Origin of the sequence: Sphingobacterium athyrii, assembly GCF_003071065.1 — a bacterium.
Classification (GTDB): domain Bacteria; phylum Bacteroidota; class Bacteroidia; order Sphingobacteriales; family Sphingobacteriaceae; genus Sphingobacterium; species Sphingobacterium athyrii.
In genome coordinates, this window is sequence record NZ_QCXX01000010.1 from 614 (window position 1) to 58,284 (window position 57,671).

At 39.8% G+C, this 57,671-nt stretch carries 49 protein-coding genes and 1 rRNA gene (1 of these 50 cut by a window edge); 32 read left to right on the forward strand and 18 right to left on the reverse strand.

What is annotated here, in order from left to right; all coding sequences use genetic code 11:
* Window positions 1-270: 270 nt before the first annotated feature.
* Window positions 271-382 (forward strand): 5S ribosomal RNA (rrf, locus tag DCO56_RS26280).
* A 316-nt stretch (window positions 383-698) separates the two neighbouring features.
* Complete coding sequence (mnmL, locus tag DCO56_RS26285) at window positions 699-1,640, forward strand: tRNA modification radical SAM protein MnmL/YtqA (protein WP_108636675.1); 942 nt, start codon at window positions 699-701, stop codon at window positions 1,638-1,640.
* Window positions 1,641-1,776: 136 nt separating this feature from the next.
* On the opposite strand, the gene DCO56_RS26290 is transcribed toward mnmL, so the two are convergent.
* Together DCO56_RS26290 and DCO56_RS26295 are read right to left on the reverse strand one after the other, a co-directional pair.
* The gene (locus tag DCO56_RS26290) at window positions 1,777-2,244 is read right to left on the reverse strand and encodes a pyrophosphohydrolase domain-containing protein (RefSeq protein ID WP_108636676.1); all 468 of its coding nucleotides are present in this window, start codon (window positions 2,242-2,244) and stop codon (window positions 1,777-1,779) included.
* A gap of 106 nt (window positions 2,245-2,350) precedes the next feature.
* On the reverse strand, window positions 2,351-4,000 hold the full coding sequence (locus DCO56_RS26295) for a pseudouridine synthase (RefSeq protein WP_108636677.1): 1,650 nt from the start codon (window positions 3,998-4,000) through the stop codon (window positions 2,351-2,353).
* Window positions 4,001-4,242: 242 nt separating this feature from the next.
* Between DCO56_RS26295 and DCO56_RS26300 the strand changes: the two genes are divergently transcribed.
* Window positions 4,243-5,055, forward strand: a complete 813-nt coding sequence (locus tag DCO56_RS26300; protein ID WP_108636678.1) for a lytic transglycosylase domain-containing protein — start codon at window positions 4,243-4,245, stop codon at window positions 5,053-5,055.
* 96 nt (window positions 5,056-5,151) lie between these two features.
* On the opposite strand, the gene lolA1 is transcribed toward DCO56_RS26300, so the two are convergent.
* On the reverse strand, window positions 5,152-5,799 hold the full coding sequence (lolA1, locus tag DCO56_RS26305) for an outer membrane lipoprotein periplasmic chaperone LolA1 (protein WP_108636679.1): 648 nt from the start codon (window positions 5,797-5,799) through the stop codon (window positions 5,152-5,154).
* A 1-nt stretch (window position 5,800) separates the two neighbouring features.
* A complete protein-coding gene (locus DCO56_RS26310; RefSeq protein WP_108636680.1) occupies window positions 5,801-8,536 on the reverse strand; it encodes an FtsK/SpoIIIE family DNA translocase in 2,736 nt (911 codons plus the stop codon).
* Between the two features lie 274 nt (window positions 8,537-8,810).
* Between DCO56_RS26310 and DCO56_RS26315 the strand changes: the two genes are divergently transcribed.
* A complete protein-coding gene (locus tag DCO56_RS26315) occupies window positions 8,811-9,320 on the forward strand; it encodes a GNAT family N-acetyltransferase (RefSeq protein WP_108636681.1) in 510 nt (169 codons plus the stop codon).
* Window positions 9,321-9,430: 110 nt separating this feature from the next.
* Here the strand turns inward: DCO56_RS26315 and tyrS are convergent, their stop codons facing one another.
* Window positions 9,431-10,711 (reverse strand): tyrosine--tRNA ligase, encoded by a 1,281-nt coding sequence (tyrS, locus tag DCO56_RS26320; protein WP_108636682.1) that lies wholly within the window; start codon window positions 10,709-10,711, stop codon window positions 9,431-9,433.
* Window positions 10,712-10,814: 103 nt separating this feature from the next.
* On the opposite strand from tyrS, the gene DCO56_RS26325 reads away from it, so the two are divergent.
* Both DCO56_RS26325 and DCO56_RS26330 read left to right on the forward strand, forming a co-directional pair.
* Window positions 10,815-11,498 carry an ACP phosphodiesterase gene (locus DCO56_RS26325; protein WP_108636683.1) on the forward strand — a complete coding sequence of 228 codons (684 nt, stop codon included), beginning with the start codon at window positions 10,815-10,817 and terminating at the stop codon, window positions 11,496-11,498.
* A gap of 78 nt (window positions 11,499-11,576) precedes the next feature.
* A complete protein-coding gene (locus DCO56_RS26330; protein ID WP_108636684.1) occupies window positions 11,577-13,271 on the forward strand; it encodes an amino acid permease in 1,695 nt (564 codons plus the stop codon).
* 60 nt (window positions 13,272-13,331) lie between these two features.
* Here DCO56_RS26330 and rlmF read toward each other — a convergent pair whose 3' ends face one another.
* Window positions 13,332-14,243: a 23S rRNA (adenine(1618)-N(6))-methyltransferase RlmF gene (rlmF, locus tag DCO56_RS26335; RefSeq protein ID WP_108636685.1), complete on the reverse strand. Its 912-nt coding sequence runs from the start codon at window positions 14,241-14,243 to the stop codon at window positions 13,332-13,334.
* A 76-nt stretch (window positions 14,244-14,319) separates the two neighbouring features.
* Complete coding sequence (locus DCO56_RS26340) at window positions 14,320-16,266, reverse strand: KUP/HAK/KT family potassium transporter (RefSeq protein ID WP_108636686.1); 1,947 nt, start codon at window positions 16,264-16,266, stop codon at window positions 14,320-14,322.
* 259 nt (window positions 16,267-16,525) lie between these two features.
* On the opposite strand from DCO56_RS26340, the gene DCO56_RS26345 reads away from it, so the two are divergent.
* Window positions 16,526-16,957, forward strand: a complete 432-nt coding sequence (locus DCO56_RS26345) for a T9SS type A sorting domain-containing protein (RefSeq protein ID WP_108636687.1) — start codon at window positions 16,526-16,528, stop codon at window positions 16,955-16,957.
* Between the two features lie 82 nt (window positions 16,958-17,039).
* Here DCO56_RS26345 and ispG read toward each other — a convergent pair whose 3' ends face one another.
* Both ispG and DCO56_RS26355 read right to left on the reverse strand, forming a co-directional pair.
* Entirely contained in the window at window positions 17,040-19,046 is a 2,007-nt protein-coding gene (gene ispG, locus DCO56_RS26350) for a (E)-4-hydroxy-3-methylbut-2-enyl-diphosphate synthase (RefSeq protein WP_181390686.1), read from the reverse strand.
* Between the two features lie 45 nt (window positions 19,047-19,091).
* Window positions 19,092-20,039, reverse strand: coding sequence for a LiaI-LiaF-like domain-containing protein (locus DCO56_RS26355; protein ID WP_108636689.1), 948 nt, complete (start codon window positions 20,037-20,039; stop codon window positions 19,092-19,094).
* Window positions 20,040-20,283: 244 nt separating this feature from the next.
* On the opposite strand from DCO56_RS26355, the gene DCO56_RS26360 reads away from it, so the two are divergent.
* The 3 genes from DCO56_RS26360 to DCO56_RS26370 all read left to right on the forward strand — a co-directional run bounded on the left by DCO56_RS26360 (window position 20,284) and on the right by DCO56_RS26370 (window position 22,875).
* Window positions 20,284-21,018: an MlaE family ABC transporter permease gene (locus tag DCO56_RS26360; RefSeq protein WP_108636690.1), complete on the forward strand. Its 735-nt coding sequence runs from the start codon at window positions 20,284-20,286 to the stop codon at window positions 21,016-21,018.
* A 9-nt stretch (window positions 21,019-21,027) separates the two neighbouring features.
* A complete protein-coding gene (locus DCO56_RS26365) occupies window positions 21,028-21,786 on the forward strand; it encodes an ABC transporter ATP-binding protein (RefSeq protein WP_108636691.1) in 759 nt (252 codons plus the stop codon).
* A gap of 183 nt (window positions 21,787-21,969) precedes the next feature.
* Entirely contained in the window at window positions 21,970-22,875 is a 906-nt protein-coding gene (locus DCO56_RS26370; RefSeq protein WP_108636692.1) for a class I SAM-dependent methyltransferase, read from the forward strand.
* A 94-nt stretch (window positions 22,876-22,969) separates the two neighbouring features.
* Here DCO56_RS26370 and DCO56_RS26375 read toward each other — a convergent pair whose 3' ends face one another.
* The 3 genes from DCO56_RS26375 to DCO56_RS26385 all read right to left on the reverse strand — a co-directional run bounded on the left by DCO56_RS26375 (window position 22,970) and on the right by DCO56_RS26385 (window position 27,566).
* Entirely contained in the window at window positions 22,970-24,748 is a 1,779-nt protein-coding gene (locus DCO56_RS26375; protein WP_108636693.1) for a hypothetical protein, read from the reverse strand.
* A gap of 84 nt (window positions 24,749-24,832) precedes the next feature.
* On the reverse strand, window positions 24,833-25,675 hold the full coding sequence (gene purU / locus DCO56_RS26380) for a formyltetrahydrofolate deformylase (RefSeq protein WP_108636694.1): 843 nt from the start codon (window positions 25,673-25,675) through the stop codon (window positions 24,833-24,835).
* A gap of 37 nt (window positions 25,676-25,712) precedes the next feature.
* Entirely contained in the window at window positions 25,713-27,566 is a 1,854-nt protein-coding gene (locus DCO56_RS26385; protein ID WP_108636695.1) for a DNA topoisomerase IV subunit B, read from the reverse strand.
* A gap of 167 nt (window positions 27,567-27,733) precedes the next feature.
* On the opposite strand from DCO56_RS26385, the gene DCO56_RS26390 reads away from it, so the two are divergent.
* Both DCO56_RS26390 and DCO56_RS26395 read left to right on the forward strand, forming a co-directional pair.
* Window positions 27,734-28,876 carry an SPFH domain-containing protein gene (locus tag DCO56_RS26390; RefSeq protein ID WP_108636696.1) on the forward strand — a complete coding sequence of 381 codons (1,143 nt, stop codon included), beginning with the start codon at window positions 27,734-27,736 and terminating at the stop codon, window positions 28,874-28,876.
* A gap of 22 nt (window positions 28,877-28,898) precedes the next feature.
* Complete coding sequence (locus DCO56_RS26395; RefSeq protein WP_108636697.1) at window positions 28,899-30,008, forward strand: TFIIB-type zinc ribbon-containing protein; 1,110 nt, start codon at window positions 28,899-28,901, stop codon at window positions 30,006-30,008.
* A 163-nt stretch (window positions 30,009-30,171) separates the two neighbouring features.
* Here the strand turns inward: DCO56_RS26395 and DCO56_RS26400 are convergent, their stop codons facing one another.
* The 4 genes from DCO56_RS26400 to DCO56_RS26415 form a co-directional block, all read right to left on the reverse strand.
* A complete protein-coding gene (locus tag DCO56_RS26400; protein WP_108636698.1) occupies window positions 30,172-31,161 on the reverse strand; it encodes a hypothetical protein in 990 nt (329 codons plus the stop codon).
* Window positions 31,162-31,193: 32 nt separating this feature from the next.
* Window positions 31,194-32,303, reverse strand: a complete 1,110-nt coding sequence (locus DCO56_RS26405) for a hypothetical protein (protein WP_108636699.1) — start codon at window positions 32,301-32,303, stop codon at window positions 31,194-31,196.
* Between the two features lie 10 nt (window positions 32,304-32,313).
* Window positions 32,314-33,048 (reverse strand): coiled-coil domain-containing protein, encoded by a 735-nt coding sequence (locus DCO56_RS26410; protein WP_108636700.1) that lies wholly within the window; start codon window positions 33,046-33,048, stop codon window positions 32,314-32,316.
* Between the two features lie 301 nt (window positions 33,049-33,349).
* Window positions 33,350-33,847 carry a cupin domain-containing protein gene (locus DCO56_RS26415; protein ID WP_104385737.1) on the reverse strand — a complete coding sequence of 166 codons (498 nt, stop codon included), beginning with the start codon at window positions 33,845-33,847 and terminating at the stop codon, window positions 33,350-33,352.
* A gap of 199 nt (window positions 33,848-34,046) precedes the next feature.
* Between DCO56_RS26415 and DCO56_RS26420 the strand changes: the two genes are divergently transcribed.
* The 9 genes from DCO56_RS26420 to atpG all read left to right on the forward strand — a co-directional run bounded on the left by DCO56_RS26420 (window position 34,047) and on the right by atpG (window position 42,158).
* Entirely contained in the window at window positions 34,047-36,272 is a 2,226-nt protein-coding gene (locus tag DCO56_RS26420; protein WP_108636701.1) for a helix-turn-helix domain-containing protein, read from the forward strand.
* A gap of 48 nt (window positions 36,273-36,320) precedes the next feature.
* Window positions 36,321-36,548 carry an AtpZ/AtpI family protein gene (locus DCO56_RS26425; protein WP_233789610.1) on the forward strand — a complete coding sequence of 76 codons (228 nt, stop codon included), beginning with the start codon at window positions 36,321-36,323 and terminating at the stop codon, window positions 36,546-36,548.
* Entirely contained in the window at window positions 36,541-36,939 is a 399-nt protein-coding gene (locus DCO56_RS26430) for a hypothetical protein (protein ID WP_108636702.1), read from the forward strand. Before DCO56_RS26425 ends, DCO56_RS26430 begins: the two co-directional genes overlap by 8 nt.
* Before the next feature lie 94 nt (window positions 36,940-37,033).
* Window positions 37,034-38,122, forward strand: coding sequence for a F0F1 ATP synthase subunit A (gene atpB, locus DCO56_RS26435; RefSeq protein ID WP_108636703.1), 1,089 nt, complete (start codon window positions 37,034-37,036; stop codon window positions 38,120-38,122).
* Between the two features lie 35 nt (window positions 38,123-38,157).
* Entirely contained in the window at window positions 38,158-38,352 is a 195-nt protein-coding gene (gene atpE, locus DCO56_RS26440; protein ID WP_108636704.1) for an ATP synthase F0 subunit C, read from the forward strand.
* A 111-nt stretch (window positions 38,353-38,463) separates the two neighbouring features.
* The gene (locus DCO56_RS26445; protein WP_104385733.1) at window positions 38,464-38,964 is read left to right on the forward strand and encodes a F0F1 ATP synthase subunit B; all 501 of its coding nucleotides are present in this window, start codon (window positions 38,464-38,466) and stop codon (window positions 38,962-38,964) included.
* 28 nt (window positions 38,965-38,992) lie between these two features.
* Complete coding sequence (gene atpH, locus DCO56_RS26450; RefSeq protein ID WP_108636705.1) at window positions 38,993-39,535, forward strand: ATP synthase F1 subunit delta; 543 nt, start codon at window positions 38,993-38,995, stop codon at window positions 39,533-39,535.
* Between the two features lie 54 nt (window positions 39,536-39,589).
* Complete coding sequence (gene atpA / locus DCO56_RS26455; RefSeq protein ID WP_108636706.1) at window positions 39,590-41,164, forward strand: F0F1 ATP synthase subunit alpha; 1,575 nt, start codon at window positions 39,590-39,592, stop codon at window positions 41,162-41,164.
* Window positions 41,165-41,255: 91 nt separating this feature from the next.
* Window positions 41,256-42,158 carry an ATP synthase F1 subunit gamma gene (atpG, locus tag DCO56_RS26460; protein WP_108636707.1) on the forward strand — a complete coding sequence of 301 codons (903 nt, stop codon included), beginning with the start codon at window positions 41,256-41,258 and terminating at the stop codon, window positions 42,156-42,158.
* 72 nt (window positions 42,159-42,230) lie between these two features.
* Here atpG and DCO56_RS26465 read toward each other — a convergent pair whose 3' ends face one another.
* On the reverse strand, window positions 42,231-43,277 hold the full coding sequence (locus DCO56_RS26465) for a 3-oxoacyl-ACP synthase III family protein (RefSeq protein WP_108636708.1): 1,047 nt from the start codon (window positions 43,275-43,277) through the stop codon (window positions 42,231-42,233).
* Window positions 43,278-43,354: 77 nt separating this feature from the next.
* On the opposite strand from DCO56_RS26465, the gene DCO56_RS26470 reads away from it, so the two are divergent.
* From DCO56_RS26470 to DCO56_RS26480, 3 genes are all read left to right on the forward strand, one after another.
* Entirely contained in the window at window positions 43,355-43,636 is a 282-nt protein-coding gene (locus tag DCO56_RS26470; protein ID WP_077437687.1) for an ATP-dependent Clp protease adaptor ClpS, read from the forward strand.
* 103 nt (window positions 43,637-43,739) lie between these two features.
* Window positions 43,740-46,187, forward strand: coding sequence for a TonB-dependent receptor (locus DCO56_RS26475; RefSeq protein WP_108636709.1), 2,448 nt, complete (start codon window positions 43,740-43,742; stop codon window positions 46,185-46,187).
* 67 nt (window positions 46,188-46,254) lie between these two features.
* Window positions 46,255-47,064 carry a 3-keto-disaccharide hydrolase gene (locus DCO56_RS26480; protein ID WP_108636710.1) on the forward strand — a complete coding sequence of 270 codons (810 nt, stop codon included), beginning with the start codon at window positions 46,255-46,257 and terminating at the stop codon, window positions 47,062-47,064.
* 114 nt (window positions 47,065-47,178) lie between these two features.
* Here the strand turns inward: DCO56_RS26480 and DCO56_RS26485 are convergent, their stop codons facing one another.
* Window positions 47,179-47,883 (reverse strand): YjjG family noncanonical pyrimidine nucleotidase, encoded by a 705-nt coding sequence (locus DCO56_RS26485; protein WP_108636711.1) that lies wholly within the window; start codon window positions 47,881-47,883, stop codon window positions 47,179-47,181.
* Between the two features lie 118 nt (window positions 47,884-48,001).
* Here DCO56_RS26485 and DCO56_RS26490 point away from each other — a divergent pair, with 118 nt between their 5' ends.
* From DCO56_RS26490 to DCO56_RS26525, 8 genes are all read left to right on the forward strand, one after another.
* Window positions 48,002-48,877, forward strand: coding sequence for a sensor histidine kinase (locus tag DCO56_RS26490; RefSeq protein ID WP_104385725.1), 876 nt, complete (start codon window positions 48,002-48,004; stop codon window positions 48,875-48,877).
* Entirely contained in the window at window positions 48,867-49,574 is a 708-nt protein-coding gene (locus DCO56_RS26495) for a response regulator transcription factor (protein ID WP_070563139.1), read from the forward strand. The genes DCO56_RS26490 and DCO56_RS26495 overlap by 11 nt, the downstream gene beginning before the upstream one ends.
* A 10-nt stretch (window positions 49,575-49,584) precedes the next feature.
* The gene (locus tag DCO56_RS26500) at window positions 49,585-50,103 is read left to right on the forward strand and encodes a hypothetical protein (protein ID WP_241254845.1); all 519 of its coding nucleotides are present in this window, start codon (window positions 49,585-49,587) and stop codon (window positions 50,101-50,103) included.
* Window positions 50,103-51,140 (forward strand): uroporphyrinogen decarboxylase, encoded by a 1,038-nt coding sequence (gene hemE, locus DCO56_RS26505; RefSeq protein WP_108636712.1) that lies wholly within the window; start codon window positions 50,103-50,105, stop codon window positions 51,138-51,140. Before DCO56_RS26500 ends, hemE begins: the two co-directional genes overlap by 1 nt.
* 267 nt (window positions 51,141-51,407) lie before the next feature.
* The gene (locus DCO56_RS26510; protein WP_108636713.1) at window positions 51,408-52,004 is read left to right on the forward strand and encodes an RNA polymerase sigma-70 factor; all 597 of its coding nucleotides are present in this window, start codon (window positions 51,408-51,410) and stop codon (window positions 52,002-52,004) included.
* Window positions 52,005-52,080: 76 nt separating this feature from the next.
* Window positions 52,081-53,097 (forward strand): FecR domain-containing protein, encoded by a 1,017-nt coding sequence (locus DCO56_RS26515; protein WP_108636714.1) that lies wholly within the window; start codon window positions 52,081-52,083, stop codon window positions 53,095-53,097.
* A 48-nt stretch (window positions 53,098-53,145) separates the two neighbouring features.
* A complete protein-coding gene (locus tag DCO56_RS26520; RefSeq protein WP_108636715.1) occupies window positions 53,146-56,508 on the forward strand; it encodes a SusC/RagA family TonB-linked outer membrane protein in 3,363 nt (1,120 codons plus the stop codon).
* Between the two features lie 41 nt (window positions 56,509-56,549).
* On the forward strand, window positions 56,550-57,671 hold the 5' portion of the coding sequence (locus tag DCO56_RS26525) for a RagB/SusD family nutrient uptake outer membrane protein (RefSeq protein ID WP_108636716.1). 402 nt of this gene lie beyond the right edge of the window; only the first 1,122 of its 1,524 coding nucleotides appear in the window; its start codon is at window positions 56,550-56,552; its stop codon lies off the right edge, out of view.

Sequence of the window (57,671 nt, forward strand, 5' to 3'; positions counted from 1 at the left end):
TCCTTATAGGGTCGTAGGAGATGACTACGTTGATAGGCCATAGGTGTAAAGGTTGAGAGACCAAAGCCAAGTGGTACTAATAGCCCGAAGCTTTCTCAAGCAGACAGACACTGTTGTCTTCCTCTTTAATTTTTGAAACGAAAAGAATAACAAAAAGAAACGAACCTCTTTCAATGTATATGTCATTTAGACATGGACATGGATGCGTGCTATCTGGGACCTAACAGGATCCCGGTACTCATATCTCATATCTCACATCTAAAAAGATCTTTAGGTGCCTATATCGGCGGTGTCTACCTCTTCCCATTCCGAACAGAGCAGTCAAGCCCGCCAGAGCCGATGGTATTGCCGTAACAGGTGGGAGAGTAGGTCGGTGCCTTTTTTTTACACGGAAGCCCTTGCTGGAAACAGTCAAGGGCTTCTTTCGTTTAGGTCATATCTCCTTTCCAGAAGATTCTAAAGATCAATGGCGCCGCCACAAAGCCACACAGGGATAAGTCTTCGAACTTGTGCTATAAAATACGGTTCTGCCGGATACTGATCTAAAGTACTGTACTATTATGTTTTTTATATATTTCCCAAAGATTGATATAGTGGCGCCGCCAAGACGAAAATGACAGAAGAATGGACGATGGTATAGTGCTTTGTTCCTGAGTAATAATCTATTTGTGGTTTTTATTGAGTAACTTTGCGGCGCAATGGGTACATTATTGGATAACGGAATTAAGCCGTATAATCATTACGGCGCTTATTTAAAGCAAAAATATAACGGACAGAAAGTATTTAAAGTGATTGTCGATGGCAATTTTACTTGTCCAAATAGGGATGGCAGCAAAGGCTATGGTGGGTGTACTTACTGTAATGTAGATTCTTTTACGCCCGATACTGCGCGAAAAATTCCTTCTATACGTGAGCAGGTTGAGTCAGGAATTGAACGAGCTCGTAACAGCTATGGCGCAGAAAAATTTATTATTTATTTCCAACCCAATACCAATACGTACGCACCAGCACATCTGCTGAAAATGATGTACGATGAGGCTTTAAGCATAGATCCCGACAATACATTAGGTCTTTCTGTGGGTACACGTCCAGATTGTTTGGACTTTGAAAAAATTGCTTTGTTGGAATCTTATACCGATCGTTATGATGTAGATTTGGAAATGGGAATGGAATCGATTTATAATGACACCTTGGAAAGGATCAACAGAGGTTGCTCACACGATGAATTCATTAAGGCTATGGATATGTTAAAGGATACACCTTTGGAGCTTTGTGTGCATACTATTTTCGGATTTCCATGGGAGACGGAGGAGATGATGTTAAAATACGCTGATGAGATTAATCGGTTTCCACAAATTAAGTTCGTGAAACTGCATCATTTACATATTGTCGAAGGTTCAATTATGGGCGTAAAATATAAGCGTGAACCTTTTGAATTGTTCTCTATAGAAGGTTATACAGACTTCCTTTCAAAATTTATTCCACGTTTGCGTTCTGATTTGATTATCCAACGCGTTTTTGGTATCGCAGACAAAGAGCTATTGATAGCGCCAAATTGGGGATTACCCAAATCGGGTATTCAGACTTATATTGATAAAGGTCTGGAAGCTCGGAAAGTCCTGCAGGGTAGTCTCTGTTAACTTTATGAATAGACTTCAGGTTGAAAAAGATTGTTCATTTCTACAATTCTATAAGACTTATAGAATTGATATAGTATAAATAAATACGGCTTCCTTTTGGAAGCCGTATTTATTTTATGTTGTACTGTAGGTCAAATTATCCTTCGACAATGGTCTTTAGATCTGCTGGAGAATAATTAATCGACTTGAGTGTTTTATTGTCAGCTGTTCTAAAGACTAAAAATTTTCCGTCAACTTCTTTGTAGTGTGATTCTACTCCTTTAAGTTTGTAATGCGCTTGCGTAGCGATAGCTTCTGCTTCGTCTTTACATGCTTTACTCATATTGGAGCGTTGTACTTCATCAAAAAGCGCTGAAAATTTATCTTTTAAACCAAATTCAAGAACAGCTCCAGCGAGGACGTACTGAATGTCACATAAGGCGTCGGCAATTTCCACAAGATCTTTATCCTGGATAGCTTCCTCTAGTTCTTTTAATTCCTCAGCTATCAAAGAAACCCGCAGGGCACATCTTTGTTCAGAAGGAATCGTTGGTGTATCCAAGATCGGATGTTGGAATGTTTTATGGAATTCCGCTACGGATGAAAGTGTTTTTGGATCAGTCATATTCTTTTAATTTTTTGTACTCTCTTTTTATCAGGTGCAAATATAAAAAATAAAGGACGGTTAACTGAATGACCGTCCTTTATTTTATTTTTCAAATGAGATTTGATTAGATCAAGTGTTTCAATTGAACAATCTCTCTTTCTTCTAAATACCTCCAGCGTCCGCGTGGTAAATCTTTTTTCGTCAGGTTAGCATAAACCACACGATCCAACTTCACAATTTCATAACCAAGAGATTCAAAAATACGGCGTACAATACGATTTTTACCGGAGTGGATCTGAATACCTATTTCTCTTTTGGAACCTCCTTGTACATAGCTTAAATCATCAGGTTTGATAACACCATCTTCCAATTCAATACCAAAATTAATTTTGTTAAAATCTCCTTGAGTAAGGCTTTTGTTAAGCTCTACATTGTATATTTTGCTGATGCTGTTACGTGGATGGGAGAGTTTCTCAGCAAGGTTACCATCGTTTGTCAACAAAAGGAGTCCGGTTGTATTTCTATCGAGACGGCCAACAGGATAAATTCGTTCTTTAGTAGCTTTAGAGACAAGTTCCATGACTGTATGACGCTCTTGTGGATCATCCGTAGTGGTAATATAATCTTTCGGTTTATTGAGTAAAACATAAACCATTTTCTCACGTTTTAAACGTTCGTTGTTGTAACGGATTTCGTCCGTTGCTGGATCAACTTTAGTCCCTAATTCAGAAACCGGTTCACCGTTTACCCAAATTACTCCTGCAGCGATCAATTCGTCCGCTTTACGTCTCGAACAGATACCGGCATTGGCGATATAACGGTTTAAGCGAATCAAGCCATCATCTTCTGTTGAAGTTTCGGCTTTCTTTTTTGGACGTTTAATATATTGTTTCTCGTCGAAATTTTTGTTTTCATCAAAGTTTCTGCTTCTATCCCCATCGAATTTTCTGTTAGATGGTTTATCAAAGCTTCTGCTGCGATTGTTTGATGAACGGTCATCCTTATCGAAACGCTTGAATGAATCTCTTTTCTCAAAAGAGCCTTCTTTTCTGTCGAAAGATCTTGATGAATCATTTCTGTCAGAGCGTTTGAAACTATCTCTTTTATCAAATGAACCTTCTTTTCTGTCGAAAGATCTTGATGAATCATTTCTGTCAGAGCGTTTGAAACTATCTCTTTTATCAAATGAACCTTCTTTTCTGTCGAAAGATCTTGATGAATCATTTCTGTCAGCACGTTTGAAACTATCTCTTTTATCAAATGAACCTTCTTTTCTGTCGAAAGATCTCGAAGAATCATTTCTGTCAGTACGTTTGAAGCTATCTCTTTTATCAAATGAACCCTCTCTTCTGTCAAATGATCTTGATGAATCATTTCTGTCGGAGCGTTTGAAATTGTCTTTCTTGTCAAAAGAACGTTCAGATTTATCAAATTTGTTGAAGGAATCTCTTTTGTCGAAAGATCTTGACGAATCATTTTTATCAAATGAGCGAGCTCCTTTGCTGAAAGGTTTGTCTGAATTATCTTTTGAACGGAAGGAATTACTTTCTCCTCTATAGGAAGGTTTGTCTGCGTATTTATTAGATCCGAATGATCTGTTTTCACGGTTATCATCTTTTCTGAAAGAACCTCTTTCAGATTGGTCCTTTGAACCAAAGGACGATTTTTTACCGAAACTATTGTTTTTGTCGCCTCTAGATTTGAAGCTATCTGAGTTGCCCCGTGACTTTCTGGAGTTGTCATCACGACTGTTCCTTTTATTGCTGAATGGCATTGTGTTTTGCTAAAATGTGAACTGCAAAGTTAGGTATAATTTTGGGTTTTGCGAAAAAATCCTTATCTTTTTGTCTTTTCTTGCATTCAGGTGATTTGGACGCGAAAAAATACTCTTTAAAATAGTCAAAACGTAACTATTTGTTTTTTAAATAAATACTCTTTACCTTTGTACCCTTGAATTTGGACCAAGCTATTTTTTGATCGATTTGATTCGTGGATAGGATAGCATTAAGGGAGTGAATGATAAGAAAGAAAGTATTATGTAGTAGTTTGATTTTGTTTGCATTATTGCTGTCAAAATTATACTCAACCCCACACAACAACACTTCTGGCGGCGATAAGATCGTTGCAACGAAGTTAGTCGATACTCCAGCTCATCTTGGAGGTGACGAAGAGAAAAAAGAGAAAAACAACTCTTTTGAATCTTACCTGAGTTCATTGACGTTTGCCGAAGATTCATTACCGATGGATCGTCCATTAGTGGAAAGCAAATTACGCAAGTTCTTCAGTAGATTTTCATTTAAAAAAACAGGGTCCTACGATATGCACAAAAAGGCAGAAATCTATTTGCCTAAAATTGCTAAGATCCTGAAATCACATGGCATTCCAGAAGATTTTAAGTACATCCCATTGGTTGAAAGTGGCCTAAGTAAGGCTGTCGTTTCATCGAAAGGGGCTGGTGGTTATTGGCAATTTATGCCAGCAACGGCGCGCTTATATGGCCTGCGGGTCAATGGTGCAGTGGATGATCGAAAAGATCTTGTGAAATCCACACATGCAGCAGCACGTTACTTAAAATATCTTTACGCTCAATTCGGTAACTGGACTTTGGTGGCAGCGGCTTACAATGTCGGTGACGGTAGTTTAAAAGGTTCGATGAGAAGGCAAAAGAAGGATGATTACTTTGCTTTGAAATTGAACAATGAGACTGGATCTTATGTGTATAAATTGGTATCCATGAAGGAAATTATTGAACATCCGCAGAAACATGGGTATTCACGTTATGCGGACAAAGAAACCGAAACGTTGGATAGAGAACCCAATATGTTCTAGATAAAAAACCAAAAAAAGGATTTCCCATTGAGAAATCCTTTTTTTGTTAGTCTTATTTGACCGGAGAGTTGATCCATCCTACGGCAGACTTTATCCTTATCTTAGGTCGACAATGTCAAATCCACTGTAATTGCTTTTATTAAAAGTAAAAAAGCTGGATGAAATGGCTTTGTTTCCCTCCTGTGAGTTCAACGTGTAGGTATACCGATTGCCACTCTTATCAAAAATAGTTGTATCGTAGATCAAATTATTCGCTTTATTGATCCGTAATTTGATTTTGGAATAGTTTTTTTTACTATCAATAGGCTTCAGTTCCACAACACTCAAGCTTATTCCTTTTGCTTTTTCTGTATTAGCTAAAGTATAGTTAAAGCCTGAGGTATAGAATGTAAAAATATTGGTTGGGTTGATCTCATTTGTTGAGTTGCTCGCTTCCGATATCTCCACTTCTTTCTCTGCTTTCATGATATTCCATTGTGTTTGGGAATCTGAGATTAGAATTTGATTTTTAGTATTGACATGGTATTTGTTATTTGCCTTGTCAAGATATAAAGTGCCTGCATCACTATGTGAACTTCCGTTTGCTTGTCTGATGTCTAAAGAGAAGCTAGCTTGTATGGTCTTGTATCCATTATATTTTTGACTGACTTTGTTAAGTAACGCCTTTGCGTTATTTTGTGCATAGCTGTATTGACTTGCTATAAGTAGCAAAAAGCTGAGCACGAATCCGATTTGTTTTTTCATGTTAATTGTTTCTTAGCGTCTCCAAATACTGTTCTAATGAATATTCATCTGGATAAAGTACTTCACGTGCTTTACTCCCTTCAAATGGGCCGACAATTCCGGCGGCTTCCAATTGATCGATGATTCGTCCAGCTCTATTATAACCCAATTTCAATTTACGTTGGATTAATGATGTAGAACCTTGTTGATGCATGACAATCAAACGAGCCGCGTCTTCAAACAATTGATCGCGATCTTTTGGATCAAAATCTACGCTACCTGAACCCTCTCCGTTTTCATCAACATATTCCGGAAGCATAAATGCCGATGGATAACCGCGTTGTGCTCCGATATAATCGGAGATCTGTTCAACTTCCGGTGTATCGACAAATGCACACTGAATACGTATCAAATCACTTCCAGTAGCCAGAAGCATGTCCCCGCGACCAATTAACTGATCTGCTCCGCCTGTATCTAAGATCGTTCGCGAATCTACCTTTGATAACACACGGAAGGCAAGACGTGCCGGGAAGTTGGCTTTGATTGTACCTGTAATGATATTGACTGAAGGACGTTGGGTAGCAATGACCAGGTGAATTCCTACAGCACGGGCCAATTGGGCCAACCGCGCAATGGGGGTTTCTACTTCTTTTCCGGCAGTCATCATCAAATCGGCAAACTCATCAACAATAAGAACGATATATGGTAAGAATCGATGACCCTCCTCAGGGTTTAATCTGCGATTGATAAATTTTGCATTATATTCCTTTAAATTACGAACCTGCGCATTTTTCAAAAGGTCATATCGCTGATCCATTTCGATACAAAGCGAGTTTAAGGTATTGATCACCTTTTTTGTGTCGGTAATGATCGCTTCCTCCTCATCTGGTAATTTGGCCAAGAAATGACGTTCAACCTTTTTGAATAGGGAAAGTTCAACTTTTTTAGGATCGACAAGCACAAATTTGAGTTCAGCAGGGTGCTTTTTATACAATAAAGACGTCAAAATCGCATTGATACCAACGGATTTACCTTGCCCTGTGGCTCCCGCAACCAGAAGGTGGGGCATCTTCGCCAAATCAGCGATATAAACTTCATTAGAAATGGTTTTTCCCAATGCGATGGGTAGATCCATATCTGTTTTTTGGAACTTTTCGGTGGCCAGAACAGATCGCATGGATACCATTTCTGGACTTGAGTTCGGTACTTCAATACCGATAGTTCCTTTACCCGGCATTGGTGCGATAATCCGGATTCCGAGTGCCGCGAGACTTAAGGCAATGTCGTCTTCCAGATTTTTGATTTTTGATATCCGTACGCCGGGTTTCGGTATAATCTCATATAGGGTTACCGTAGGACCGATTGTTGCTTTTATACTTTCAATCTCAATGCTATAATTCCGAAGTGTATCAACAATTTTGTTTTTGTTTGCTTCAAGTTCATGCTGATTGATGGTAATTTTACCACTTCCATAATCTCGTAATAGGTCGAGCGTGGGATGTTGATAGCCCGATAAGTCTAATTTAGGATCATATTGACCAAACTGGGCAACGAGATCACTTGCTGTTATTTCTTTTTCCTCTTTGATGTCTTCGACAACCAATCCTGGGATTACAGCAACTTCAAGTGGAGGTTCTGGCTCCGCTTGTGGAGCAATTGTGATGGTTGGGCTTTGGTTTTCCTGTATGCTTGGACGCATTTGTTCCGATTCATCTTCATCCGGTTGATCAATAGTAAAACTAATTGAGGGCGTACTTTCCGTACGCTCTAAGGGACTATCATCGAAGGTGAGCACAACCTTGTCCTTTGGATCGATATGTACCTCCGGTATGGGATGATGTGTAAATGAAGGACGTTCAAGTTCTTGCTGTAAATCTTTTTCCCGACTGGATTGAAACCTTTCATTTATGGAAGTTGGTCGTTGGAAAGATTCCCTAACGGATTGAATGGAATCGTCCTCTACGTGAACCTTAGTCCTCAAACTATTTGCTGAGTAGGAACCTTCGTCGTCTTCATCTTCCATATCCTCCGATAAAGATTTGGATTTTCGATTGTTAAACAATACAAATTTAAAATCTAAGTTGTACAGTAGTATCAATGTTGTCAGGTATGCAAAGGCTAAAATACAACCAACGCCGACAACCCCAACTTGTGCCTCCAGTAATTTATTGGTCCAAAAACCAAATTTACCTTCCAACATGTGCGGTGCATCTGCCATAAAACCATGCAGGAATCCCAATGTGACTGAAATAAAAACGATAGCTACAAAAGAGTAAACTACCGTGCGGTATAATGGGAGCAGTGATTTTTTGAATAATAGCCGATAGCCCAAAATGAACAATACCGGGATAAAGAGGAAAGCGGCAACTCCAAACCATTCATACATAAATTGGTTGGCCAGTAATGCACCGAATTTTCCTAATTTATTGTCAACGACAGGTAGTTCGACAGTCTCATCGTGAATTTCTTCGGAAGAGCTAAAAAGGGTTCCCCAGCCGCCATTTGTTTTGGCGATATAACTTTGGTCATCTTCCCATGTGAAAAGATAGGAAACAAAAGCAGTGGCAAAGGCCAACGAAAGTACAATCAATAAAATCCCTAGAATTTTGACAGTCTTTTGCTGTGCATCTGAATACTCTCCGGGGAAGTTGGTTTTTTGACTTTTTTCTTTTTTAAATGTTGCCGATTCTTTTGATGGGGCACGCTTGCCAGAAACTGAATTTCCTGCCTGCCTAAATGTATTTCCTTTGTTTGACATTGAAAAGTTCACAATTATACTGCTTACAAACTTAGTTATTTTGATAGTATTTTGAAGATCATGAAGACTATTATTTTAAGTTTGTATTTTTTTCATAAACGAATAATTCCAGATAGGCTATTAAATGAATAATAGCAATGTATAACTAGCAAATACTATGCCCTGAGAAGAGATTTGCAATAAAGATTGGAGTAAATCGGAAAGAAGAGGCTGGTTTGTCTGTCTTTTACAGTTAAAGTAAATTATGTAGTTTTACTGATCAAATTAAGGCATTATGAATAAGTTTCAGATACGGAAAGCGGAACAGGCAGATAAAGGAAGGATTTGGGAAATTATACAACAGGCAATAGCACTACGCAAGGAGCAGGGCAGCAGGCAGTGGCAAGATGGTTATCCGAATGAAGATGTAGTACAGTCGGATATCGATAAAGGATATGGGCATGTGGTGGAGGCTGATGGTAAAATTATCGGTTATGTCGCTATAATTTTCGATATCGAACCTGCTTACAATGCTATCGATGGCAAATGGCTTAGTGATGGCGAATATGTGGGCATTCACCGTTTGGCCTCAGCTCAGGATCCACACGTAAAAGGTCTTGGTACATCCATTATGCAGGGGGTGGAGGAGATCGCTGTTCTTAAGGGCGTATATAGCATTAAAGTGGATACGAACTTTGACAACGGGGGGATGTTGCATGTATTTGACAAGTTGGGGTATCAATATTGTGGAGAAGTACATTTTCGAGGGGCTTCCCGTCGTGCTTTTGAAAAGCTATTAAAATAAGTGATTATAGTGCCAAGATAACGCAGAAATCAGGTCGTTTTTGGTACCTATTCAATAAAAAAATCCTTCTGATACCGTCAGAAGGATTTTTTTATTGAATAAAGCCACCTTTAAGCAATAATCAAATAGTAGTTTTTCTTGCCTCTTTGCGCAATGATGTATTTATTATTCACTAAGCTGCTTTCAGTGATCACTTGTTCGATATCCGTTGCTTTTTCACGGTTGATGGATACACCACCGCCCTGAAGCATTTTACGCGCCTCGCCTTTTGAAGGGAAAACTTGTGTACTTACAGCCAAGAGATCGAGGATATTGATTCCCGCTTTTAGATCTTCTCTTGTTATCTGAAATTGCGGAATACCTTCAAACACATCCAATACGGCTTCGTGATCTAAGTTGTTTAAAAATTCCAATGTACCATTGCCAAAGAGAAACTCAGAGGTTTTGATTGCTGTCTCGTAAGCTTCTTCGGAGTGTGTGCGGATGGTGATGTCTTTTGCTAATGCTTTTTGGACAATGCGTAAATGTGGTGCGGCATCATGTTCGGTGATGATCGCCTCGATTTCCGCCTGTGGTTTAAGTGTAAAGATCTTAATCCAGTTTTTGGCATCGTCATCCGAGGTGTTTAACCAAAATTGGTAATATTTATAGGGTGAAGTCTTCTTTGGATCTAACCATACAGCTCCAGATTCTGTTTTTCCGAATTTTTGACCATCTGCTTTTTTAATCAATTGCGTGGTAATGGCGTAAGCAGTTCCCTGATCTTGACGACGGATCATTTCACTTCCAGTGACAATATTCCCCCATTGATCAGATCCGCCCATTTGTATTTTACAATTATGGTGCTTCCACAGGTAGTAAAAGTCATAACCTTGAATCAATTGATAGGTGAATTCCGTAAATGATAGACCATTATCTCCTTCTAAACGTTTTTTTACCGAATCTTTTGCCATCATATAGTTGACAGTAATCATTTTACCGATATCACGAATAAAGTCTAAAAATTTGAAATCTTTGAACCAATCGTAATTATTAACCATCTGGGCATCATTTTCGCCTTCTCCAAATTCAAGAAATTTGCCTAACTGTTTTTTTAGACAAGCAACATTATGCTGTAGCGTTGCTTCGTCAAGTAAGTTACGCTCTGCAGATTTGAAAGAAGGGTCCCCAATCATTCCGGTTGCACCGCCAACCAATGCGACCGGTTTATGCCCCGCATTTTGGAAGTGGATCAATGTCATGATTTGAGTTAAGTGTCCTACGTGTAGAGAGTCTCCTGTGGGATCAAAGCCAATATAGCCAGCGACTTTTTCTTTATTCAGTAAGTCTTCAGTTCCAGGCATAATATCTTGCAACATGCCTCTCCAACGTAATTCTTCTACAAAGCTCATTGTTAAATGGATTTAATTTTTTAATTTACAAGATGCAAAGATAGGAGATTAAGCGTATATTGAGCGAATAATTCCATATAAAAGCACACGCTAATAAGCTAATATGAATTTTTTGTCACATTTTTATTTTGAGCGGTTTGCAACCAATCCCGAGCGAATTGTCGGTGGATTGTTGCCCGATTTATTAAAAAATGCAGATAAAACTTTTGTGCTCAAACCCAGGCAATATGAAAATGAACTGCTGGACAATCCCTTGCTGGAACAACTTTATATCGGTTGGAACCGTCATATAGAAGTCGATCGTCTTTTTCATAATTCAACGTATTTTTTTCATCATACCCATCAGTTAAAGTTGCAGATACAGTCAAGCTTGCAAGGATTACCTATTCGACCTTCCTTTATGGCGCATATTGCTTTGGAGCTCTTATTGGATCATATTCTGACACAGCAAAGGGCTGTTTCCATTGATAAATTGTATGGTGCAATGTCTCAAGTGAACGAAGATGCTGTGCGAAAATTTCTGAAAATAAATCAATTAAGTGATATTCCTAAATTCGATAGATTTTACCATCAATTCATTGAGTGGAAATATCTCTATGATTATGCGCATATGGAGAAGATTGCAGGTGCACTTTTCAATATCTGTAAACGATTGTGGCAATTTGAAGTTCAAGAGAATCAGCGGCAGTTGTTGACAGAACAATTGGTTTCCTATTTACATCATCATATGGGGGATTACCAAGAAATTTACCAATATATTCATTACGAATTAGTCGACTTTAAATAGTCTGCCAAAAAATACCAATAGCATAAGACTTTGAAAATATTTATTTTCGCATAATTTTACGCATAAAACTAATTTTACATGTCACATAGACTTTTTCGGAAGAAAAGTGTTGATCAGATCCTACTGGATACCCAAAACGAGGGTGGAACTGGCCTCGCGAAGGTTTTGGGGGTAACCGATCTGGTTTCATTGGGTATAGCTGCTATCGTGGGCGCTGGAATTTTTAGCACCATCGGGTTAGCGAGTTATGAAGGTGGACCCGCTGTTTCTCTGCTCTTTATTTTTACCGCTTTTGCCTGCGTGTTTACGGCTCTTGCTTATGCGCAGTTTGCAAGCACAGTCCCTGTCTCTGGGTCAGCCTACACCTATGCTTATGTGGCTTTTGGCGAGTTGTTTGCCTGGATTATAGGCTGGGCACTGGTATTGGAATATGCGGTTTCGAATACGGTCATTGCTATATCTTGGTCACAATATTTTGTTTCCATGCTGGAGGGATTTGGCTTGCATATACCGGCCTGGCTTTCCATGGCTCCTGGTTATGCCTTTGATGCAGTAGATAAAATGAATCAGCATGGCTTAGCAAACCTTACAGCCATTGATCAGCAAGGGCTTGCAGCATTTAACAGTGCGCCGCGAATTGGTGGAATGCCCATTATATTTGATTTGCCAGCTGGGGTAATTACTTTTTTGGTCACCTGGCTTGTCTATATAGGCATCAAGGAATCTCAAAAGGCGAGCATGATTATGGTGATGATTAAAGTGGGAATAATTCTGGCGGTTATTTTTGGGGGGATATTTTATGTAAAGCCTGAAAACTGGACTCCTTTTGCACCCAATGGCCTGGAGGGCGTCCTCGGAAGTGTTGCTGCCGTATTTTTTGCTTTTATCGGATTTGATTCGATCTCCACAACGGCGGAGGAATGTAAAAATCCGCAACGCGATCTACCTAAAGCCATGATTTATTGCTTGCTGATCTGTACGGTCCTATATGTTGCTATTACCATCGTGTTGACTGGAATGGTCAACTATACTGAACTGAATGTAAAAGATCCTTTGGCTTTTGTATTCAAGTATGTTGGATTTGACCATATGGCCGGCATTATATCCGTGACATCGGTTATTGCGATTACAAGTGCACTTCTGGTCTATCAACTGGCACAACCAAGGATCTGGATGACCATGAGCAGGGACGGGTTGTTGTGGAAGAAATTTGCGACGATTCACCCGAAATACAAAACGCCTTCCTTTGCTACAATTGTAACGGGGCTCGTAGTAGCTATTCCTTCGCTGTTCTTCAAGATGGATTTTTTTGTTGACTTGACAAGTGTAGGAACATTCTTTGCATTTATATTGGTCTGTGCAGGTGTGCTCTACATGGATTATTCTGGATTATCGGCCAAATCCAAATTTAAAGTTCCCTACATCAACGGAAAATATCTAGTAGGTGCGGGACTAATTATCGCGATTGTTTGTGTCGCTATTTATGGCCAGAATATATTAGACGAGTGGAAGAAATCTTCACTTTTGGAAATTTTGGAACATAAAATGTTGGTAATCATATTTTGGTTAACATGGTTAGGTTTGAGCATTTATAGCTTTAAAATGAATTTCTCTCTCCTGCCTGTTATCGGGATACTGATTAATCTATATCTAATGACTGAACTCGGTGCTAGTAATTGGATTATTTTTGTGATTTGGTTGGTAATTGGTCTAGGGGTATATTTTATGTATGGTTATAAACACTCCAAGCTAAATAGATCAGCATCTGCTTAGAATTGGTATTATGATGTTTTAAATAACAAAGGAGCTATTATTCGATAGCTCCTTTGTTATTTAAAATCTCCACAAAAGGATTCGGCTTACTTTGTTGCCTTGTTCCATACGGATAACTTCAGATTCTTTTACATTGATTTTCTTTAGTTTATGCTGCAGAAAGCGAACATCTTCACGGTGAGCAACTAATGAAGAAAACCACTTCACCTGATCTCTATAGAACTGACTTTCAAATATCATACGTGTCAAGAAAGCTTTTTCCCCTCCGTCGCACCAGAGCTCACTTCCTTGTCCTGAAAAGGTTTGGACAACGTTTGTCTCATCTATTTTAGCATCTTTTATACCGGTAGTTTTACGTACAGATTGTTGTAATGCCTCCGTTTGGGAACTAAAGAAAGGTGGATTGCAGATGATCATGTCAAATTTTTCATCAGGAAGGATGATGTCTTTGAAAATTGCTTTTGGATTGTTTTGTAACCGTATTTGGATATTCTTTTTTAAACTCATATTGGTACGGGTAATCTCAATAGCGTTTTTGTATGCTTTTTTTATAACCTCAGAACCAACAAAACTCCAGCCATATTCCTGGTGACCAATAATGGGATAGATACAACTGGCTCCCACACCGATATCTAGCACCCGTACTTTTCCTCCTTTTGGAATTTCACCGTTGTTATCTCTGGCAAGCACATCAGCAACATAATGAATATAATCTGCTCTACCCGGAATAGGAGGACAGAGATTTTCCTTTGGAATGTCCCAATGTTGGATGTGGTAGTATTTTTTAAGAAGTGCTTGATTTAATATTTTAACAGCTTCCGGATTGTTAAAATCAATTGTTTTGAGTTTATAAGCATTTACCGTAACAAAATCTTTTAAGGAAGGTTCGATTTTGCTAAGTTCGTCAAAATTGTAGTTATCGAGATGTCTATTTCGAGGGTGTAATTTCTTTGTTGGATTAGCGTCTGCCATGTTATAATATTTGCAACAAAAGTAATGCAATTCTATTGAATAAAAAAGGTGATGCAGAAGCATCACCTTTAAAGACTTAATCTTTTCGTATGAGATGAACTTCCGATGTCTGCGGAAAATTCAGCGGAACTCGCTCAATGGTGACAAAACTGGAATCTAAACCGAATCCTTTTTCTTCGGATAAACTCATTTTTTTCAGGTATCCATAAATGTCCATAATCACTTTCTCGATCCAGGACATCTGATTCGTTTTGGATAGTACCTTCTCCAGCACGACAAATTTGAAATCTCCCGGAATATTATGTTTACGGAGGGTCTCGTATTGGCTTGTAATATCAATTTCGCCTTTTTTAACCATATCTTCAACGACTTTTCGGAAAAGTAGACTGATACGCTGTTCTTCTCTAAACCCTAATTTAAAGTCAATGCGAATCAGTTTTCCCGGGATAAGTTGATCAATGGAGTATTCTCTTGTATGTGGGTGATCCATCACATCGACGTGGACTAGCCAATAGACGTCGGCACGCTTCGGTTTTTTATTGATGATGGAATAAATAATCTTAGCTTCAATTTCAGATTTGAAATTCGCACTGGTCAGGTATACCAAATGTGAGGCAAAAGGCGGAACGGACTTGTCTTCGCTCAATTCCGAAATAATTGGATAGTATTTATTGATATTGATAAAATTAACAAAACGATTTTTAATCTTACGTGCGGTATACCAACAGTACATTGTGCCAAACAAAGCAATTGCCAATAGTAGCGTTAACCAGCCTCCATGCGCAATTTTTACACCATTACCAACCAAGAAGGTTAATTCTATCACAAAATAAGCGACCAGGAAAATGCCGATGAGCACACGATTTACCTTTTTCATGGCAAGGAAATAGCCCATTAAAACTGTTGTCATCAATACCGTTAGATTGATGGCAAGGCCATAGGCGGCATCCATTTTACTTGATTCTTCAAACACCCAGATAACGATCATACAGCCAATCCAGAGGATTAGGTTGATCGATGGAACATATAATTGCCCTTTATGTTCGCTTGGGTAGCGGATAGCAACCTTGGGCCATATATTTAAACGTACAGCTTCTGAAATCAGCGTGTATGATCCGGATATCATCGCCTGACTGGCAATTACGGCGGCAATGGTCGCAATAGCAATACCGTAACCGACAAACCAATCTGGCATAATGGAGTAAAACGGGTTTTCACCCCCTAACACCCGGCCTTCTTGTGTCAGTAACCATGCTCCCTGACCAAAATAGTTCAATATCAATGTAATTTTGACGTAGATCCAACTGATACGAATATTTGCTTTACCGCAGTGCCCCATATCCGAATACAACGCTTCTGCACCTGTCGTACAAAGAAATACTGCACCAATTAGGAGTAGCGAGTGCGGATAGGTTATTAAAATATGAAAAGCGTAATAAGGATTGATTGCTTTCATTACTTCTGGTGCCAAATGGATATGCGATAAGCCGAGGACGCCAATAATGGTGAACCATATTGTCATCAATGGGCCGAATACTTTTCCCACAACCGAAGTTCCAAACCGTTGAATAATAAAAAGTAACGAAATAATTGTTACGACAATCGGCACTGTTGGTAGGCCCGGAAATTTGATATCCAAACCTTCTATCGCAGAAGATATTGTGATGGCTGGTGTAATCATCCCATCAGCTAATAATGTCGCTGCACCTACCATGGCTGGAAAAATTAACCATGGTGCTCGCTTGCGAACTAAAGAGTAAAGTGAAAGAATTCCACCTTCACCTTTGTTGTCCGCGCGTAGCGTGATCCAGACATATTTGATGGTCGTTTGCAGTGTCAGTGTCCAAAAGACGCAGGAAAGGCCGCCCAAAACCAGATCTTTTTGAATGGCACCCTGTCCCATGATTGCTTTGAAGACATATAGCGGGGAGGTTCCGATATCTCCAAACACGATTCCTAAACTGATCAATAATCCGGCGAAACTCACCTTATTGATGCTGTTGTGATGACTGTTATCTGTCATTTAAGTATTATTTTATTTCAAAATATAATGCAAAAATATACTTTTTACTTATACTTTAAGCATATGCATTTTCTGCGCCAAATTTTAGCATTTCATTTGACATGTACAATAGCTGTTAAAATTTGTTAAAAGAATCTTTTGATACCTCGTTTCACTAAAAAACTTTTAAACAAAATAGTAACTTTGTTGTTGATAATTCAAATAGTTAGCGTTATATTTGATTAAACCGTAACCAATATTTGAAGTCTAATTTAACACTATGGGGAGAAATCTACTTAAAGCAGCTTATTTAACACTTATTACCGCACTGATTTTGTGCAGCGGGGTAGCTCAGGTGTATGCAAAGTCTCCTGATGGCTATACTTATTTGCAGACTACTGGGAGCCGTAATGAAGAATTTGGTGATAATACAATCAAGGATACGGAGAAACTGATTAATAACGTTAAGGTATTTTATAATCCTATTGCCGAACAGGTCAATCTTTCATTTAAATTGGCCAAATCATCTAGTGTGTCCATTAAAGTTATGGATGCGCTAGGAAACGAGATTTTACAGCTGATGAACGGAAATCTTGATGCTGGTATTCAAAATCTTTCGTTCGAGCATGGGGGCAAATTGACAACTGGATTTTATTTTGTGCGTGTAGTTGCCGGATCAGAGACGGTGGTAAAGAGATTTTCTGTCCGTTAATCCGTGGAAAAAATTCGATTGATAAATCGACATTATTAAAATAAAAAAACAAGGGGATCATTTGATCCCCTTGTTTTTTTGCTTATTCTTGCCCTTCATCAATCCAGCGCCCATCATCTTTAATGATCTTGATCAATTCGTCCAATGCCTGCGCGGAGCTTACATTCTTCTTGACGACTTGCTGGCCTCTGTACAAAGTCACTTTATCGGGGCCAGCGCCCACGTAACCATAATCTGCATCAGCCATTTCACCGGGGCCGTTCACGATACAGCCCATAATGCCAATTTTCAAGCCTTTGAGGTGATTGGTACGACTCCGAATCATTTGCGTGGTCTCCTGAAGATCGAACAGGGTCCTTCCGCAGCTTGGACACGAAATATATTCTGTTTTTGATATCCTTGAACGGGTCGCCTGTAATATACCAAACGAAAGTGATGCAATATTTTCCAACGGTGTGGCCGGAGAATCAATCCATATGCCCGAACCTAGGCCATCAATTAATAAAGCCCCCATGTCTGTGGCAGCATATAACTGTATTTTTGAGATAGGTTCCTCTGGATTCATAAACTCGCCCACAGGTCCTGAAAAATCCGATTGCCGATACGATCTTTTGATAATGACAGGATTATCAATACCGAATTCCTGTAGATTTCGGAAAAATTGACGTTGATCAGCCATTCCGTGTATGTGATCAGTTTCCAAAACAAATACGACTGTCTTGTCTAGAGGCAATGTCTCAAATAGTGGGCTCGTTAAATCCGTATTACGTATTTTTACCATGTTCAAAACACGGTCCTTATTGTCCGTTTGGATAAATTCTTCCAATGTATAGAGCGGATGGATATTTGTTTTGTCCTGAAGTTTAGACCAGGTCATAAAATTATATACCTGTTTTAGATTTGCAGGCATATTAAAGGAAGGCAATTGATCGCCTAGATAGACAAAATCTACGGATTGCTCCCCCATATGATACTTATCCAAAAGCATATCATAGCGGTAACCAACTTTTGTAAGAATTTGGGCGTCTTTTAGATTCTCATTTGAAATATCTGTCACAATCCGGGGAACCAGCGCCCCCCCAACGAAGGTATTGACCTCTTGACTCTGATAGGGGATAGTCGGGCTATCTGGGGAGAGTTGTACGATTTCTTCTTTTGATTGACTGTTTAAGCTGGCTTTTCGTTTGCTATACCTATTAACCAATGCGATTGCTACCGGAGCTTCACGTTCAGGCTCCTCGGTCAAGGAAACCCTTACCGTATCTCCAAGTCCGTCTTCCAATAAGGTACCTATTCCTACTGCGGATTTTACACGGCCATCTTCTCCATCGCCTGCCTCGGTTACACCAAGGTGTAAAGGATAGTTCATGTTTTCAGCAACCATCTTTTCAACCAGCAAACGGTAGGCTTTGACCATCACCTGTGGGTTGGAGGATTTCATTGAAATACAGAGGTTATGGAAACTAAGATCTTCACACATCCGGATAAATTCCATCGCAGATTCGACCATTCCTTCAGGGGTATCTCCATAGTGGCTCATGATCCGATCTGAAAGTGAACCATGATTTGTACCGATGCGCATGGCAGTACCATGCTCTTTGCAGATCTTTACTAAAGGAGCAAACTTTGTATAGATGCGTTCCAGTTCTAACTTATATTCATCCGCAGTATAGGAAAGCTGGTCAAACTTCTTCTTATCCGCATAATTACCAGGATTAATCCGGACTTTCTCTACAATCCGGGCTGCAACTTCAGCCGCATTTGGTGTAAAGTGTATATCTGCCACCAAGGGGACCTGATAACCTCTTTTTCGAAGTTCGTTTTTTATATTTGCTAGATTCTGGGCTTCTTTTATGCTTGGGGCCGTGATACGAACATATTCACAGCCCGCTTCTACCATTCGAATGGTCTGTTCGACTGAACCGATGGTATCCATCGTATCCACAGTAGTCATACTTTGAATACGAATCGGGTTGTCTCCCCCCATAGGGACGTCGCCGATCTGAATTTCCCTGGTCTTCCATTTCGAATATTCTACCTTGGAATTACAATAGATTCCCGGTAAAGTCAACATATTACTTGTGTTCATATATAACACAAAGTTAGCTTTTCTTGACTAAAAATCTGCTGTCAATTAATATCTTCTAATTTTTATTGATGTGATCCCGCCGTTGATGTCAAAATCGAATTTTTGTGTTGCTGTATCGTAATTTGTGGATTTAACCTGCCCTTCACTTTTTAAGAAATCGCCCTCATAATCTGTGGAAGATAACGCATTATCGCTGTTGATGCGGCATGCTGCATTTTTAGGAATTGCGATTTCGATCGAAGATGCACCGGCATCCATAGCTATTTTTGTTGTTGCCAGAGGCTGTCCAAGTTTTAATTTTAGACTTGTCGCTCCGGCATCAATATCCAATAGCTCAATTTTATAAGCTGAAAGATCCAAATTGGCATCAATTGCCCCGATATCAAAGTTCAGCTTCCATACGATAGTTGGATTGAGTGCGATATGCGTATTGTTGTTTTTACTATTAAAATCTTTGTCTTTAAATTTGCCTTTTAAGTTAATATTGATCTTATCTGTAGATTCCCCACGCGTTGTCATACCTAGAAGATAATCATCAGATGTGTTGTAAGCGGTAAATATTGCAGAAGTTGTCGCGCTATCGTTCTTTAATGATGTTGCTCCGAGATCAATGTCTAGCGATGCACGTTGGATTTTATCGTCCAAAGGAACCTGTAGTTTTTGTGTTGTATATGCGGTCTTATCGTTTGGATCGTCCATATCGATTTGCACGCCTTTATTTTTTAGTAGTTGCGTTAATAAGGGCTCTTTTGGGGTAGATAAACCGATATAAGTAAGGAATCCCAAGATGACTACTGTCGCGCCGATAGCAATAAACTGTCCTATTTGTTGATCTTTAGGGACCAACATACGGATTCCTGCGAGTACAATAAATAAAGGCCAATATCTGAAAATTCCAACCCAATTAAAGGATATGCTATTCAGTTGGGATAATAATAAGACAATCCCTATGAAAAGAATTGTAATTCCAGTTGTTATACGTTGTGTGTTCATGACTAATTCCGTTTGTTATATACCCCAAAAGTAAATCGCTTTATTGGACACTGTATGAAAGATTAGGCTATTATACATAAAAATTCGGTAAATGTGACGAAATGGTCGGTAAGTAATTTCGTTTTTCTCCCACTTTTTAGGTTTTTGCTTGTTTATATATTTGACGGAATTAATTACCTTTAATGGATACGTGGGCCAAACATAAAGTTTGGTGCCTGTAATATACAGAATTTAAATTGATAATATGATTTTTCATCACATTGGTGCTTATCTTATACTGCTCAAGTCGGTCTTTAAAAAACCAGAAAAAGGGCGTATCTATTGGAAGGAGACCATACTGACCATGACCGATATTGGAATAGGATCTTTGGGACTTATTGTGATCATTTCAACTTTTATTGGAGCGGTAATGACCATGCAGATTGCTTTTCAGATGGTTTCCGACCTTATTCCCAATTCGATTATAGGTTCTATTAATAGGGATTCAAATATTTTAGAGTTGGGACCTACGATTTCGGGATTGGTATTGATGGGGAAAATAGGCTCATCAATTTCTTCTCAAATTGGTTCTATGCGCGTAACGGAGCAGATTGATGCTTTGGAGATCATGGGGATCAATGCCCCGGGCTATCTCATATTGCCTAAAATATTGGCCGGTGTGACGATGATTCCCATGTTGGTTATTATCGCCATCGTTTGTGCTTTAGTGGGGGGGCTACTAGGGGGCTCACTATCCGGGGCTGTAACACCTGCAGATTATATTTTAGGCATTCAAGACAATTTTAATGGTTTTACCGTCACTGTAGCGCTCGTAAAAGCTGTTGTGTTCGGTTTTATCATTACGTCAGTATCGGCGTATAAGGGATATAAAGTGAAAGGTGGGGCGCTCGAGGTGGGACAAGCGAGTACCGAAGCTGTTGTGGTCGGCTGTATTACCATTCTGGCAGCAGATTATGTAATTACAGCATTAATGCTTTAAAAAGATCTTATGATTGAAATTGAAAATATTAACAAGTCTTTTGGTGAGAACCATGTTTTAAAAGGAATCAGTGCAAATTTCGAACCCGGAAAAGTGAGTTTGATCATTGGCGGATCCGGTTCGGGAAAAAGTACCTTATTAAAATGTATCGTTGGATTGCATCATCCCGAAAAGGGTAAGGTACTGTTTGACAATAGCGATTTCACCAGGATGAATTTTGAAGAACGCGTACCGATACGGAAAGAAATCGGGATGTTATTTCAGAATTCAGCCCTGTTTGATTCAATGACGGTGGAGCAAAACATTATGTTCTCCTTGGATATGTTCACAGATATGTCTAAAGCCGAAAAATTAGACCGCGCGAACCATTGTTTGGAACAGGTTAACCTGGAGGGAAGAAACAAATTATTCCCCGCGGAACTATCTGGAGGAATGAAAAAACGTGTTGGTATCGCGCGAGCGATCAGTATGAATCCCAAATATCTTTTTTGCGATGAACCAAATTCAGGTTTGGATCCTGAGACCTCTATTGTAATTGATGAATTGGTGCTTAAAATTACCCAGGAACTGAAGTGCACAACAGTCGTCGTAACCCACGACATGAACTCTGTTATGGGGATCGGTGAGTATATTTTGTTTTTATATCAAGGGCAGAAATTTTGGGAGGGGTCCAATAAAGATATGATGCGATCCGATGTTGAGGAATTAAATAATTTTGTATTTGCAAGCCCATTGATGAAAAGCGCCAAAGCTTCTATGGGGCAATGAACGGTGAGATAATAAATATATTTACATTTATCATAGATTTTTGGTGATTTGGCCTATCCTGAAGATCCTGGATTACATGTATTTTTCTGCTGTTTTGATGTGAGGAATTTCCATTTCCAAAGAGGATGGGCAGAAGCTAAATTTCAATATAAAAGAAATTTAGCTTAGTTTTGTCGCAAAATTTTGATTTTGGCAACAACGAATATACAACTATTGACCCCACAACATTGGAAAGACTATGAGCTTATTGACTGTGGTGATTTTGAGAAATTAGAACGCTTTGGTGATCTGATATTAATTAGGCCGGAGCCACAGGCAGTGTGGCCCAAGGCTTCGAGCGATGCAGAATGGAACAAACGTTATCATATCAAATTCAAAGGGCGTTCGGCTACTTCCGGAGAGTGGTTGAAAAAAAATCCAAAAATCCAGGACCGTTGGCATATCCAATATAAAAACGATGATGTCGCGATCAAATTCAGATTGGGATTGACATCGTTTAAGCACGTTGGGATATTCCCCGAACAGGCTGTCAATTGGGATTATATTTCGGAATCTGTTCGTTCCTTCAAAACTGAAAAACCCAAAGTTTTAAATCTTTTTGCATATACGGGAGGCGCTTCATTAATAGCGAAGGCCGCGGGAGCAGACACAACACATGTCGACTCTATTAAGCAAGTGGTCACTTGGGCCAATGAAAATATGGAAATTTCCAATCTGGATAATATTCGCTGGGTGGTTGAGGATGCATTGAAGTTTGTCAAGCGCGAGCTAAAAAGGGGAAATACGTATAATGGTATTATTTTGGATCCACCAGCATACGGACATGGACCAAAAGGTGAAAAATGGAAGCTCGAAGACCATATTATGGAGATGATGACAGAGGTGGTTCAATTGTTGGATCCCCAAGAGCATTTCCTAATCTTAAATACCTATTCATTGGGTTTTTCTTCGGTCATAGTGGAAAATTTAATAAAAACTGCTTTTCCAAAAGTAGAAAATTTAGAAATTGGCGAGCTTTTTCTGCAAGCTACTGCAGGACCGAAACTTCCACTGGGAGTTTTTGGGAAATTTCGTAAAATTGCACGGTAAATTTTGCCGTTGAATAAACAGGAATATTTATTAATTCAATAAACGCGGCAGGTCCACAGGACTGCCGCGTTTACTTTAGCTCCCAATAGAATGCCTATGTGTGAAGATTTTTTAAACGGATGGTTGCAAGCTCCAGCTGTAAGGGTATGGCTTCCAGTGTGCTTTTGGGAAGGTATGAGAGCTGATCCTGTAGTTTATAATAATAATCTATTCCTGCCTGTAATTGTGCTTTGAATTTGGCAACATAATTTATTTTTTTGTCATTGAATTTATCTTTATTGTCGCTGATATATTTTTGGATATGATCGATGTAAAGGTTTAATTCATTGATCAGCACAAATGGCCGATCCGAATGCTCCAGTATTGATACGCGGCCATAAATATGGTCAATCATCTGTTTTAAAGAATATTGTTTTTTGAACCAGTACAGATTTGGCCCCGGACAAATGGAAACAGCTGCCTGCTCCTTTTTTCGTTGGATATTATATTTGAGATAAGCTGGGGTAGCCAGCCCTTCACAGAGGCAGGTCTTTTCGGTGATGGTATCGAATGCTTTGTTATATTCTTCAGTCGTAAGTTGCTGTCTTTGCAATTCCAGGATTTTTTGATGTTGGTAAGCGCGCGAAGCGGTGCAGATCGGTTTTTCTCCAAACTCCCGATTGGCGATCAGATATTCCTTTTTGCAAGGGCTTCCGGGCCTTCCTTTTTGGATACGTTCCAATCGTAACTTTTCGGCGCTGCTGGGTCTAAAATTATTAAACGGTACGCCTAAAGGGGAAGCTCCGCTACAGTAGAAATCTGTTTGTTCTGCTTCTGCCAGTGCTTGCAACGTCTCATTGTCCACAGTAGTAGCTTCCGGAACCATTAAAAATGGAGAGCCCCAGCCCACAGCATCAAATTCATAGTAATTCAATAGAAATTGATGTTCCGTGGCGGTGCCTATACCACCTTGTACGGTATATTTGATCTGGGGTGAATCGGCCAACTGTAAGCCCCGTCCTAGCCAATAGTCCTGATAAATTGTGAAGAGCTCCGCTTGTAAACTTTGTTTTTTCGCCTTGAATTCTTCCAAAATGGGCCCCAATAGAAAACCATCTGTTGCAAAAGCATGTCCACCGCAATTTAATCCAGACTCTACCCGGAACTCAGAAACCCAGACTCCTCTTTTTGCGAGATATTTTGCCTGGATAAGGGATGATCTAAAATCGCTGACTTTTAAAACGACCTTTTTGTCAAAGCTGCTGTCAGCCTTTGGGAAAAATGCCGGTAATTCAGCAAGATAGGCATATAAATGTGGGTTCATTCCTGCGGAAAGAATGACTGAGGAGCGTAATGTGGAATTAGCGAATCCGCGTAACGCGGCTAAGGCATCTGAGTAGTGTTGCGCTAAAGGAATACCATTCTTATAATTTATTTTATCCACTTTGGACATAATATTAACATTGATGTCTCCGGGTTTCAGATAATTGATCAACAGATCTTGAAGTTCTGTTTTGATCGCGCGATTTGTTTCAATTTCCATCGCGTGATAGATCGGTTTTGAGGGATGAGAATCCGGTAAAAGCTGGAAGTATTTGGTCAGTTCTGAATTTTCGGTGAAGGATTGATGTTTCAGGGAATTTATCTGCCTATTGACCACCTGTTGTACGAGATCGAGATAGGCGGTGATTCTATTTGCACGGAAATCTTCTTCCGTTGTGCAGATCGGATAATAAGGAATTTGATATTGTCCGCAGTAATAGCGGCGCATGCGCTCGATGAGCTCGTCGTCAACAATGGACATTACGGAAGAAATTCCGTATTGTGCAACCTTGATTGCCGAGTCTATTGAAAAAGCTAGCCCCAATACCGGGATATGAAAAGTGTGCGTCATTCTTAAATAGTTCTTTTACGAAATAATCAAGAATAACGCGAAAAAAAAATAATGACTACACGTCTAAAGCGGTGATTGTGATCACTATTCAAACACAATGGTTTTATAGTCGTTGAGCATCACACGGTCTTCGCTCAATAGGCGTATTGCTCTGCTTAAAACTGCTTTTTCAATTTCTTTCCCGGCAGTTACCATATCTTTAACGGTATAAGTATGATTGACGTGGCGTATATCCTGAACGATGATAGGACCTTCATCAAGCTGGTCGGTGACAAAATGTGCGGTAGCGCCAATAATCTTTACGCCTCGGGAATGCGCTTGTTTGTAAGGGTTTGCTCCAATGAATGCAGGAAGAAATGAGTGATGGATATTGATCAACCTATTTTCGAATGTAGCCACGAAAAAGGAGGAGAGGATGCGCATAAATTTTGCCAGAATGATATAATCAAAATTGTAATTCTTGATTTGCGCAATCAATTGTGTTTCAAAATCTTCTTTTGATAAGCCTTCATGCGAGATACAATGGAATGGAATATCAAATTTATCTGTAAATGAACGTAAGGTATCATAATTGCCAATGACGGCTTGTACTTCTGCTCCCCAGGTTTCGAAATGTTGCCGAACCAGAATATCTGCCAGACAATGATGTTCTTTAGTGACAAGGACAACAATTTTTTTTCGATTGCTGGGGTTTACCTGGATCTGCGCGGAAGGCGGGAGCACTTCGGCCAGCGAATTGGCAAGCTGTGTCTGGTTGGGGAATAAACCGTTACAGACGACACGGACAAAAAATTTATTTGCTTCTTCATCAACATACTCCCGCATGGTAATGATATTAAGCTGATATTTGGCCAATGTGTTGGAAATATTGGCTACCAATCCAACGGCATCTTGACATTGGATCAGAATTAAGGTTTGATTGTGCATGAAATATAGGTCGTAGGTCGCAAAAAAGCGGGTTAATTTAACCCGCTTTTTTTGTTAGTTCTTCTTCAAGGTCTACTTCTACACGCAGATTCTCGACGATATGTTTTTGCCGGTCCGGTGTGTTTTTGCCCATGTAGTATTCTAATAATTGTTGAATCTTATTGTCTTTTGATAAAATAACAGGGTCAAGACGGATGTCTTTTCCGATGAACAATCCAAACTCGGAAGGTGATATTTCACCTAAACCTTTAAACCGGGTGATCTCAGGTTTGGCTCCTAGTTTCGCAATTGCTTTTTGACGTTCTTCATCGGAGTAACAATAGATCGTTTCCTTTTTGTTCCGAACCCGGAATAATGGTGTTTGGAGGATAGATACATGACCTGCTTTGACCAAATCTGGGAAAAACTGTAAGAAAAATGTCAATAACAAGAGACGAATGTGCATTCCATCGACGTCGGCATCAGTAGCGATAACAATATTGTTGTACCGTAGTCCATCTAGTCCATCTTCGATATTGAGCGCATGTTGCAAGAGATTGAATTCTTCATTTTCATAAACAATTTTTTTGGACATGCCATAGGAGTTCAATGGTTTCCCTTTTAAACTGAAAACCGCTTGTGTCTGTACATCACGTGATTTGGTAATTGAACCTGATGCGGAATCTCCCTCTGTTATAAAAAGTGTAGTCTCTTGGTTGCGTTCGTTTTTATCGCTGAAGTGGACTTTACAGTCGCGCAATTTGCGGTTGTGTAAAGATGCTTTTTTAGCTCTTTCATTGGCCAGTTTTTTGATCCCTGCAATATCTTTGCGCTCCCTTTCAGATTGAAGAATACGTTTTTGCAATGCATCCGCCGTACCTGGATTTTTATGAAGATAGTCATCCAATGCTTTTTTGACAAAGTCATTGATGAAACCTCTTACAGTAGGGCCTTCCGGACCGACACTCTGCGAGCCTAATTTTGTTTTTGTTTGGGATTCGAAAACCGGTTCCTGTACTTTGATGGCAATGGCGCCAATAATCGAGGATCGAATATCTGATGCGTCAAATTCTTTTTTGTAGAATTCGCGTATTGTTCTGACAATTGCTTCACGGAAGGCTGCTTGGTGTGTTCCGCCCTGTGTCGTATGCTGACCGTTTACAAAAGAATAGTATTCTTCTCCATACTGTTGACCGTGGGTCATTGCGATCTCAATATCATCACCACGTAAGTGAATGATTGGATAGCGCATGGATTCGGAATCTATATTCCTTTCTAATAAGTCTTTTAATCCATTTTCAGAAATAAACTTCTGTCCATTAAAATTAATGGTAAGGCCTGAGTTTAGAAAAACATAGTTCCAGATCATATTCTCTACAAATTCCGAACGGTATTTGTAATTTCTGAAAATAGAATCATCTGGATAGAATGTTACCGATGTACCATTGCGTTGTGTGGTATCTTTCTGCTCGTCATTCACCAATTCTCCTTTGGAAAACTGCGCAATACGTGTTATATTTTGGCGGTATGACTGTACCGTAAACTGGCTGGATAAAGCATTGACTGCTTTTGTACCCACGCCATTTAATCCAACAGATTTTTGAAAGGCCTTGCTGTCATATTTACCACCGGTATTGATTTTGGAAACTACATCTACGACAGATCCAATTGGAATTCCCCGGCCATAATCGCGTACTGAAACTTTGTTTTCGTTTACGGTGATATCAATGGTTTTACCGGCGCCCATCACAAACTCATCAATCGAGTTGTCGACAACTTCTTTCAATAAAACATAGATGCCATCATCGTAGGCCGAACCGTCCCCTAACTTTCCTATGTACATTCCCGGACGAAGGCGGATATGCTCTTTCCAATCCAGGGACCTAATACTGTCTTCGTTATATGTACTCATAAATTTATGTAGAACTTAGCTAACAAAAGTATAAAAAATAAACCACGATATGTAGTATAAAAGACTAAATTTTTTAGATATCTATAGTTTCCGATAAGAATGGTAAAATTGGCGGTTTCCAAGGAAATGTTTACATTTAGTGTAAGTAATTGTAAAGAGAAAAATTTATGGGGTTATTTGATAAAATCAGAAATGAATTTATAGATATTATCGAGTGGGTCGATAATAGTACTGATACGATTGTGTGGAAATTTCCGCGGTATCAGAATGAAATTAAGATGGGTGCTCAACTTACCGTACGGGAGGGGCAAGCAGCTGTATTTTTGAATGAGGGCGTTGTGGCCGACGTATTTCAACCCGGCAGATATGAATTGACAACGCAGAACATGCCGATTATGACAACCATCAGCGGATGGAAGTACGGTTTTAACAGTCCGTTTAAGGCTGATGTTTATTTTATCAACCTACGGCAGTTTGTCAATCAACGTTGGGGAACAAAAAATCCGATCATGTTACGTGATCCTGAATTTGGGCCGATACGACTTCGGGCCTTTGGAAATTTTTCCTTTCAGGTAAAAGATATCACTGTTTTTATGAAACAGCTGGTTGCGACGACCCCGGTATTCACTGTAGACGATATTACGGAGCAATTGCGCAATATTGCTGTTTCCAGAGGCATGGATGCCATTGCGGAATCAAAAATTCCAGCGCTGGATCTAGCTTCCAACTACGATGAAGTTTCGGTATTGATCCAACAAAAAATAAGTGGAGACTTTGAAGAGATCGGATTGAGCCTGACCAAATTTTTGATCGAAAATATCTCATTTCCAGAGGAGGTCGAAAAAGCACTGGATAAACGAAGCAGTATGGGGGTGGTAGGAAACCTTGGTGCTTATGCACAGTTTCAAGCTGCCAATTCCATGGAAAAAGCGGCGGAAAATCCAAGCAGTGGTGGCATTGTTGGTGCCGGTTTTGGTGCTGGCTTGGGGGCAGGAATGGTTGGGCAGATGGGGAATGTGTTTCAGCAAAATAATTTTGATGGCAACAATCCTACGGCTGCGGCTGGGGCTGCGACAGGAGCCGTTGTTCCGCCACCGATACCGAAGGCCATTGCTTATTACTTGGCTATAAAGGGAAAGCAAGAAGGACCATTTGATCAAGAACAATTACGTGGGCTGCTTGGAGAAGGTACACTCACGGCTTCAACTTTAGTTTGGAAAGAAGGACTTGATAACTGGACAGAAGCTGATAAAATTGTTGAATTGAAGGATTTGTTTTCGCAAACTCCGCCACCAATTCCTGGAGTTTAGAGACCTAAGTGCTATCACAAGTATGAGTTTTGAAGAGAAGACCTCCGAAATAGAGCGGGGGTTAAAATGCCAGGGTTGCGGTGCAGTTTTGACTTATCAACCCGGAACTTCCTACCTGGAATGTTCGTATTGTGGAACTAAAAATGAAATTGCGGACAACATGCCGGGAGGTGAGGAGATCGAAGCAACGGATTATAACGTTTTTGGAAAAGCGATGGAAGGTGTTGCGGATGAGCGATATAGCTATCTGGCGGAAGTTGTTCATTGTAGCAACTGTGGGGCTAATTCGAGGTTGAATCCCCATGTTACAGCAGATGTATGTGCTTTTTGTGCATCGCCGTTGGTTATTGATCATCAGCAAAAACGTATCGTTAAACCCCATGGACTCGTACCTTTCTCGGTGGACTATAAGCAAGCCTTTGGTTTATTAACGCAATGGGCAGGGAAAGTCTGGTTTGCTCCCAATGATTTCAAGCGGATCTTCAATACGCGGAATGATCGGTTGAAAGGCGTATATATTCCATTTTGGTCATACGATTCGGATGTGCATTCTTCTTATGAAGGATCACGTGGGGAATATTATTATGTAACACGAACACGACGTAATTCTGACGGTGAAACGGAGGAATATGAGGAGCGCCGCACGAGCTGGTATCCTGCTTCGGGAACGATATACAGCCAATTTAGAGATATCGTTATCTCAGGATCGACTTCGCTGCCCGAAAAGTTTTCGGATAAAATTGGTCCCTGGAACTTAAGTTACCTGAAGCCATTTAACGAGCAGTATCTGAGTGGTTTTATTGCAGAAACATTTAGTGTCGACCATGTTATGGCGGCCCGAACCGCCCGAACTATTATGGATCGCGAAATTGAACGGCAGGTCGAAAATGATATTGGTGGGGATACCCAGGATATTGATCTTATCGATAGTGATTTTAAGTCAATCAAATTGAAATATATACTCTTGCCCGTATGGCTTTCAGCTTATCAGTATAAGGGTAAGAGTTATCAGATCATGGTCAATGCGTTCAATGGTAAGGTGTATGGACAAAGGCCCTATAGCTTTTGGAAAATCGCTTTCTTGGTGCTGTTGATCCTTATTGTGTGTTATCTGTTGAGCTTTATGGGGTAATAATGCTTACAAAAGCAAAAAAAACGCCTTCATGATTTCGCTGGCATCAACAGCTATGAAAAGTAAACTGAAGGTTTTTTCTGATCGATTGCAACAAATATTTTCAATAAAAAAGAGCTGTGCCTTTTGAAGCACAGCTCTTTTTTATTGTTGTAAAATATAGTTATTTATTTAAAGAAAGCAAGAAGCCAATCGTAAAGTTTGCGTCCCAATCGAATACAAAGGTGTCGCAGTTGGTCGCATCTTTAAGCGCTTTGTAAATGTTGACACCGCTTTTGGTTTTTATTTTATCGGCTTTATAAGAAGTGGGATCATTCAATACCGTGAAACGCTCCTCTCCCTGACGTGTCTGAGATGCTAACTCAAAAGGAACGCCACCGATGATAAAGCAGACTTCTCTTTTTGAAGCCGGTATTTTCTCACCTAATTTTTTTACTTCTGCATAAACAGCGTCATCCTTTAGATCTTTTTCATAATATTTTGCACCGGGTGCTTCCTCAGATTTGGTATCACCATCAATCCAGGAGATCTTGGTGTTTCCCGAACCGATGTCCACAACAAAAGAATTTTCTTCATAAGCTTTAGGAAGAACGCATTTTAGTGCAAGTTTTCCCTCTTGTTCGGCTGTCACTAAATTCACAACGAAGCCCATCTTTCTGAGCTCCGAACTGATGACAGTTGTTTTAGGTTCTTTCTGTGCGCCGGAACTGATCACAAAGTGGATGTTTTTGGATTTTACGCCTTTATCAAGCATCATACCAATATAATCCTTTAGACCTTTACGGATATCTTCTGTGGTGGCTAATCCTTCATAGGCGAAGGATTTTCCAAAATCTTTGGAGATAATCTCCCAACGGTTTTCTTTATCCATATTGACGACAAAGGAATTGAATCCCGAAGCACCTACCTCTACAACACCCTTATACTCGCCATCAACGGGCTTTTCAGGCTGATAGTTGAAAGAGCGGGTGCTTTCCGATCCTGAGACTGTAGGTCCGGTAGCATTGATATTGGTTGAGTCCGGTTTAACCGCAAGCGTAGTGTCAAACTTGCCAGACTGCATCGCCCAATAACCAATAGCAAGGATAGGTAATGCGATAATAATTGCTTTGATAGGCCATCTTAACCTAGCCCATGTCGATTTCTCTTCCATAATTTTGAATAATATGATATTGTTTTGATTAATTAATCGAGTAATGTAAAGCCTTTATCGACTTTCTCCTCCGGTTTGAGTTCGTAGCTTGCATCGGACATCTGAGTGACGTTGAGCACTTTTAAGTTACGCTCGTCGACCTTGCGGATAAATTCTTCCAGTTCGCCCTGCGAAGGAGCGCCGCCTACAGTAATGTTGTTGTTTTGATCCAAGAAGTCAAGGTTGGAACGAATGGATGCAATATTTTGGCTGATAGCACCTGTAGCCGCATTCATCGCTTCTTGAAAAGCCCAGCCATCTTTAATATTAAACACATCGGCAAGCCCATCTGTCGCGTTTTTCATTTTTTGCGTTGCTTCTAGTTTCTTCGAAATGATGGAGATGCTGCTATCTAATGTACTTACATAAATACGGGCCGCGCTTTCATTGTCTTTGAGGACTTCCAATACTTTCGCAAACTGATTGGCATATTGTACATAACTACGGGCATTTTGTTCTTCTGATTCCCCTTCCTTACCCAGCAGAAAAGCTTTGGTGCGTGTTTCCTTGGCATCTCTTGCGTATGCATTGGCCTTTTCCGCATTATTTCTGCTCGCTTCCTCCTTTGATTTTTCGTCCAGATTAGCAGCTTCTGCTGTAAACCTTTTTGCATAGGTGTACTTTTCTTCGGCAGTTTTTTGTGCCGTTTCACCACTTTGAATCATATCGATGCGCACACCGTCCACATTACTGATTTTTTCCTTCACACGTTTTAGGGTGTCTTTCGCATCACGGGATAATAGTTGTAAGGTCTCTATCGGATTGTTTCTGATAATGGATTTTTCGCCTTTGAAAAGTAATACAGTACCCAAGCGATGTAGTAGGGCAATAATCTTAGGTGCTAAAAGTAATAAGGTGATCAGAATAATGCTGAAGATCACAAATAAAATACTCTTTCCTGCATACTCGAGCATAACGGGAAGGTATTTAAAAAAAGCAAATGCACCCCCCAGTATCAATGCCCAAAAGAAAATTGCGGACACCGTCTTTTTTGCTTCCGGAGATTTTAATTGAGCAGGCAAATGGTCTCCCAAAACTTGAAATATCGGGAGCTGCGTCTTTATTTCAGCAGGAATATTAATGTATTGGTCTTTTTTTTCCATTGATTTAGAGTTATGTAATTGATTGATTAATCATATGCAGTGCACTGTTGATTTCTGTAATGACCTCACCGACAGCTGCGTTGCCTATGGCTATTTTTTGTTCGATTTCTTTAATTTTTGGTTCGTACTTTTCATTAATTTGTCCCAGTGCGATTTGCTTTTTCTGTAGATCATCCTGCAATTTGTTGATGTTTTCCGTTATGGTTTTAATTTCACTGTTCAAATTGGCGATCTCCATGGTTCGGTCCTGTTCCGTCCTTCTCTTTTCATTCTGTTTCTGTTCCGATTCTTTGGCAATGGTTTCTTTAAGCTTATTAGCATAATTTGTGCCAGTTGCCACAAGTTTTTCCTTCGATAATGAACTATCGACAAACTTCAGGGAAGTATATGCGGCTTTTAAGGTGTTTTCCTCTACTTTTCCCATTGCAGCAGCAGCATTCCAGACTTCAAAAAAATCAACCCCCTGTTCATTTAGTTTTTCGAGTATGGCGTATACTTTCAGTTTCATTTCTTTGAGATCGGTAGATCCATCGTTGGCTGTTATGGGGATGGGCGGCGGAGTTTTGCCAGTTGCCATAGGGGGCTGTGGCGATGTATATGTAGGTGTACTTAATTTTTCTTTTGTCGGAGCAGGTGGAACCGGAGCCGGCGATGGGGGAGTGGAACTTGTCTGATCATCCTCGAAAATTAATTTTTTAAGACTGCTTAATATCCCCGCACTTTTTTTGTTTTCATCGTTGCTCATAATTTGACATTTTATTATTACGTATACTAAAATAGTAAAAAATAGGATTGTGACAGCTAAATTTATTGGATGAAATCATCATCAGGTTAATTAATGCTCAAAAAGGATGAATAGACCGTTAGAGGTAATTCCAGTACAGCTATCAAATTGGGAATCATGAGATCAATAAGTTGTGTGAAACAGGGCTCGACTATGCTGCGCAACGGGGGATAGATTGCCTAAAGAGATAACATAAAGCGGGGAAACAAAGATTCCCAATCCTGGATTGGGAATCTTTGTAAAAAGTAGCTGAGGGAGCTTCTTATCTTCCGAAATCGTCTTGAACGCGCACAATGTCGTCTTCATCAGAAGGGTTATTCGCATCCGTATGTTGCCAGATTTCAGCCAAAATACCGAAGCCATCCAAGCCGATTAAACGGTGACGTTGTCCCTGACGTAATCTGATCGTTTCGCCTTCTTTCAAGGTAGAGACAACAGATTCTTCATCTGTATCCGAAACCATGACACCAACATTGCCTTGAATGACACGCCAGATTTCGGCACGACGGTGGTGATACTGCCAAGAAAGTCTCTTGTCTGGCGCAACGATCAGAATTTTTGGACTTAATTTTCCGGAAATTCGTAATTCCTGAACATCCAATCCTCCAAAATACTCATTGGCAAACTCTTGTGCCTGTGACTCGTCGATAACAAAAAAGCCACCCCAAGGGCGTGCTGCATCCGATTTCTCAATGTTGAACCCTTTGGATGTCAACATTTCCTGCACTTTCTCAAATAATGCGGTTTTATCTATAGCCATGTTATAAAATTTCTAAAAATTTATTGATCCTTAATTCAGCAGCTAAATATAGAAAAAAATCATTAATGTTTTTAGTTAACCGTTTTAGCTTTGATAAAATCATCAGTAAAACGCGTTTTTTTATAAAATATACAATCCGGGGGTAGGATATGTTTTCAAAATGAAATCCTTAGTTTTGTGATCAATCTAATTTCAGGATATGTCAAATTTTCAAGTCGATCGGGAAAACACAGCATTTATGCAGGCTGTCGCATTTGTTAACCAAACCAATCAGAATGTATTTATTACGGGAAAGGCAGGTACAGGTAAAACGACTTTCCTGAAGTATATCCGTGAGCACAGCTATAAAAAGATGGCGATTACCGCACCGACAGGAGTAGCAGCCATGAACGCAGGCGGTACAACTTTACACTCCCTTTTTTGGCTTCCTTTTGGAACTTTTGTGGAGGACTATGAGTTGCGTTGGGATGAGCAGGACAGTCATATCTATAATAAGTCCCGCTTGTTCAGCACAATAAAACTGACGAAACAACGACGAGCGATTTTGCAGGAGCTGGAGCTATTGGTTATTGATGAGGTCTCGATGGTCAGGGCAGATACATTAGATGCAATCAATGTGATATTACAGTCGGTTCGTCGCGATATGCGGCCTTTTGGTGGTTTACAGGTATTGTTTATCGGAGATTTATATCAATTACCGCCCGTGGTCAAAGATGCGGAATGGAATATCCTCCGCGATCATTATTCTTCGGTGTTTTTCTTCAATGCAAAAATCTTACGGGATAGCCCTTTGGTCATGCTGGAACTCAATAAAATCTATCGTCAGCAGGACGAGGGCTTTATTTCGATTTTAAATGCGATACGGAATAATCAATGTACCAGTGAGATGCTGGCTACCTTAAATGGCTACTATCAGCAAGATTTCGTCCCAAAAGAGGAAGAACAATATATCACATTGACATCCCATAATCGAAATGCCGACGAGATCAATAGTGCAAAGTTGGCGTCATTGTCCGGGAAAATGCTCAACTTAAAAGCCGTCGTGAAAGATGACTTCGCTCAAGGGTCTTATCCTGCTGAGGAAACGCTATCATTAAAAATAGGTGCGCAGGTGATGTTTATCCGAAATGATTCCGGTGAGGAGCGAAAGTATTACAATGGTAAAATTGGTACCGTAAAGGATATAGATACAGCACATGGTACTGTATCGGTTACTTTCCCAGATGGTTCCGAAGAGGTGACGGTAAAAAGGGAAACCTGGGAAAATATCCGTTACAACTATGATAAAGGACAGGATCAGATCAAAGAAGAAATTTTAGGGACATTTTCTCAATTTCCGCTGCGATTAGCTTGGGCAATCACCATTCATAAAAGTCAGGGATTGACCTTCCAGAAGGCAATTATAGATGCGGGTACTTCCTTTGCTGCGGGACAGGTTTACGTTGCCTTAAGCCGTCTGACAAGTCTGGATGGACTGGTGCTTAAATCTATTATTCCATCTTATGCCATTCGTACGGATTATCAGGTGGTTGAATTTGCGCAACGAGCACATTCCCAGTCTAATATCAATGAAATATTGGAACAGTGCCAACGAAATTATCTTGGGCAGATTCTAATGAATGGTTTTCGGTGGGATGGACTCTTGGTGGAGACTTCGGAACTGCTTAAATCAATGGAAGAACGCAATATCGATGGGAAGGAAAAGGCTATTCAGTTCTTTCAGGAGGTGGTTAAACAGCTCCAGACACAGGAGAAGGTAGCACATAAATTTATTGTTGTCCTTTATGATCTTCTTCGGGATAAAGATGCGATTGATTATGATCTGATCTGTGAACGATCCACTGCAGCTGTAAATTGGTTTTTGCCCCGAATGGATAAGGACCTTATCGAAGCGTTGACAAAGCACATTGAAGAATACCAGATTCGTAAGCGGACAAAGAAATATATTGATGAGCTAAAGGCCATATTGCTGGATTACAAAAGGAAACGCGAACAGTTACAACATTGTCTAATTATTGCTGAAACGCTATCCAAAAGAGAGGATTTCCAAACAGCCATGCTTGATGTAGCCGCTCAGGTTAAAACGAAAGAAAAGGAGGTGCTGGCAGCTCAAAGTGCTGATGAGGAAGGCGCGAAGAAATTGGATACAAAAGATATTTCATTGGAAATGTTTAAAGAAGGGATGAGTATCGCTGATATAGCAGGTAAGCGCGGGATGGTAGCCGGTACGATTTACGGACATTTGATTAATTTTGTAGGGACGGAGGTCGAAGCAACAGAATTAATTGATCAAGAGAAGCTCGATCGTATCCTGGATGTCATTCGTGCAAATCCAGAAAAATCATCTTCGGAGCTTAAGATGATTTTGGGTGCAGATATAGACTATCCGGATATTAAAATTGGACAAAAAGTTTTAGGATTGTAGTCGGTAAGGATTTATGATGTATATTTGTCAACCTTTTATTTAAGCTAATTGAAAGAGGAAAAAACCAATAAGAAAATTAACAAATGGATTGTTTTTACTTCCATGCCGATCCAGATGGGTGTGACAATATATTTATTTTACTGGGTCGGAAGTTGGTTAGACAATAAATATGCGATTGCGGGTGAATGGGGGATGAAGGGATTGACACTGTTAGGAGTGGTTGTATCTTTGTATCAGTTCATCAGGCAAGCAAATCAAATTAATAAAAATGAATAGTTATTTGAAAAGTGTCCTTGTGCTGCTGATCGTCTTTGTGGCAAGTTTTGCAGCACATTATTTAGTGATATCCGGCATGAATGTGGGGCAGTACTGGTCAAAGGCCACTTACAGTCTCGTTGGTATGTATGCATTTGGATGCTGTTCTTCGTTGCTGGTTGCGGTGCTGGTCTTTTTTGCAAACTGGTCCATGCCTGAGAAATTAGGTGTCATATTTTTGGGGCTGGTGCTCCTGAAGGCTGTTGCAGGGTATATTTATATTAAAGACGGGTTAAAGACCGTTGAAAACAACTTTATCGAATATAACTTTTTGGTTGTATTTTTCATCGCTTTGTTTGTCGATGTATATGTTGCTTTTAGCGCTTTAAATCAAGCAGATAAAAAGGTTTAAACTATTTTTGGAAAAAGTTTAAACAAATGGTGATTTATGCCAAATAAAATTGTATTTTTGCGCAAAATTTTTTATTATTCAATAGTAATCTGAAATGGTGAATCTTAAGAGAGCACTTTTATTATTTGCAGTAATTTTTCTTGCTGTCAATCCTTTTACCTTAAAAGCAGCGGAAGAAGCGCATGGGGATGCGCCTAAAACCCAAGCTGAGGAAATCAAAGCGTATAGTCAACATCACTTACAAGATGATCATTATTTTTCTTTGTTTTCCGATCAAAAAGCAGGAAAACATTATGGTTTTCCATTGCCAGTAATTCTTATTGATAATGGATTGGTTGTTTTTTCTTCTGGCGAGTTTCATCATGGCGAGTCTGTTGTGGAGAAAAACGGTCAATACTACAAACTTTACCACGGTAAGATCTATAAAACAGATGCTACAGGTACATTGAACTACGATGATAAACATCATCCCACGAATGCAAAACCCCTGGATTTCTCGATTACAAAGAATGTTGTCGGTTTAATATTAGCTGCGTTTTTAATGTTTTGGGGTTTTATCAGCTTAGCTAAAACTTATAAAAAAGGTGTGAATAATCAACCAAAAGGTGTTGGTCGTGTTTTAGAGCCCTTGGTTTTATATGTACGCGATGAGATGGCTGTTCCTAATATAGGTCATCGTTATAAAGAATTTATGCCTTACCTATTATCTGTATTTTTCCTGATTTTTATTCTAAACTTATTAGGTTTAACACCATTAGGTTTTAATGTGACCGGGAATATTACAGTCACTTTATGTTTGGCACTATTTACATTCTTTATTATCAATTTCAAAGGAAATGGAGATTACTGGAAACATATTTTCTGGATGCCCGGTGTTCCTGTTCCGTTTAAAATAGTTTTAGCACCAATTGAGGTGTTGGGTATGTTTACTAAACCTTTCTCCTTAATGTTGCGTTTGTTTGCGAATATCACTGCGGGTCACTCTGTTGTGATGGGACTAATCGCAATTGTCTATTTATTTCAACAACAGTTGACCGTTGTTGGTAGTATTGGTGTCTCTATGGTATTGACACTCGTGTTATTCCTATTGGAGCTTTTGGTAGCTTTTCTTCAAGCATTCATCTTTACGATGTTGTCATCCCTATTTATTGGAATGGCAGTAGAGGAACACGCTCATCATTAATTGAATTTTTTTGTTAAATTTTATATATTAAAAACATGGTAATTCCAAATTTAGTAGGTGCAGGTTTAATCGTAATCGGTGCAGGTTTAGGTTTAGGTAAAATCGGTGGTTCAGCAATGGAAGCTATCGCTCGTCAACCAGAAGCAGCATCTAAAATTCAAACTGCAATGATCATCATTGGTGCCTTAGTTGAAGGTTTAGCATTCGGTGCTTTAATCTTAGGCGTATAATCCAAGTTGATTAAAAGTTTACTAAATACAATCTGCAACGGTTGGTTGCAGATTGTATTTAAACAAAAAAATACAAAACAAAAGAAAATTATAATTTACAATTGTATATAAATGGAAGCATTAATTAATCAGTTCTCGTACGGTTTGTTCTTTTGGCAACTAATCATCTTGTTGGTTGTGATCTTTTTATTGGGCAAGTTTGCCTGGAAACCTATCGTCAATGCTTTGGATGAGCGTGAGCAAGGAATTGCGAATGCATTGGAAGCTGCTGAGAAAGCTAAATTAGAAATGGCTCGTTTGACAAATGAAAACGAACAATTGCTTAAAGAGGCTCGTGCGGAACGTGATGTTATCCTTAAAGAAGCAAAAGAGCTAAAAGAAAAAATCGTTGCTGAAGCAAGAACACAAGCGCAATATGAAGGCGCTAAAATGATTGCTCAAGCGAAAGAGGAGATCGACGAACAAAAGAATAAAGCTTTGGCTGAGGTAAAATCACAAGTTTCTTCTTTGTCTTTGGATATCGCCCGTAAAGTGTTAAACAAGGAATTTGAGGACCAAGGTAAGCAAGAAGCTTTAGTAGCAGATTTGCTTAAAGATGTTAAATTGAACTAATCCGGCCACTCAAATTACGAAATAGAATATGTCAGTATTTAAAGTAGCATCGAGATATGCAAAGTCATTAATTGACTTGGCTAGCGAGCAGGGCTCACTGGAAACCATCAAAACAGATATGGATTCGTTCATCGCTGTTTTAAAATCCAGTTCGGAATTGCAAGCTGTTTTGGCCAATCCTATTGTTCCTTTGGACAAGAAGAAAAACATATTGGATGCTTTATTTAAAGATAAGATCAACCCAAATATCTTGGCATTCTTTAAGATCATGATCAACAAAGGTCGTGGGATGATCGTATATGCTACTGCTCAGGAATTTATCCGCGAGTATAACGAGGTTAAAGGTATTGTGAAAGCTACAGTTACCTCTGCAGCACCACTTTCTGAAGCTAATTTGGCAGCGATGAAAGATGTACTTGCAAAAGAAACCAACGCTCAGGTGATATTGATCAATAAAGTCGATAATAAGCTGATCGGTGGCTTTGTCGTCAATATTGGTGACCGCCAGATTGATGCAAGTATTGCTGGTAAGTTGAATAAATTAGAAAGATATTTGAATCAGGGTAACTAAGTTATTCTGGTATTTAAAGTAAAATAAATCAAAAAACCCCTTATAATAATTAAAATGATAGAGGTAAGACCAGATGAAGTTTCGGCAATTCTAAGAGAGCAATTGGCGGGCTTTAAATCAGAAGCCGAACTAGAGGAAGTGGGTACCGTACTTGCTGTAGGTGACGGTATTGCTCGTATTTACGGCTTAACTAAAGTTCAGTCCGGTGAGTTGGTTGAATTTGATAACGGATTACAAGGTATTGTATTAAACTTAGAAGAAGACAACGTCGGTGTTGTACTTTTAGGCCCTTCTGACGAAATTAAAGAAGGAGATACGATTAAACGTACCAACCGTATTGCATCCATCAAAGTTGGAGAAGGTTTGTTGGGACGTGTAGTGAATACATTGGGTCAACCAATTGATGGTAAAGGACCTATCCAAGGTGAATTGTACGAAATGCCTATCGAACGTAAAGCTCCGGGTGTTATCTACCGCCAACCAGTAACAGAGCCATTACAAACAGGTATCAAGGCAATCGATGCGATGATTCCAGTAGGTCGTGGTCAACGTGAGTTGGTTATTGGTGACCGTCAAACAGGTAAAACTGCGGTGTGTATCGATACGATCTTGAACCAAAAGGAATTTTATGATGCAGGTCAACCTGTATTCTGTATCTACGTTGCCGTAGGTCAAAAGAATTCTACAGTAGCGAATATCGTTCGTACATTGGAGGAAAGAGGTGCAATGGCTTATACTGTTGTTGTAGCTGCTTCTGCTGCTGACCCTGCTCCACTTCAATTCTATGCGCCAATGGCAGGTGCTGCTATCGGTGAGTTCTTCCGTGATACAGGCCGTCCAGCATTGATCGTTTATGATGATTTATCTAAACAAGCTGTGGCTTACCGTGAGGTTTCTTTATTGTTACGTCGTCCTCCGGGTCGTGAAGCATATCCAGGTGACGTATTCTACCTACACAGCCGTTTGTTGGAGCGTGCAGCGAAAATCAACTCTTCAGATGATATCGCCCGTAACATGAATGATCTTCCTGAATCTATCAAGCATTTGGTTAAAGGTGGTGGTTCATTGACAGCACTTCCGATCATCGAAACACAGGCAGGAGACGTTTCAGCATATATCCCTACCAACGTAATCTCTATTACAGATGGTCAGATTTTCTTGGAGTCTAACTTATTCAACGCGGGTATCCGTCCAGCGATCAACGTAGGTATTTCGGTATCTCGTGTGGGTGGTAATGCGCAGATCAAGCCGATGAAAAAAGTATCGGGTACATTAAAGTTAGATCAAGCGCAGTACCGTGAATTGGAAGCTTTTGCGAAATTTGGTTCTGATCTGGATGCTGCTACTAAAGCCGTTTTGGATAAAGGTGTTCGTAACGTTGAGATCTTGAAACAAGGTCAATATTCTCCAGTTTCTGTAGAAAAACAAGTTGCGATCATTTACATCGGAACGAAAGGCTTATTGCGTAATGTACCAGTAAACAAAGTAAGAGAATTTGAAGAAGAGTTCTTGACACAATTGGAACAACGCCATCCAGAAGTTTTAGCAGCGTTTAAAGCTGGTAAATTCTCAGATGAGTTGACTGCAGTATTAGAAACAGTAGCTAAGGATTTAGCATCAAAATATTAAATAGATGTGAGATGATAGATTTGAGATTTGAGATGTCTTTAAAAGATTTCTTGAATCTCACATCTCAGATCTCCTATCTCCAATCTCAGATATGGCAAATTTAAAAGAAGTAAGAAACCGGATTACCTCGGTATCATCAACACAGCAGATCACGAAAGCCATGAAAATGGTATCGGCTGCTAAATTGAAGCGCGCTACTAACGCTATCTTACAATTGCGCCCATATGCGAATAAACTAAGAGATATTTTGGCTGATGTTTCTGCAAGTGTGGAGGGAAGTAATTCTCCTTTTACGGTAGATCGTGAGCCAAATAAGGTGTTGATCGTGGTTGTTTCTTCTAATAGAGGTTTGGCTGGGGCATTCAATGCGAATGCGATCAAGATGACTAATAACTTGATCGCTAACAAATATGCCGAGCAGCATGCAAAAGGCAATTTGAGTATCATTGCTATTGGTAAAAAGGGTTACGATTTCTTCTCGAAGCGTAATTTCGATGTGATAGCTAACCATTCAGACTTGTTTTCTGATTTAAATTTTGGATCTGTTTCTGTAGTGACGGAATTTATCATGGAACAATTTAAGGAAGGTAATTTTGATCGTGTAGAAGTGGTTTATAACCAATTCAAAAATGCTGCGGTTCAAGAATTGACAGCAGAGCAGATTTTGCCTTTATTACCACCTGCAGAGGGAAACACACAACATACGCATAAAGCAAAAATAGAAGCTGAAGTGGATTATATCATCGAGCCTTCCAAAGAGAAGATTATCGAGGAATTAATTCCTAAAGCCATCAAGATTCAATTATACAAAGCTGTTTTGGATTCCAATGCTTCCGAGCATGGAGCACGTATGACAGCCATGGATAAAGCGACTGAAAACGCTGGTGATCTTTTAAAATCACTTAAGTTATCTTACAACCAGGCACGTCAGGCAGCAATTACGACAGAGTTGACAGAAATCGTTTCTGGAGCAGCAGCTTTGTCAAACGGATAATCCTGTAATCGGGAAAGCATAAAAAAGCGTTAATCGAAAGGTTAACGCTTTTTTTATGCGTAGTACGCTTTGCTACCACCGGATTAAGGCGGATCCCCAGGTAAAGCCTGCGCCAAAGGCAGCTAAACAAATAAGATCACCTTCTTTTATTTTTCCGGCTTCCCAAGCCTCACATAGTGCGATCGGTATGGAGGCTGCTGTGGTATTGCCATATTTTTGGATATTATTGAAGACCTGATCCTCATTTAATCCTAAGGTTTTCTGCACAAACTGTGAAATACGAAGATTGGCCTGATGCGGGATCAACAGGTTAATGTCAGAAGTTTTCAGGTTGTTCTTTGTCAAAGCCTCATGAATAACTTCGGGGAACTTTACAACGGCCTTTTTGAACACAGCCTGTCCGTCCATATTTGGGAACGCAGTTCCATCTTCAAGCATTTCTTTGGTCATCAGTAATCCGCCCAATTTCTGTTCAGGCCAGTCTGGCATTTTATCTAACCAGATTCCACTGGATGCCCCCGGATAGTACATAGCGAGCTTTTCTGCCTCAGCCCCATCTGAATGTAAATGTGTACTCAAAATGCCTCTATCGGTTTCTGTTGTTGGCTGAACAACCACAGCTCCGGCACCATCACCGAAAATAACAGAAACAGCACGTCCTCTGGTGGAAAAGTCGAGGGCAAATGAATGTTTCTCGGAACCCACTACAAGTACATTTTTGTACATCCCCGTTTTGACAAATTGATCTGCTATGGACAGGGCATAGATGAAGCCCGAACATTGGTTTCTAATATCTAATGCGCCCACTTCGTTCATTTCCATTTCCCGTTGCAGTAATACCGCACAACCGGGAAAATAATAGTCGGGTGACAAGGTTGCGAAGATAATGAAATCGACATCTTCCTTACTGATATTGGCGCGTTCTATGGCTATCTTCGCAGCTTCAACCCCCATTGTGGTTGTTGTTTCTCCGATACGGTCGGCATAGCGACGCTCTTTGATCCCCGTTCTTTCCTGAATCCATTCATCGCTGGTATCCATGAAACGTGTTAAGTCATTGTTGGTATATACGTTTTTCGGAACGTAATAGCCAATTCCTGCGATTTTCGACTGAAACATAATAAATTCCTCTAATTGATTGTTTCTTCCCTTTTATATAGTCGTTAATTTAGAAAAAAATATTCTATTTTTGCAGCATGGGTACCCAAACTGCTGAAGAAACCTTTACGTTAGAAGAGATATTAGCGTCTGTTAAGGACTCTAATCGCCTGATTTTGTGGAATGACGAAACGAATACGTTCGACCATGTGATCCATTGCCTCATGTATCACCTCCAATATACAGAGAAACAAGCTGAAAAAATTGCCTGGAAAGTACATACTGAAGGGAAGTGCGCCGTTTTGGAAGGCACTTTCACTGAAATGGAAATCTACCGCAAAATTTTGAAAGCTGAGGGATTGACGGTCTCTGTCGAATAGATTTACTATCCTTTTTGTTACGGTAATAATATAGTTACGCTTTAAGTTTGTCTCTAAGTTTTAGTTTTATTTGCAATAAACTATAAACTAAGCTGAAGCTCTCATGTCATTTAACGCTAAATCGTTTAAATTTTTATTATTATTTGTATTCTTTCTACCGGTTGTAGTTTTTGCACAAACCGGTCAAATCAAAGCTATCCTGATCGATAGCAAAACATCCAAACCTATTTCGTCTGCCAGTGCTGCGCTTTTAGACGCGAGCAATAATAGTTACGTTAAAGGCGCGCAGTCAGTAGACCAGGGATTTCTTTTATTTACAGATATCAAACCCGGTAAATATAATGTCCGTATCAGTTATGTAGGCTACGAAACGCAGACCATTGAGGGGGTGGATGTGGTCGCATCGAAAAGCAAGGACCTCGGACGGGTTGGCTTAAATTCAACGGGTGAACTGCTGGATGAAGTTGTTGTTGAGGGGAAAGTTCCCGCGATGCAGATTGGTATTGACCGCAAAACCTTTAACGTGGGCGAGAGCTTGGTCAGTGCGGGTGGAACAGCAACAGATGTGTTAGCCAATGTACCGACGCTTCAGGTGGATCAAGATGGATCGGTGAGCCTGCGTGGATCCAGCAGTGTCAAGATTCTAATAGATGGCCGCGAGTCAGCACTCGCAGGAAACGATGTAACATCTTTGCTTCAGAGTCTTCCGGCTAATTCCATAGAAAAGGTTGAGGTCATCACCAATCCCTCATCTAAATATGACGCGGAAGGGCAGACGGGGATTATCAATATCGTCTTAAAGAAAAATATTCGAACAGGGCTGAATGGATCAGTTAACACATCTGCTGGCTCCTATGATAACTATATGGCCGGTCTTACCCTGAATTATCGAGATCGAAAATTCAATTACTTTGGGTCCTATAACTTCAACAAGCGTCATATGGTTGGGAGTGGGAAGACCGACAATCTCTTTTTGAGCGATACAACACGTAATTATAGCGAATCTGAATCGTCCAGGAAGGGAAATAGCCACACAGTAAAAGCCGGATTTGATTATAATATGTCTGATCGTACTTCATTGAGCTTTTCGGGTAATTTGAGCGTTCGAGATAATAAACGGATAGAGGATTTAGATTATCGGTTTTATAAAGAGACAGTAGAAACCGGAACAAGCGTTCGAAATTCGACTCAATTTGAAGATGATCTAGGGTATGAATTCAACGCCGATTTCAGGCATCAATTTAAGCGACAGGGGGAGGAATTGACGGCAAACGCAAGTTACGGTAGAGACAAGGAGGATGGCACGAATGATTTTCGTCAAAACTATACTGACGGTCGGAAAGAAACCGCACGAACAAATACGACCTCTGAAGATGGCAAGAATATCAATCTTCAGCTGGATTATGTGCTGCCATTTTCTGAGGTAAGCAAATTTGAGGCCGGCTACCGTTCTCAAATTAGGAAGTCTTTTGATACCCAATTTTCTTTATCACTTGATTCGGTAGGCGATTATGTACCGGATTATAGAATCAGTAATGATTTTGATTTTACCAGTGCTGTCCATGCAATTTATGCAAACTATCAAAATAAGCTGACGGATAAAATTGGCTATCAAATTGGATTACGGGGCGAACAATTTGAACTCAAATCCACTTATTTTTCCAAGGATCCCGATGCTGTGGAAAAAGAATCCAATGCAAAGCAGAACTTTTTTAGACTGTACCCGACCTTGTTTTTAACCTATGATGTAGACGATAACGGTGACAAAGTTCAGTTTAGTTACTCGCGTCGTGTGCAACGTGCCCGAGGTTGGCAGGTCAATCCGTTTCTAAATGTATCCGATGATTTGAATTACCGTCAGGGAAATCCAAACCTGAAACCAGAAGATGTACATAGTTTTGAAATGAGCTTCGCCAAAACTTTTGGAAAGGTCAATTTAATATCTTCGGCTTACTTCAATCATGCCAGTGAGGTTATACAGCCTTTTGTCTACAAAATAGAAGATGGAAGGACCTATAGTCGATGGGAAAACATGACGAGCCGTAATCTTTCAGGCTTTGAATTTATCTCAAAAGTCAATGCGACGAAGGATTTTGACTTTACATTTAATCTTAATTTGATTCACATTAAATATAATGCAAATCCGGACTACGATATAAAAGAGAGAAAGGATTTCGCTTATAATGCAAACTTAACTGCGAATTATCGCTTTACACCTACTTTCTCGGCTCAAATGAGAGGTGAGTATAATTCTTCACGCGTGATGGCTCAAGGGCAGATGAATGCAATGAAAGGAGTGGATATCGCATTGAAAAAGGATGTATTTAAAAAGAAAGCATCGATTATGCTGAATGTTAGAGATGTGTTTAATTCACGGAAAATGAATGGTGTGACAGAGACATCGCAACTTATATCAAATTTTGAACACCGTTGGATGAAGCGAATGGTCACTTTATCACTTTCTTATCGCTTTGGTAGTCAGTATTTAACCAGGTCTAAGAAGAAAGAAGCACAGACAAATGAAATAAACGGTGGCGGTGAGGAATATTAAAAAATATTCCTCTTTTTAAGCCCAAATACGTAATTTTAATTTTGAAACAAACCTAAAACTAAAAAGAATGAAGTTATTAAAAACAGTTCTTGCGGTATCGGTGATGGCATTTTCAGCGCATCTACATACTGCTGTAGCACAAGCAAAAAAAGAAGTACCTGCTTACAAAATTCTGGATTTGCCACGTGTGGATATCAAGAAATTCAAAAAGAATAAAGCCGGAGCATATGTTATTTTCGATGGTACGTCGATGGACGGTTGGAGAGGATATGATAAAACTGTCGTGCCTAAGAGATGGGTTATCAATGAAGGCGCAATTAAGTTTGATAGCCAGGCGAATGTTGGTAAAGATGAAGGCGGAGATCTGATTTTTGCGCATGATTTCAAAAATTTCGAGTTGGAAATGGAGTGGAAGGTTGCAAAGGGAGCAAATTCGGGAATTTTCTTCCTGGCGAAAGAAGTCGAAGGCCAGCCTATCTATATTTCATCACCGGAATGCCAGGTGCTTGACAACGAAAACCACCCGGATGCTAAAATGGGGGTTGACGGAAATCGCAAGTCTACGTCTTTATATGATATGATTCCTGCGAAACCACAAAATGGCAAACCTTATGGCGAATGGAATAAAGTGAAGATCCGTGTGAACAATGGTAAAGTGGAGCATTTCCAAAATGGTGTGAAAGTTGTTGAATACACCCTGTGGGACAAATCATGGATTGATCTACTGCAAAAAAGTAAATTTAGCCAAGAAAAATGGCCATTGGCTTTTGAGTTGTTGAGTCATGTAGGCGGCGAAAGTAAATCAGGATTGATCGGTCTTCAAGATCATGGAAATGACGTTTGGTTTAAAAATATAACTGTTAAAGTTTTAAAATAAAACCGTCACCCTCTTGTAAGTCATAACAATTGTAGTAGCTAACAGGAGGGGGCATTTCTGCCCAATAAAAACAGAAATTATATTATAAAAAAAGCAGCTTTAAAGCTGCTTTTTTTATAATATAGCTTGTAATTCTTTCAGATCGACGATCATGTGCGGGACATCTTCGGGCTTTTCCACACTATTCGGGTTAAAGAAGATTGCATCCATGCCAACATTCATTGCCCCGCGTATATCCGCATCGAGGTTATCACCAACCATCAGTGACTGTGGTGCCCGCGCGCCAGTCGTCTCCAGCGCAAATTGAAATATTCTCGGATCAGGTTTGTTTACCCCCACGACCTCAGAAATAAAGATATTTTTGAAATATTTATTCAAATTGCTTTTTTTCATTTTGGTCTCACAAGCTTCTTTAAAACCATTGGAGATTAGATGTAGGTTGTATTTTTCATCCAAGTAGGCTAAGGTTTCATGGGCATGGGGAAATAAATTCGTCTTTTGGGGACAAATAGCTAGGTATTCCAGTTCAAATTCTTCCGGAAATAATTCAGGATCTACGCCCAATGCTGTAAAGGTATCGGCGAATCTTGCCTTTCTTAATTCGGGTTTTGAAATTTTTCCATGATGGTATAATCCCCAAAGTCGATGATTGTTGACCGTATAAGTTTCAATGAAACGGGTGGGGGATTCCTTGTCAAACAAGCTGTCAAACTTGTATTTAAAATACAATTCGTGGAGACTTTCTTCAGCATTCTTGTCAAAATCCCAGATGGTATGATCTAGATCAAAGAAAATATCCTTTTTCTCACGATTAAACATATGCAAATATACGACCTCCGGGGAGATTTTATCTTATTGTGAATCGGCTAATTTTCTTCTTTGTGTCATAATCGTTGGGATATTTCCGAATGCCTTGGTGAATAGCTATTTTTGTTACATGAAGAAAGCGCTTTTACTCTTTTATTTCCTTTTGTTTTATGCGATCATGCAGTTGATCTGGTGGGGGGTGATGTTCATCCGGTTTGACCCAAGCAAAAAGAATATGATTATAGGCGAGGGTATTTTCTTTTTGATCATTTTTTTATGGGGTGCATGGCGGTTAAAGCGTCTTGTAGAGCGCGAGCAGAAACTGCTGCAACAACAGCAGAATTTCCTTTTGGCCATCACGCATGAGTTGAAATCTCCTTTAGCATCAGTGAAGCTTTATATTCAGACTATTTTACGACGGGATCTGGACAAGGAACAGCAACAGACTTTTTTAAGAAATTCATTAAAAGATATTGAACGATTGGACGATCTGGTGGAGAATGTATTGATGACAACGAAGTTGGACAGCCGCAATTACAGCATGCCCAAAGAAGATTTTAATTTTACTTCTCTAGTGGAGCAAATTGTCGACCGGCTTCAAAAAAATTCATGCAGCTCGCAGGTATTGAAACCTTATCTGGAATCGGATATTATTATCCATGGTGACAAATTTGCGATAAGTAATGTTGTGACAAACCTCATAGAGAACGCTATTAAATATTCACCGGCTTGCGCTATGGTGGATGTAAAATTATATACAGAGAGCAATAAAATAATTTTTTCTGTTGCTGACCACGGTATTGGTATCAGTGATGAAGAGAAAAAACTTATCTTTAATAAGTTTTATCGCGTGGGAAGTGAAGCAACACGGAAAACCAAAGGTACTGGTTTGGGGTTATATATCGTGAAAACCGTGTTGCAGAAGCACGACGCGACCATTAAAGTTAAAGATAACACTCCTAAAGGGAGTATTTTTGAAGTAACATTTGAAAGAAATGCAAAGTAAACAAAGAATATTACTTGTCGAAGACGAAGAACACTTGTTAGAAGCTATCAAGTTGAACCTCGAAATGGAAGGTTACCGTGTCACTACGGCTACTGACGGAAAAAAAGCATTGAAAGTTTTTAAGGAAGAACGTTTCAATCTCGTAGTTCTGGACGTTATGATTCCTGAAATTGACGGATTTCAAGTTGCTGAAACAATTCGACTACAGAATACCGAGGTTCCGATCATGTTTTTGACTGCCAAGAACAGTAGCGAAGACCGGATCACGGGGCTCAAAAAAGGGGCTGATGATTATCTGGTAAAACCTTTTAACCTGGAAGAGTTGATTCTTCGTGTTGGAAATTTGGTCCGTCGTGGAATGAAACCGGATGATTTAAAAGAATTGAATTCTTATCAAATAGGTGATAAAACCATCTATTTTAATTCTTATGAATTGCATCACGCAGATGGAACGATTACCTCTCTGACGAAAAAAGAAACAATGCTATTGAAGCTGTTGATCGAACGTCGTAATGAAGCGGTTTCCCGTGAGCAGATTTTAGAAACTGTATGGAATTATGACGTCTATCCTTCGACGCGTACCATTGACAATTTCATTTTGACATTCCGGAAATATTTTGAGCCTGATCAAAAACACCCGATCTATTTCCATTCTATCCGAGGAGTTGGTTATAAGTTTACCGACAATAACGCATAGCAAATAAAAGATGATGACAATTAAGGCTAGAATAGCCGTTATTTTTATTGCTGCGTTACTTTTGGGCTATGGTTTATACCAGGGGCATTATCAGACAGCTGTCTTGCTGGCTGGTGGAATTGGTTATCTAATTTGGAGCCATTTCCGGGAGGGGTCAGTTTTCTTGGCAACACAAGCTTTTCATAGACAGGACTATGAAAAGACAAAAAGCTTGCTGTCCCAAATAAAAAATCCAGATACCCTTCGTAAAGGGCGGCGTAATTTCTATGAATTTATGATGGGAAATATTGCCTTAAAAGAAGAACGTATCGATGAGGCTGAATATCATTTTCAGCTCGCTTCCCGTCTACCCTGGAAAAAAGATAATGAAAAAGGTATGGTAATGATCAATCTGGCCAATATTGCACTGCGTAAGACAGATTATGAAAGAGCAAGGGCATATACAGATGTGGCCAACAAATTGCATTTAACTGCAAGACAGGTTAGTATTATTACAAAAATAGAAAACGAAATTTCAAAACATTTATAGTGATTAGTACTTTACAAAACGATTTATTGATTAGAGCTGCATTCTCGCAGCAAACGGAGAGACCTCCGGTGTGGATGATGCGTCAGGCTGGACGCTTTATGAAAGAATACTGGGATATCAAAAACAAGTATTCTTTTCTCGAAATGTGCAAAACACCAGAGATTGCAGCGGATGTAACGATGTTGCCTGTGGATTTGTTGGGAATAGATGCAGCAATCTTGTTTTCGGATATTTTGGTTACAGCAGAAGCAATGGGTGGAGATCTGTCATTTGAACAAGGTGTAGGTCCTCGTTTTTCTAATCCAATTCGTTCTGTCAAAGAGGCAGAAGCATTATCAGTTGACTGTTTGGATAAACTGCAATATGTAGCTGATGCCATAAAAGTAATTCAGCAACGTCTTGATAATCGTATCCCATTGATCGGTTTTGCGGGAGCACCTTTTACCATTTTAAGTTATTTGGTGGAAGGCGGTTCGTCAAAAGACTTTAAATTGACGAAGTTGATGTTAAACAATCAACCTGAGTTGGCGCATACGATCCTTCAAAAGATTGCCGATGTGACTGTAGCCTATCTTAACATGCAGATCGAGGCAGGTGTAAATGCAATCCAATTGTTTGATAGCTGGGCATTGGCCTTGTCCTGGAATGATTACCGTGATTTTTCACATTATTACAACAAACAGATTATCTCCAAGCTGAACCGCAAGGATATTCCGGTAATCTCTTTCTGTAAGGGATCATCTGTCTTTGCTCCGATGATGGTAGAGGCGCAGCCAGATGTGGTTTCTATCGATTGGAATGCGGATCTAAAAAATATAAAGCAGTCTTTGCCTCAAGGGATAGCAGTTCAAGGAAATTTAGATCCTTTTGTCTTATATGCTGAAAAACCTGTGATCAAAAAGAAAATTATAGAATTATTTGAACGTATGCGCGGAGAGCATGGTTTTATATTCAATTTGGGACATGGTATTATGCCTGATATTCCTTTTGACAATGTAAAATACGCAATCGAGGTGGTGAAAGAATTTCGCTATTAAATCTTCAGTTGCCATTATCCGGAGAACGGATTTTATCCATACCGATAAAAAACAAAAGAAGACTTGCCATAACTGGCAGGTCTTTTTTTTGAACAGGAGATGGCAGCTGCAAGTAGTTAAAAGTAAGATTTTTATTGTTTTATAATGCATTGAAATGTGGCTTACAGCAGGTTTGGTGAAAATTCGTGCAAAATATGTTAAGATGAGCACACTTACTTTTTTTGTAAATGTTGTTTTATTTTATAGCTTAGTCGCAAAACCTAATAAATGAGTAAAAATACCTTGATGGATGGATTGCTGATTAATGAAGAAGCGCTAGAGGAAGTGTTTCATCATTATTTTGACGAGCTTTGCCGCTTCTTGGGGTATTATACACGTGATGTGCAGTTAGTGGAGGACTGTTTACAGGATGTGTTTGTTAAACTATGGGAAGATCGGGATCAAATCCATATTTTTCATGTCAAGACCTATCTTTATAGGGCAGCGCGTAATCGTGTGCTCAATGCCCTACGCAATGAAAGTGCACGTACTGCTCATTTGGAACGTTGGTTTAAAGAAGAAATGATCCGTCAGGAGGCAGAGGAGTGTGTCAATATGGAGGAATTTTCCCTTGTTTATCAGGAAGCTATTGGCAAATTGCCTGAGAAATGTAAAATCGTTTATCAATACTGTAAGGAAGAACAAAAGACTTATCAGCAGGCCGCTCAAGAACTGCAAATATCCATCAAGACCGTCGAAAATCAGATGTCCATTGCGTCTAAAAAAATACGGGCACATATACTTGAACGCTATCAAATACTTTATCCAGATTCGATTCTACTGGTTTTAGCGATGTGTGGTACAGGCCTTTCCACCCTCGTTTAAATATTTTTGAAAAAAATACAAAATCTTTTAGGGGTTTTCTCCGCTCTAGGTGTCTATTTGTCGTAAACCCAAAATAATGAATAGCAGTTATAAGCCGTCACTGGAGCAATTAGTTCGATATCTAAGAAAAGAGAGTGATGTAAAGGAAAATGCAGCGATTGTAGCTTGGCTTGATTCAGGTGAACAAAATCGTCATTATCTTTTGCAGCTGGAAAACGAATGGATACATCTCAAAGAACCACCTTTGGTCATAGATAGGGCAGATCGTCCGGGGATATGGAACAAAATCCAAGATCGTATCCAACCGGTGGTTAAAACCGTTGTCTTTGACCGCAATCGTTTTTGGTGGCTGGTCAGTGCTGCGGCAATTCTTATTTTTCTGTCCGGTACATTGGGAACGTATTTTATTCAGCGTAATATTTTAATGAATAAATCTTCGCAGGAGCATACAGTTGTTTATACGGCGTTGGGACAAAAGTCACAAGTTGTATTGCCAGACGGTTCAAAAGCTTGGTTAAATGCGGGAACAAAGATAACCTATTCGCATGCTTTTAATCAATATGATCGCAAGATTACACTCGAAGGTGAGGCATTTTTTGATGTGGTAAAAAAAGAAAATATGCCTTTCACCGTGCAGACTTCCCATTTGGATGTTGTGGTGAAAGGAACTGCTTTCGATGTTTCAGCCTATGCGGATGATGCGAAGATAGAGGTATCCCTGCTGCGTGGAAAAGTTGCGATAAAAGATAAAAAAGGACAATTGATAGGAGAATTAAAACCTAATGATTGGATCCAACTGGATAAACGGACTGGTCGGTATACGCAAATACGACAATTGGACGCGGTACAATATAGCACATGGAAATCAGAAGAACTTGTTTTTGAGAACGAACCTTTGGAAAGTGTTCTTAAGAAATTGGAACGTTGGTATGGTGTGCAAATTAACTGGAGCGGAGCTAAAGCCGATAGACGTTACACCTTCAAAGTGAAAACTGAAAGTTTACGAGAAATTTTGGAATTGATCAATGTCATTACACCAATCCAATACACAATAGCAGGCAAATCTGTAGCTATAGTTTCAAAAAAACGATAACCAAAAATTGATGATGTAAACTACTTAAAACAAAATATACCATAAATTATGAAAAAGAAACCTATTCTGATGAGTCTTTTACTCCTCAGCCAGACCTTCTTTGCGGTAAACGCACAGCAGATATCAGGCAAAAAGGAGTCTTCAAATCTTAAGTCACTTATCGAGATTGTTGAAAAAAAGTATGGTTATTCATTTATGTTCAGTAATTCGGATGTAGATGTCAAGACCCCACTTTTCTATGATAGTCAGGCAAGCAGCTTGGAAGCTCTGTTGAAAGATGCGCTACAAGAGAGCTCGATTACATACGACATTACGGGGAAACGGATTTTATTAAAACGTAAGGCTGCAAACAAACAGCAAACGGGGCAAGTAAAAGGGACTGTTGTAAATGAAAAAGGTGAACCACTACCAGGTGTGAGTATACATGCTTCGGGCAGTGGAAAGACCGTCGCTACAGATCTTTCAGGTACTTTTTCTCTAGAAGTCAATGCGAAGGACTTACTGCAGGTGAGCTATGTCGGGTATCAAAACCAGCAAATTAATGTTCAGCCTGGAAAAGAGATCAACATCTCTTTAAACAGTGGAAACAGAGAGCTTGATGAAGTTGTTGTGATCGGATATGGTACGTTAAAGAAATCGGACGTTACGGGTGCAATAGCGAGTATCAATACAAAAGATCTGGCAAAACGCGCGACGACAAACCCAGCTGAGGCGTTACAAGGGGTGGCTGCCGGTGTTAATGTGCAGAAAAATAGCGGTATTGCTGGGGCGGGAGTGCAGGTCAAGATCCGTGGAGTCAATACCTTCGGCAGTAATGAACCACTGTATATCATAGATGGTTTCCCAGGTACAATCAGTAATGTCAACCCCAATGATATTGAGAGCATGGAGGTACTCAAAGATGGTGCCGCAGCCGCAATATATGGCTCTGTGGCTGCCAATGGTGTTGTTATCGTCACAACGAAAGCCGGTAAAGCCGGAAAAATTCTGGTAGACATCAATAGCTTTACGAATGTAACCGAAACATCCAATAGACTAAAAGTACTCGATGCTGACGGTTATGTAAAAGTGCACCGTCAAATGTATGACGAATACAATAAGTATGCTACGACGCCAGTCAAACTCCCTGACTACATCAACAAGCCGGGTACCAATAATACCGATTGGCAAGAGGAGGTGTTCCGTACCGGACTTTCTACAGCGAATAGTGTCGCCATCAGGGGCGGGCAAGACAATACCCGCTATTCCCTGTCCGCGAATTTAAGTAATGACAAAGGTGTCGTTATCGCGAACGATTTCAAAAAGGAAAATGTCCGTATGAAATTGGGAACCAAGAAAAATATCTTTACCGTGGAAGGGAATATGGCCTACACGAATTCGAAATATCATGGTCCCAACTTTAGTCTAAAAGAAGCCTATATGATTTCGCCTTTGGTACCAGTGTATGACTCCGCGGAAAAAGGTGGTTTTGGTTTGACAAATTGGGGTGGTATTCCCAATAATGTCAATGTGGTTGCCGACGAGCATTATAAAACGAGTTGGACAAAAAAACAGGATTTCGCCGGAAATGCTTTTGTTAGTGCAGATATTATGAAAGGTTTAACCTTTAAAACAAGTTATGCCTTTAACGCGATTAATACACAGAACTATTTCCATTATCCACCATTTGCTTCTGATGAAAAGAATCCTTATGAATTTCCTTTTTATTCCGAAGGGCGTAGCTATTGGCAGGAGCAGGTCTTTGATAATCTCCTGAACTATAAAACAGAATTTGGAAAACATAGCTTAAACGCGCTTTTGGGTAGTTCGTTGAATATGCAGGAATCCAATTGGAATAATGTAGGGGTAGAAGGCAAAAAGATTGTCTATTCTGTTGAAAATGGAGGACTAGTGACTAAAGAAAGCGCAGAAGGGTTTCTAGATCCAAATTTTATGACGATCAGTTCGGGACAAGGTGGAACATTCTCCGCAGATGGTTCTAAATATGACTATAATCGTATGTCTATCTTTGGACGGGTCAATTACTCGTATGCTGATCGTTACCTTGTACAGTTAACCTTACGTCGTGATGGCTCATCTAAATTTGGAAAGGATAGTCGATATGGAAGTTTTCCTTCAATTGCATTGGGCTGGAAGATCGATGAGGAATCATTCTTCCCGAAGGAATCTTTTGTGTCTAATCTGAAATTAAGGGGAAGCTGGGGGAAACTGGGAAATGAGGTCGCATTGGGATACTACGACCACCAAGCGTTGATCAGTACCTACAATAATTTATACATGGGTTATGTACGCGGAAGTGGAAATCCTTGGCCCGGTAGTACCGCAATGGGACTTGAGAATCGCCTGTTGAGTTGGGAGACAACGGAATCAAAAAATATAGGCGCAGACTTCGGCCTGTTCAACAACCTGTTGAAAGGTTCGGTAAATTACTTTATTAAGACCACCAATGATCTTTTGATCACTAAGAAAGTAGCTCCTTCTGCGGGTTTGGAAGATCCGACATTAAATGTCGGAAAGATCCGAAATTCAGGTTTTGAGCTTGAACTCAAATATGCAAATCGGAAGAATGCGTTTCAATATGATATTGGATTAAACTTGTCAACTTTAAAAAATAAAGTGGTGAGCCTCGCTAACGAGGACCAAATCCTTTTGGGGAACGGTTTAAAATTCGATACGGAGCATTTTCCGAACCAGACCCGTGTAGGTTACCCTATTGGAGGATTCTTCCTTTACCAAACCGATGGTATCTTTCAGAGCATGGAAGAGGTGGATAAACATGTCAACAAGGAAGGTAAATTACTACAGGAGAATGCCAAACCGGGCGATATCCGTTTTGTCGATGTTGATGGCAATGGTGTAATTGATGATGAAGACAAAAAATATAGTGGCACGGGGATTCCCAAGTTGGAGGTGGGGCTGAACCTTGGAGCCTCTTATAAGGGATTTGATTTTTCGGCACTGATCGGAAGCGGTTGGGGACATAAACTCTATAACGGGAATAGGTACTTTTTTGAAGCCATGAGTTCTGGATCAAACTTTTTGAGCAGTACATTAAATGCATGGACAGAAAACAACCGTAATACGGATGTTCCGCGTGCTGTATTACAAGATCCAAATGGAAACAGCCGTGAGTCCACACGCTTTTTGGAATCAGGTAACTTTATTAGACTACGTCAGCTGCAGATTGGGTATACTTTGCCTAAAAATTTATTGCACGCGATCCGTTCAGAAAATCTACGGTTTTATATCAGTGGACAGAATATATATACCTGGACAAAATACAAAGGAATTGATCCTGAGTTTGCGCCATCTGGAGTTAACAATAAATCCAGCGTGTTAAATACAGGGGTAGATCGTTATATTTTTCCATTTACCAAGTCCTATTCCTTTGGAGTTCAATTTACATTTTAAGACTTGGTTATCTATTGTATCATAATTAAAGAAACTAGAAGATGAAAAAGAATAGAATAAATTATAAATGGATTCTTTGTATCGCTTGTGCACTAAGCACGACATTTTCCTGCAGCGATAAATTGGACTTAACATCACCGGATAAACTCACTTCAGATAACTTCTGGCGTAATGCCGAGGATGCTGAGTCTGGACTTTCTGCTGCCTATTCACAGTTGGAAGCCGCAACGGATGTATGGGAATTTGCAGAGGTAAAATTCCCGGTGGAGGCCTATCGCGAAGACGTGTGTGAAATTGGTAGTGATGCATTGAATTATCAAACCTGGGTGGAACTCTATAATTTTAGCTATACCAATGGTAATAGCCAGTTTACGGCATATTGGAGTAAAGCCTATCGTGGAATTTCATACGCAAATCAAGTGATTGAGAAGACCGCGCCGATTGAAATGGACGCAAATAAGAAAAATCAGATTATTGCTGAAGCAAAGTTCTTGCGCGCCTATTATCATTTAAAACTCTTGCTCAACTGGGAGAAGATTGTCGTCCGCGATCAATATATCACCAGTGAAGGAAAGATTAACAAGGCTTTGTCTACACGTGATGAGGCGTGGGCTTTTATTATCGGGGATCTGGAGGCTGCGGTCGGCAATTTGCCTGTGAAACAGGAGGCAGCCAATGTTGGTCGAGCTACCCGAGGGGCGGCGAATGCTTACCTTGGCTACAGTTATTTAACCTCAGCATATGAAAATACAGCCAAAAAGGACGAGCTTCTCGGGAAAGCCGAACAGGCCTTTAAAGCAGTATCTGGATATAGCCTAGAAAAGGATTTTCTGTCGATGTTTGACGGTACCAATAAAAATAGTGCTGAATCTATTTTTGAACTTCAATTTACCGATAATACCGCTAACGGCGCAAGTTACCGTACTGCTCTGCATAAGTGGATCGCTGTAGGGGAGCTGGGCGGTTGGGATGAAATCTTACCGAGCAAGATGCTCTTAAACGAATTTAAAAAGGAGGGTAAGATCGCTACAACGGGACGTTATGACTCACGTATGTACCAGACTGTATTCTGTAATGATCCTTACTTTAATGATTTGAAGAATGGGGGAGTTTATGGCTTTACCTACGATGAAATATTTGGGGCTGGATCTGACCGGGCAAGT

What these genes read in the sequence shown, in the direction of transcription:
- mnmL (WP_108636675.1), top strand. Translation starts at nt 699, where the DNA reads ATGGGTACATTATTGGATAACGGAATTAAGCCGTATAATCATTACGGC.
- DCO56_RS26290 (WP_108636676.1), bottom strand. Translation starts at nt 2,244, where the DNA reads ATGACTGATCCAAAAACACTTTCATCCGTAGCGGAATTCCATAAAACA.
- DCO56_RS26295 (WP_108636677.1), bottom strand. Translation starts at nt 4,000, where the DNA reads ATGCCATTCAGCAATAAAAGGAACAGTCGTGATGACAACTCCAGAAAG.
- DCO56_RS26300 (WP_108636678.1), top strand. Translation starts at nt 4,243, where the DNA reads ATGATAAGAAAGAAAGTATTATGTAGTAGTTTGATTTTGTTTGCATTA.
- lolA1 (WP_108636679.1), bottom strand. Translation starts at nt 5,799, where the DNA reads ATGAAAAAACAAATCGGATTCGTGCTCAGCTTTTTGCTACTTATAGCA.
- DCO56_RS26310 (WP_108636680.1), bottom strand. Translation starts at nt 8,536, where the DNA reads ATGTCAAACAAAGGAAATACATTTAGGCAGGCAGGAAATTCAGTTTCT.
- DCO56_RS26315 (WP_108636681.1), top strand. Translation starts at nt 8,811, where the DNA reads ATGAATAAGTTTCAGATACGGAAAGCGGAACAGGCAGATAAAGGAAGG.
- tyrS (WP_108636682.1), bottom strand. Translation starts at nt 10,711, where the DNA reads ATGAGCTTTGTAGAAGAATTACGTTGGAGAGGCATGTTGCAAGATATT.
- DCO56_RS26325 (WP_108636683.1), top strand. Translation starts at nt 10,815, where the DNA reads ATGAATTTTTTGTCACATTTTTATTTTGAGCGGTTTGCAACCAATCCC.
- DCO56_RS26330 (WP_108636684.1), top strand. Translation starts at nt 11,577, where the DNA reads ATGTCACATAGACTTTTTCGGAAGAAAAGTGTTGATCAGATCCTACTG.
- rlmF (WP_108636685.1), bottom strand. Translation starts at nt 14,243, where the DNA reads ATGGCAGACGCTAATCCAACAAAGAAATTACACCCTCGAAATAGACAT.
- DCO56_RS26340 (WP_108636686.1), bottom strand. Translation starts at nt 16,266, where the DNA reads ATGACAGATAACAGTCATCACAACAGCATCAATAAGGTGAGTTTCGCC.
- DCO56_RS26345 (WP_108636687.1), top strand. Translation starts at nt 16,526, where the DNA reads ATGGGGAGAAATCTACTTAAAGCAGCTTATTTAACACTTATTACCGCA.
- ispG (WP_181390686.1), bottom strand. Translation starts at nt 19,046, where the DNA reads ATGAACACAAGTAATATGTTGACTTTACCGGGAATCTATTGTAATTCC.
- DCO56_RS26355 (WP_108636689.1), bottom strand. Translation starts at nt 20,039, where the DNA reads ATGAACACACAACGTATAACAACTGGAATTACAATTCTTTTCATAGGG.
- DCO56_RS26360 (WP_108636690.1), top strand. Translation starts at nt 20,284, where the DNA reads ATGATTTTTCATCACATTGGTGCTTATCTTATACTGCTCAAGTCGGTC.
- DCO56_RS26365 (WP_108636691.1), top strand. Translation starts at nt 21,028, where the DNA reads ATGATTGAAATTGAAAATATTAACAAGTCTTTTGGTGAGAACCATGTT.
- DCO56_RS26375 (WP_108636693.1), bottom strand. Translation starts at nt 24,748, where the DNA reads ATGACGCACACTTTTCATATCCCGGTATTGGGGCTAGCTTTTTCAATA.
- purU (WP_108636694.1), bottom strand. Translation starts at nt 25,675, where the DNA reads ATGCACAATCAAACCTTAATTCTGATCCAATGTCAAGATGCCGTTGGA.
- DCO56_RS26385 (WP_108636695.1), bottom strand. Translation starts at nt 27,566, where the DNA reads ATGAGTACATATAACGAAGACAGTATTAGGTCCCTGGATTGGAAAGAG.
- DCO56_RS26390 (WP_108636696.1), top strand. Translation starts at nt 27,734, where the DNA reads ATGGGGTTATTTGATAAAATCAGAAATGAATTTATAGATATTATCGAG.
- DCO56_RS26395 (WP_108636697.1), top strand. Translation starts at nt 28,899, where the DNA reads ATGAGTTTTGAAGAGAAGACCTCCGAAATAGAGCGGGGGTTAAAATGC.
- DCO56_RS26400 (WP_108636698.1), bottom strand. Translation starts at nt 31,161, where the DNA reads ATGGAAGAGAAATCGACATGGGCTAGGTTAAGATGGCCTATCAAAGCA.
- DCO56_RS26405 (WP_108636699.1), bottom strand. Translation starts at nt 32,303, where the DNA reads ATGGAAAAAAAAGACCAATACATTAATATTCCTGCTGAAATAAAGACG.
- DCO56_RS26410 (WP_108636700.1), bottom strand. Translation starts at nt 33,048, where the DNA reads ATGAGCAACGATGAAAACAAAAAAAGTGCGGGGATATTAAGCAGTCTT.
- DCO56_RS26415 (WP_104385737.1), bottom strand. Translation starts at nt 33,847, where the DNA reads ATGGCTATAGATAAAACCGCATTATTTGAGAAAGTGCAGGAAATGTTG.
- DCO56_RS26420 (WP_108636701.1), top strand. Translation starts at nt 34,047, where the DNA reads ATGTCAAATTTTCAAGTCGATCGGGAAAACACAGCATTTATGCAGGCT.
- DCO56_RS26430 (WP_108636702.1), top strand. Translation starts at nt 36,541, where the DNA reads ATGAATAGTTATTTGAAAAGTGTCCTTGTGCTGCTGATCGTCTTTGTG.
- atpB (WP_108636703.1), top strand. Translation starts at nt 37,034, where the DNA reads ATGGTGAATCTTAAGAGAGCACTTTTATTATTTGCAGTAATTTTTCTT.
- atpE (WP_108636704.1), top strand. Translation starts at nt 38,158, where the DNA reads ATGGTAATTCCAAATTTAGTAGGTGCAGGTTTAATCGTAATCGGTGCA.
- DCO56_RS26445 (WP_104385733.1), top strand. Translation starts at nt 38,464, where the DNA reads ATGGAAGCATTAATTAATCAGTTCTCGTACGGTTTGTTCTTTTGGCAA.
- atpH (WP_108636705.1), top strand. Translation starts at nt 38,993, where the DNA reads ATGTCAGTATTTAAAGTAGCATCGAGATATGCAAAGTCATTAATTGAC.
- atpA (WP_108636706.1), top strand. Translation starts at nt 39,590, where the DNA reads ATGATAGAGGTAAGACCAGATGAAGTTTCGGCAATTCTAAGAGAGCAA.
- atpG (WP_108636707.1), top strand. Translation starts at nt 41,256, where the DNA reads ATGGCAAATTTAAAAGAAGTAAGAAACCGGATTACCTCGGTATCATCA.
- DCO56_RS26465 (WP_108636708.1), bottom strand. Translation starts at nt 43,277, where the DNA reads ATGTTTCAGTCGAAAATCGCAGGAATTGGCTATTACGTTCCGAAAAAC.
- DCO56_RS26470 (WP_077437687.1), top strand. Translation starts at nt 43,355, where the DNA reads ATGGGTACCCAAACTGCTGAAGAAACCTTTACGTTAGAAGAGATATTA.
- DCO56_RS26475 (WP_108636709.1), top strand. Translation starts at nt 43,740, where the DNA reads ATGTCATTTAACGCTAAATCGTTTAAATTTTTATTATTATTTGTATTC.
- DCO56_RS26480 (WP_108636710.1), top strand. Translation starts at nt 46,255, where the DNA reads ATGAAGTTATTAAAAACAGTTCTTGCGGTATCGGTGATGGCATTTTCA.
- DCO56_RS26485 (WP_108636711.1), bottom strand. Translation starts at nt 47,883, where the DNA reads ATGTTTAATCGTGAGAAAAAGGATATTTTCTTTGATCTAGATCATACC.
- DCO56_RS26490 (WP_104385725.1), top strand. Translation starts at nt 48,002, where the DNA reads ATGAAGAAAGCGCTTTTACTCTTTTATTTCCTTTTGTTTTATGCGATC.
- DCO56_RS26495 (WP_070563139.1), top strand. Translation starts at nt 48,867, where the DNA reads ATGCAAAGTAAACAAAGAATATTACTTGTCGAAGACGAAGAACACTTG.
- DCO56_RS26500 (WP_241254845.1), top strand. Translation starts at nt 49,585, where the DNA reads ATGATGACAATTAAGGCTAGAATAGCCGTTATTTTTATTGCTGCGTTA.
- DCO56_RS26510 (WP_108636713.1), top strand. Translation starts at nt 51,408, where the DNA reads ATGAGTAAAAATACCTTGATGGATGGATTGCTGATTAATGAAGAAGCG.
- DCO56_RS26515 (WP_108636714.1), top strand. Translation starts at nt 52,081, where the DNA reads ATGAATAGCAGTTATAAGCCGTCACTGGAGCAATTAGTTCGATATCTA.
- DCO56_RS26520 (WP_108636715.1), top strand. Translation starts at nt 53,146, where the DNA reads ATGAAAAAGAAACCTATTCTGATGAGTCTTTTACTCCTCAGCCAGACC.